Annotated in this window: 51 protein-coding genes and 1 pseudogene (1 of these 52 running past the window's edge); 44 read left to right on the plus strand and 8 right to left on the minus strand. The window is 60.4% G+C overall.

Annotation, left to right across the window (positions count from 1 at the left end; all coding sequences use genetic code 11):
- Together pgl and B149_RS16710 are read left to right on the plus strand one after the other, a co-directional pair.
- A protein-coding gene (pgl, locus tag B149_RS0107195) for a 6-phosphogluconolactonase (protein WP_018124510.1) crosses the window boundary here: on the plus strand, window positions 1-578 show its 3' portion. It extends 127 nt beyond the left edge of the window; the window shows 578 of its 705 coding nt (coding positions 128-705); its start codon lies beyond the left edge, outside the window; it ends in the stop codon at window positions 576-578.
- Between the two features lie 39 nt (window positions 579-617).
- Window positions 618-1,226, plus strand: coding sequence for a class I SAM-dependent methyltransferase (locus tag B149_RS16710; protein ID WP_018124511.1), 609 nt, complete (start codon window positions 618-620; stop codon window positions 1,224-1,226).
- Here the strand turns inward: B149_RS16710 and B149_RS16715 are convergent.
- Window positions 1,223-2,290, minus strand: coding sequence for a glycosyltransferase (locus B149_RS16715; RefSeq protein WP_018124512.1), 1,068 nt, complete (start codon window positions 2,288-2,290; stop codon window positions 1,223-1,225). The genes B149_RS16710 and B149_RS16715 overlap by 4 nt on opposite strands.
- Before the next feature lie 65 nt (window positions 2,291-2,355).
- A complete protein-coding gene (locus B149_RS0107210; protein WP_040372400.1) occupies window positions 2,356-3,072 on the minus strand; it encodes a TerC family protein in 717 nt (238 codons plus the stop codon).
- Window positions 3,073-3,143: 71 nt separating this feature from the next.
- Between B149_RS0107210 and B149_RS0107215 the strand changes: the two genes are divergently transcribed.
- The 6 genes from B149_RS0107215 to B149_RS0107240 all read left to right on the plus strand — a co-directional run bounded on the left by B149_RS0107215 (window position 3,144) and on the right by B149_RS0107240 (window position 8,670).
- Window positions 3,144-4,202, plus strand: a complete 1,059-nt coding sequence (locus tag B149_RS0107215; RefSeq protein ID WP_018124514.1) for a cobalt-precorrin 5A hydrolase — start codon at window positions 3,144-3,146, stop codon at window positions 4,200-4,202.
- A complete protein-coding gene (gene cobJ, locus B149_RS0107220; RefSeq protein ID WP_018124515.1) occupies window positions 4,193-4,939 on the plus strand; it encodes a precorrin-3B C(17)-methyltransferase in 747 nt (248 codons plus the stop codon). The genes B149_RS0107215 and cobJ overlap by 10 nt, the downstream gene beginning before the upstream one ends.
- Before the next feature lie 184 nt (window positions 4,940-5,123).
- Window positions 5,124-5,489 carry a cytochrome c3 family protein gene (locus tag B149_RS0107225; RefSeq protein WP_245533203.1) on the plus strand — a complete coding sequence of 122 codons (366 nt, stop codon included), beginning with the start codon at window positions 5,124-5,126 and terminating at the stop codon, window positions 5,487-5,489.
- 76 nt (window positions 5,490-5,565) lie between these two features.
- Entirely contained in the window at window positions 5,566-7,539 is a 1,974-nt protein-coding gene (locus B149_RS0107230; RefSeq protein WP_018124517.1) for a hypothetical protein, read from the plus strand.
- A 218-nt stretch (window positions 7,540-7,757) separates the two neighbouring features.
- Window positions 7,758-7,925: a hypothetical protein gene (locus B149_RS18690; RefSeq protein WP_018124518.1), complete on the plus strand. Its 168-nt coding sequence runs from the start codon at window positions 7,758-7,760 to the stop codon at window positions 7,923-7,925.
- A 7-nt stretch (window positions 7,926-7,932) separates the two neighbouring features.
- Window positions 7,933-8,670, plus strand: a complete 738-nt coding sequence (locus B149_RS0107240; RefSeq protein ID WP_018124519.1) for a ubiquinone/menaquinone biosynthesis methyltransferase — start codon at window positions 7,933-7,935, stop codon at window positions 8,668-8,670.
- Here B149_RS0107240 and B149_RS0107245 read toward each other — a convergent pair.
- On the minus strand, window positions 8,667-8,870 hold the full coding sequence (locus B149_RS0107245; RefSeq protein ID WP_018124520.1) for a DUF2065 domain-containing protein: 204 nt from the start codon (window positions 8,868-8,870) through the stop codon (window positions 8,667-8,669). The genes B149_RS0107240 and B149_RS0107245 overlap by 4 nt on opposite strands.
- A gap of 77 nt (window positions 8,871-8,947) precedes the next feature.
- Here B149_RS0107245 and B149_RS0107250 point away from each other — a divergent pair, with 77 nt between their 5' ends.
- From B149_RS0107250 to B149_RS0107390, 30 genes and pseudogenes are all read left to right on the plus strand, one after another.
- Window positions 8,948-10,261, plus strand: coding sequence for a nucleotide sugar dehydrogenase (locus B149_RS0107250; RefSeq protein ID WP_018124521.1), 1,314 nt, complete (start codon window positions 8,948-8,950; stop codon window positions 10,259-10,261).
- Window positions 10,262-10,267: 6 nt separating this feature from the next.
- Window positions 10,268-10,951, plus strand: a complete 684-nt coding sequence (gene mqnB, locus B149_RS0107255) for a futalosine hydrolase (RefSeq protein WP_018124522.1) — start codon at window positions 10,268-10,270, stop codon at window positions 10,949-10,951.
- A 10-nt stretch (window positions 10,952-10,961) separates the two neighbouring features.
- A complete protein-coding gene (locus B149_RS0107260) occupies window positions 10,962-11,930 on the plus strand; it encodes a polyprenyl synthetase family protein (RefSeq protein WP_018124523.1) in 969 nt (322 codons plus the stop codon).
- Window positions 11,931-11,999: 69 nt separating this feature from the next.
- A complete protein-coding gene (locus B149_RS0107265; RefSeq protein WP_018124524.1) occupies window positions 12,000-14,996 on the plus strand; it encodes a phosphoribosylformylglycinamidine synthase subunit PurS in 2,997 nt (998 codons plus the stop codon).
- 138 nt (window positions 14,997-15,134) lie between these two features.
- Window positions 15,135-15,620: a cytochrome c family protein gene (locus B149_RS0107270; protein WP_018124525.1), complete on the plus strand. Its 486-nt coding sequence runs from the start codon at window positions 15,135-15,137 to the stop codon at window positions 15,618-15,620.
- Window positions 15,621-15,629: 9 nt separating this feature from the next.
- Complete coding sequence (locus B149_RS0107275; protein ID WP_018124526.1) at window positions 15,630-17,645, plus strand: methyl-accepting chemotaxis protein; 2,016 nt, start codon at window positions 15,630-15,632, stop codon at window positions 17,643-17,645.
- A 119-nt stretch (window positions 17,646-17,764) separates the two neighbouring features.
- A complete protein-coding gene (locus B149_RS0107280; protein WP_018124527.1) occupies window positions 17,765-18,163 on the plus strand; it encodes a Fur family transcriptional regulator in 399 nt (132 codons plus the stop codon).
- A 109-nt stretch (window positions 18,164-18,272) separates the two neighbouring features.
- A complete protein-coding gene (gene rbr / locus B149_RS0107285) occupies window positions 18,273-18,851 on the plus strand; it encodes a rubrerythrin (protein WP_018124528.1) in 579 nt (192 codons plus the stop codon).
- A gap of 21 nt (window positions 18,852-18,872) precedes the next feature.
- On the plus strand, window positions 18,873-19,262 hold the full coding sequence (locus B149_RS0107290; RefSeq protein ID WP_018124529.1) for a desulfoferrodoxin: 390 nt from the start codon (window positions 18,873-18,875) through the stop codon (window positions 19,260-19,262).
- Window positions 19,263-19,324: 62 nt separating this feature from the next.
- A pseudogene (locus B149_RS18950) lies at window positions 19,325-19,540 on the plus strand (rubredoxin); the annotation flags it as partial.
- Between the two features lie 72 nt (window positions 19,541-19,612).
- On the plus strand, window positions 19,613-19,774 hold the full coding sequence (gene rd, locus B149_RS18850; RefSeq protein ID WP_245533204.1) for a rubredoxin: 162 nt from the start codon (window positions 19,613-19,615) through the stop codon (window positions 19,772-19,774).
- Between the two features lie 132 nt (window positions 19,775-19,906).
- Window positions 19,907-21,109 carry an FprA family A-type flavoprotein gene (locus B149_RS0107300; protein WP_018124531.1) on the plus strand — a complete coding sequence of 401 codons (1,203 nt, stop codon included), beginning with the start codon at window positions 19,907-19,909 and terminating at the stop codon, window positions 21,107-21,109.
- A 287-nt stretch (window positions 21,110-21,396) separates the two neighbouring features.
- The gene (locus B149_RS0107305) at window positions 21,397-22,791 is read left to right on the plus strand and encodes a sigma-54 interaction domain-containing protein (protein WP_018124532.1); all 1,395 of its coding nucleotides are present in this window, start codon (window positions 21,397-21,399) and stop codon (window positions 22,789-22,791) included.
- Between the two features lie 8 nt (window positions 22,792-22,799).
- The gene (locus B149_RS0107310; RefSeq protein ID WP_018124533.1) at window positions 22,800-23,156 is read left to right on the plus strand and encodes a NifB/NifX family molybdenum-iron cluster-binding protein; all 357 of its coding nucleotides are present in this window, start codon (window positions 22,800-22,802) and stop codon (window positions 23,154-23,156) included.
- Between the two features lie 230 nt (window positions 23,157-23,386).
- Window positions 23,387-23,764, plus strand: coding sequence for a response regulator (locus B149_RS0107315; protein ID WP_018124534.1), 378 nt, complete (start codon window positions 23,387-23,389; stop codon window positions 23,762-23,764).
- A 33-nt stretch (window positions 23,765-23,797) separates the two neighbouring features.
- Complete coding sequence (locus B149_RS0107320) at window positions 23,798-24,340, plus strand: CBS domain-containing protein (RefSeq protein ID WP_018124535.1); 543 nt, start codon at window positions 23,798-23,800, stop codon at window positions 24,338-24,340.
- A 43-nt stretch (window positions 24,341-24,383) separates the two neighbouring features.
- Window positions 24,384-25,850: an SLC13 family permease gene (locus tag B149_RS0107325; RefSeq protein ID WP_018124536.1), complete on the plus strand. Its 1,467-nt coding sequence runs from the start codon at window positions 24,384-24,386 to the stop codon at window positions 25,848-25,850.
- Window positions 25,851-25,934: 84 nt separating this feature from the next.
- Window positions 25,935-27,377, plus strand: a complete 1,443-nt coding sequence (locus B149_RS0107330; protein WP_018124537.1) for a hypothetical protein — start codon at window positions 25,935-25,937, stop codon at window positions 27,375-27,377.
- A gap of 393 nt (window positions 27,378-27,770) precedes the next feature.
- Complete coding sequence (locus tag B149_RS0107335) at window positions 27,771-28,010, plus strand: hypothetical protein (RefSeq protein ID WP_156816771.1); 240 nt, start codon at window positions 27,771-27,773, stop codon at window positions 28,008-28,010.
- 166 nt (window positions 28,011-28,176) lie between these two features.
- On the plus strand, window positions 28,177-28,752 hold the full coding sequence (locus B149_RS0107340) for a Na+/H+ antiporter subunit E (RefSeq protein ID WP_018124539.1): 576 nt from the start codon (window positions 28,177-28,179) through the stop codon (window positions 28,750-28,752).
- Window positions 28,752-29,024, plus strand: coding sequence for an MrpF/PhaF family protein (locus tag B149_RS0107345; protein WP_018124540.1), 273 nt, complete (start codon window positions 28,752-28,754; stop codon window positions 29,022-29,024). The genes B149_RS0107340 and B149_RS0107345 overlap by 1 nt, the downstream gene beginning before the upstream one ends.
- Before the next feature lie 21 nt (window positions 29,025-29,045).
- On the plus strand, window positions 29,046-29,381 hold the full coding sequence (locus tag B149_RS0107350; protein ID WP_018124541.1) for a cation:proton antiporter: 336 nt from the start codon (window positions 29,046-29,048) through the stop codon (window positions 29,379-29,381).
- The gene (locus tag B149_RS0107355) at window positions 29,378-29,623 is read left to right on the plus strand and encodes a hydrogenase subunit MbhD domain-containing protein (RefSeq protein WP_018124542.1); all 246 of its coding nucleotides are present in this window, start codon (window positions 29,378-29,380) and stop codon (window positions 29,621-29,623) included. Before B149_RS0107350 ends, B149_RS0107355 begins: the two co-directional genes overlap by 4 nt.
- Complete coding sequence (mbhE, locus tag B149_RS0107360; protein ID WP_018124543.1) at window positions 29,620-30,453, plus strand: hydrogen gas-evolving membrane-bound hydrogenase subunit E; 834 nt, start codon at window positions 29,620-29,622, stop codon at window positions 30,451-30,453. The genes B149_RS0107355 and mbhE overlap by 4 nt, the downstream gene beginning before the upstream one ends.
- A gap of 3 nt (window positions 30,454-30,456) precedes the next feature.
- Window positions 30,457-30,855: a cation:proton antiporter subunit C gene (locus B149_RS0107365; protein WP_018124544.1), complete on the plus strand. Its 399-nt coding sequence runs from the start codon at window positions 30,457-30,459 to the stop codon at window positions 30,853-30,855.
- Window positions 30,848-32,305 carry a complex I subunit 5 family protein gene (locus B149_RS0107370; RefSeq protein ID WP_018124545.1) on the plus strand — a complete coding sequence of 486 codons (1,458 nt, stop codon included), beginning with the start codon at window positions 30,848-30,850 and terminating at the stop codon, window positions 32,303-32,305. The genes B149_RS0107365 and B149_RS0107370 overlap by 8 nt, the downstream gene beginning before the upstream one ends.
- Window positions 32,306-32,316: 11 nt before the next feature.
- Window positions 32,317-33,780 carry a monovalent cation/H+ antiporter subunit D family protein gene (locus B149_RS0107375; RefSeq protein ID WP_018124546.1) on the plus strand — a complete coding sequence of 488 codons (1,464 nt, stop codon included), beginning with the start codon at window positions 32,317-32,319 and terminating at the stop codon, window positions 33,778-33,780.
- Window positions 33,781-33,788: 8 nt separating this feature from the next.
- On the plus strand, window positions 33,789-34,040 hold the full coding sequence (locus B149_RS0107380; protein WP_018124547.1) for a hypothetical protein: 252 nt from the start codon (window positions 33,789-33,791) through the stop codon (window positions 34,038-34,040).
- A complete protein-coding gene (locus B149_RS0107385; protein WP_083909175.1) occupies window positions 34,033-35,796 on the plus strand; it encodes a Na(+)/H(+) antiporter subunit D in 1,764 nt (587 codons plus the stop codon). Before B149_RS0107380 ends, B149_RS0107385 begins: the two co-directional genes overlap by 8 nt.
- Window positions 35,797-35,832: 36 nt before the next feature.
- Entirely contained in the window at window positions 35,833-36,297 is a 465-nt protein-coding gene (locus B149_RS0107390; RefSeq protein WP_169332909.1) for a cyclic nucleotide-binding domain-containing protein, read from the plus strand.
- Between the two features lie 434 nt (window positions 36,298-36,731).
- Here B149_RS0107390 and B149_RS0107395 read toward each other — a convergent pair whose 3' ends face one another.
- The 5 genes from B149_RS0107395 to sat all read right to left on the minus strand — a co-directional run bounded on the left by B149_RS0107395 (window position 36,732) and on the right by sat (window position 44,030).
- Window positions 36,732-38,630 (minus strand): SurA N-terminal domain-containing protein, encoded by a 1,899-nt coding sequence (locus tag B149_RS0107395; RefSeq protein ID WP_018124550.1) that lies wholly within the window; start codon window positions 38,628-38,630, stop codon window positions 36,732-36,734.
- A 27-nt stretch (window positions 38,631-38,657) separates the two neighbouring features.
- Window positions 38,658-40,580 carry an aconitate hydratase gene (locus B149_RS0107400; protein WP_018124551.1) on the minus strand — a complete coding sequence of 641 codons (1,923 nt, stop codon included), beginning with the start codon at window positions 40,578-40,580 and terminating at the stop codon, window positions 38,658-38,660.
- Window positions 40,581-40,607: 27 nt separating this feature from the next.
- Window positions 40,608-40,913, minus strand: a complete 306-nt coding sequence (locus B149_RS0107405) for a hypothetical protein (RefSeq protein ID WP_018124552.1) — start codon at window positions 40,911-40,913, stop codon at window positions 40,608-40,610.
- A complete protein-coding gene (locus B149_RS0107410) occupies window positions 40,882-42,471 on the minus strand; it encodes a chorismate mutase (protein WP_018124553.1) in 1,590 nt (529 codons plus the stop codon). The genes B149_RS0107405 and B149_RS0107410 overlap by 32 nt, the downstream gene beginning before the upstream one ends.
- Before the next feature lie 278 nt (window positions 42,472-42,749).
- Window positions 42,750-44,030, minus strand: coding sequence for a sulfate adenylyltransferase (gene sat, locus B149_RS0107415; RefSeq protein WP_018124554.1), 1,281 nt, complete (start codon window positions 44,028-44,030; stop codon window positions 42,750-42,752).
- A gap of 606 nt (window positions 44,031-44,636) precedes the next feature.
- Here sat and aprB point away from each other — a divergent pair.
- The 6 genes from aprB to B149_RS0107445 all read left to right on the plus strand — a co-directional run bounded on the left by aprB (window position 44,637) and on the right by B149_RS0107445 (window position 52,856).
- Window positions 44,637-45,131 (plus strand): adenylyl-sulfate reductase subunit beta, encoded by a 495-nt coding sequence (gene aprB / locus B149_RS0107420; protein ID WP_018124555.1) that lies wholly within the window; start codon window positions 44,637-44,639, stop codon window positions 45,129-45,131.
- Between the two features lie 70 nt (window positions 45,132-45,201).
- Window positions 45,202-47,196: an adenylyl-sulfate reductase subunit alpha gene (gene aprA / locus B149_RS0107425; protein WP_018124556.1), complete on the plus strand. Its 1,995-nt coding sequence runs from the start codon at window positions 45,202-45,204 to the stop codon at window positions 47,194-47,196.
- Between the two features lie 163 nt (window positions 47,197-47,359).
- On the plus strand, window positions 47,360-48,607 hold the full coding sequence (locus B149_RS0107430) for a CoB--CoM heterodisulfide reductase iron-sulfur subunit A family protein (RefSeq protein ID WP_018124557.1): 1,248 nt from the start codon (window positions 47,360-47,362) through the stop codon (window positions 48,605-48,607).
- Between the two features lie 3 nt (window positions 48,608-48,610).
- Complete coding sequence (locus B149_RS0107435; protein ID WP_026167504.1) at window positions 48,611-50,878, plus strand: hydrogenase iron-sulfur subunit; 2,268 nt, start codon at window positions 48,611-48,613, stop codon at window positions 50,876-50,878.
- Between the two features lie 12 nt (window positions 50,879-50,890).
- Window positions 50,891-52,162 carry a quinone-interacting membrane-bound oxidoreductase complex subunit QmoC gene (gene qmoC, locus B149_RS0107440; RefSeq protein WP_018124559.1) on the plus strand — a complete coding sequence of 424 codons (1,272 nt, stop codon included), beginning with the start codon at window positions 50,891-50,893 and terminating at the stop codon, window positions 52,160-52,162.
- A 52-nt stretch (window positions 52,163-52,214) separates the two neighbouring features.
- Window positions 52,215-52,856, plus strand: coding sequence for a hypothetical protein (locus B149_RS0107445; RefSeq protein WP_018124560.1), 642 nt, complete (start codon window positions 52,215-52,217; stop codon window positions 52,854-52,856).
- Window positions 52,857-53,294: the final 438 nt, after the last annotated feature.

A 53,294-nucleotide genomic window follows, 5' to 3' on the forward strand; every position in this document is an offset into this window, starting at 1 on the left:
CCCCGAAGCGTGCCTACGAGCTGCTGGCGTCCGATCCGCGCTGGCGGGCCGTGCCGTGGGACCGGACCCACGTCTTCTTCGGCGACGAGCGCATGGTGGAGCCGGACCACGAGCTGAGCAACTATCGCAGGGCCAAAGAGGTCCTGCTGGACAACGTCCCCCTTCCCAAAGCCAATATCCACCGCATGCGCGGCGAGCTGGAGCCCGAAAGCGCCGTGAACGCCTGCGAGGCTGAGCTGCACTCCGTGTTCGGCCCCGGCGTGCCCGAGTTCGACCTCGTACTGCTGGGCATGGGCGCGGACGGTCATACGGCCAGCATTTTTCCCGGCACCCGTGCCGTGGCCGAATCCTGCCTTGTGACCTCCGTGAGGCCCGCCGACGTCACGCCCGATGTGAATCGCCTGACCTTCTGCCTGCCGCTTTTGAACAATGCGGCGCGCGTAGTGTTTCTGGCCACCGGCGCGGACAAGGCGCAGGTGCTCGCCAAGATGCGCGGTACCGATACGGCCCGGCATCTCTTCCCGGCTGCCATGGTCAACGCACGCGAAACCCTGTTGCTCACCGATCAGCCCATCTAGCCCGCTTGCCTGAGTCCGCTCGTGGCGTTAGGGTGCGAAATGGACGAATACGCGCGTTTTGCCGGAATCTATGACTGGGTGGTGGGCAGGCCGCTGGGCTCGGTCTTCCGAAAACTCATCCTGACTTTGCCGCAGGGGGGCGGACTGCTCGACGTGTGCTGCGGCACCGGCATGTTTGCCGCCATGGCGCGGGAGCGGGGGTTTTCCGTGTGCGGTCTGGACCGTTCCGCGCCGATGCTGGCGGTGGCCCGGCGCAAACGCCCCGGATTGCCGTTGGTGCGCGCCGACGCCTCTGCCATGCCCTTTGGCGGCGAACAGTTCCACCTAGCAACCGTGACCTTCGCCCTGCACGAAAAACCGCAGTTCGTGCGGGAGGCTATTCTTGCGGAAATCCTGCGGGTGCTGCGGCCCGGCGGGACGATCCTTCTGGCGGACTATTGCCATCCACACGGCGCGTCGCGACCCGCCGCCGCTGCTGCGGGGCTGGTGGAACGTCTGGCCGGAGCCGAGCATCACCGGAACTATGCCGACTGGATGCGTCGCGGGGCCGCGGAAGGATTCCTTGATGATTCCGGCCTGAACTGGGAGCGTCTGGCCTACGGGCTTTCCGGGGTGGCGGGGATATACAGGGTGCGCCAGCCGGATTAGCCGCGAACCACCGACTCCAGCCATTGCCGCAACAAAGCTGTCTGTGCGTGGATGTCCAGATGCTCTCTGGCGTGCGCGAGGGCAGTGCGTCTTTTTTCAAGCAGCTCTTCGGGTGAAAGGGAGAGCAGCCGGCGCAACACGTCGAGTATCTGTTCGTGACCGTTGCGCTCTTCCACGAGGCAGTCCGAGAGTTCGGGCGGAAAGAATTCGTGCACCCCGCCCGTGCGACGGGCCACCGGGGCCAGCCCGTGCGCCATGCCTTCCGCCAGTGCCTGACCGAACGGCTCGGCGTGGGAGGGCAGCACGTAGATGTCCGCCTTGTCCAGATAGTCCTGAACGTTCTTGACGAATCCCGTCCATTGTACCTGTTCTTCCAGCCCTAGCTCCGTGCACAGCGACTTGAGTTTTTTCTCGATCTTGCCGGTGCCGCAGATGATCTGCCGGAAGGCTATCCCTTCGCGCTTGAGTTCCGCCAGAGCGTGAAGCAGATCGTGGTGTCCCTTGTCGGGGTTGAGCTGGCTGGTGGTGATCAGGGTCGGCACGTCGTGGGAGTGCAATTCTTCCGTTTGCTCGGGCAGGACCACGCCGGGGTGGATGGCCGTGAAAGTGTGCTTGGCATACAGGGGCACCCGGCGCGTCAGGCAGGTTTTGACGTGCTCGCTGCACGCCAGCAGGGACGGTGCGAGCAGTCGCTGCGTCAGGCGCGTCTTGCGGGTGTTCTCCACGTCTGCCGGAGAGCCGACGCGGTGCACCACCGGCACGCCGAGCAGCTTCGCCACGGCCCCGGCCGAGCGCAGGTCCTTGGAAATGTTGCAGATAACCACGTCAGGGCGTTCCTGGCGGAAGTCGCGCCAGAACTGGGAGAGGGTCTGCGGGTGAAAGTCTGCCCCGAACTCCACCGCGCGCGCATCAAGGCCCTGATCCCGCGCCTTGTCGATGAACGGGCCGGGCCGGCCGTAAATGCGGACCGTGTCGCCCATGGCGGCCAGCGCCTTGCCGGAGTTGATGCACCACGACTTCACGCCGCCCCATTTGCGGGTGGAATTGACGAAGACGATGTTCATGCGCGGGCTCCGGGTTGCGGTTCGGGAATGAAGGCAGGGGAGAATGCCTCAGCCTGTCGCGGAAATCAATCCGAACGTCCCTGCCGTGCCTTATGCATGCGCAGGTTGAGCATCTCGACGCCCAGCGAGAAGGCCATGGCGAAGTATATGTAACCCCGGTCGATGTGCTTGCCGAGCCCCTCGGCCACGAGAAAAACGCCCACGAGCACGAGGAAGGCGAAGGCCAGCATCTGAATGGTGGGATGCCGGGAGACGAACGCACTCACGGCTTCCGCGAAGATGAACATCACGCCCACCGCGATGACGATGGCGGTGACCATGACCCAGAGCTGGTCCACCATACCCACTGCCGTGATGACCGAATCCAGCGAAAACACCAGATCGAGGATCACGATCTGTGCGATGGCCGAAGCGTAGGAACGGGCGGCGGAAACGTGCGCCGCGCCCGGTTCCTCCATCTTGTCGTGGATTTCGTGCACGGCCTTGGCCATGAGAAACAGCCCGCCGAGCAACAGCACTATGTCCCGTCCGGAAACGGCGTGCGAGAATACCTTGAAGAGCGGGGCGGTTAGTCCCATGATGGCGCTGATGGTCAGAAGCAGCAGGATGCGCATGACCATGGCAAGCCCGATGCCCAGCCTGCGGGCGGCGGCACGCTTTGCTTCCGGCAGCTTGTTGGTGACCACGGTGACGAACACGATGTTGTCGATGCCGAGGACGATTTCCAGTCCCGTCAGGGTCAGCAGGGCGACGATGGCCTCGAATGTGAAAATTCCTTCCATGTCCCGCTTCATGCATCACCTGCACGGGTAAATCAATATGAAGTGATACCTTTTCCGCTGTCGCGAAGGGCATGGCGAACCACTGGCAAATCGGCTATACCTCGCGCATGAAACTGGCAGTGTACGCAGTGACGCGGCAGGGGCTCGCCCCGGCGCAAAGAATATGCGATGCCCTCGGCGCGGATGTCTACGCACCGAGGCGGTTCGAGGAGCAGAGGACTATCCCCTTCGATTCGTTGCGCGAGTGCGTCCGCGAGACCTTCATCCGTTACGAGGGGCACATCTTCGTGGCGGCCACGGGCATCGCCGTGCGGGTCATCGCCGAGCACATCGTCGCCAAGGATACGGATCCGGCGGTGATCTGTCTCGACCATCACGCCCGGCACGTCATCAGCCTGCTTTCGGGACACCTCGGGGGCGGCAACGCCCTGACCCTGCGCATAGCCGAGGCCGTGAACGGGCACCCCGTCATTACCACGGCCACCGATATGGAGGGTCTGCCTTCCGCGGACATGATGGCTGCGCGCTCCGGGCTGATCATCGGAAATCTGGATGCGGTTCGGCACGTCAACGCCGCATGGCTCGAAGGCCGCACCGTGCAGATATTCGACCCGGAGGAACGGCTGCTGGGCATCGACGGCGCACGAATGCGAGAGGTTCGGCGCGGGCAATGGTCCGACGGCGACCCCGGCATATGGGTTTCGTGGCGTGACGATTGCCGCGACCCGGATGCCCTGAGGCTGCACCCCAGAGTGCTGGCGCTGGGCATAGGCTGTCGGCGCGGCGCAACAGCCGGGGAGATTCTCGGGCTTGTGCGCGATACGCTGACTGCGGAACGCATCAGGCCCGAGAGCGTGGGCGCACTGGCCTCGGTGGAGGCCAAGCGGCACGAGGCGGGCCTGTTGGAAGCTGCCCGTGAACTCGGGCTGGAGGTGCGGTTTCATCCCGAGGCGGAGTTGGCGCGGGTGGACGTGCCCACGCCGTCGGAGTTTGTTCTGGATACGCTGGGAACTCCCTCGGTGTGCGAAGCTGCGGCGGTGCTCGCCGCAAACGGCGGCAGCATCGTGGTGCCCAAGAGAAAATCGAAAAAGGCCACGCTCGCCGTGGCGCGGAGCAATACATGCTTGTAGTTGTCAGCCTCGGGCCGGGGGATGAATCCCTCATGGCCCCTGCGGCCCGGCAGGCGCTGGAGGGCGCGGATGCCGTGGTCGGCTATCGCGGATACATCGAACTGGTGTCCGGAGACCTGCTGGAAGGGAAGGAAGTGGTCGCCACCGGGATGCGCGGCGAAGTGGAGCGAGTCACCAGTGCCGTGGAGCTGGCGGCATCGGGAAGGAATGTGGCGCTGGTGTGCTCCGGCGACGCGGGCATCTACGCCATGGCTGGGCTTGCGCTGGAGATTCTGGAGAGCCGGGGGCTGCTGGCCTCGGTTCCGTTCCGGGTCATCCCGGGGATCGCGGCATTCAACGCCGCCGCCGCGCTGCTGGGCGCGCCGCTGATGCACGACTTCGCTTCGGTCAGCCTGTCCGATCTGCTGACCCCGTGGGAGGCCATCGAACGCCGCATCGAGGCCGCCGCGAGCGCCGACTTTGTCTTGGCCCTTTATAATCCTCGTTCCAGAAAACGGCGGGAGCAGCTGCCCCGGGCACTGGAGATCGTCGCCAGACACCGCTTGGGGAGCACGCCGGTGGGCATTGTGAGCCGTGCGGCCCGCCCCGGCGAGAAGGTCACGGTGACCGAACTCGCGGCTGTCGATCCGGAAGCCGTGGACATGCAGACGGTCGTACTCATTGGCAATAGCGCCACCCGTCGCACCGGGGAGTACATGCTTACCCCGCGCGGGTATCACGACAAGTACGAATACTAGCCGAGATGGTGAATTTCATCACAATCCACTTGCGGAAACACTACGATTTCTAGTAAAAAGGCGGCCTCTATTCAGGCCGTGTCGGCTTGACACTGCGGGACAGGTCATTTATTCCGCAATAGTAGAGAGTGTGACGTATTACCTTTTCGCAACAGGAGGAACGAGGAGAATGAAAAAAACTTTCATGATCAGTCTCGTTGTAGCCGCTCTGGTGTGTGCTTTCGCACTGCCCAACCTGAGCGCCGCTAACGAGGCTCCCGCTGACATCGAGCTGAAAGCGCCTTTCAAAATGAGGAAGGCACCCGTGCAGTTCCCGCACGCCGCTCACGAAAAACTGGTCCCCGAATGTACGACCTGCCACCACGAGTGGGACGGCAAGTCCGAAGTGATGTCCTGCGCCGCTGAGGGCTGCCACAACAAGCAGCGCGCCAAGCGCGGCGAAACCCTCTCCTTCAAGAAGGCATACCATGATCTCTGCATCAAGTGCCATCGCCAGGAGCGCAAGGGTCCCAAGGGCTGCAACGACTGCCACCCGCGCGAGAAGAAGTAGCGGCCAACTCGGCTGACAAGGGGGGTCGCTGAGGCGGCCCCCCATTTTTTCCATATTTTGCCCGGAGGTTTCGAGCATGACTCCCGCTCCCCCTTCTGACGACATTCTCGAACTGACCGATATCGTGGAAGGCGAAGGAAGCCAGTCTGACGATTCGGCAGACAGCGGCTCCACGGATGCCGATTTCGAGCAGGAGCTGGAAGACCTGTTCGCCGAGGAGCTGGGAGAAACCCCTCCCACCGGCGATCCGGAACCGATCATGCTCGACGACCTCGTTGAGGAAGGGGCCGAAGCCCCTGAGGCCGCCGCCCGGCCCGAAGAGGAAACCCCAGCCCCAGAGCAGGCTGCTTCCGAAGATGACGACCTTATCGTCCTTGAGGATGTGGCTGATGATGAAGACGTCATGGAACTCGGGGCCGACCTTGAAGTGGCTGATGAAGCGGCCCCCAAAGAGGGCGACGAAGAGGGCGACGAAGAGCCCTTGGATCTCGGAGCTGATCTCGTGGTGGACGATGAATCCGAGTCTCCAACCGAGGATGAAGAGCCCATGGAGCTTGGTGCCGACCTGCTGGCGGAATCTGAAACGGATGCCGAAGCAGACGTCGCCGAAGATGATGAGGAGCCCCTCGACCTGTCCGGCATGGCTGTAGAGGAAGAGGCACCTGCCGAGGAGGCCGCGTCCGAAGCGCCCGACTCCGATGATCTGGGGCTCGACGGCTTGGACGACATTCTCGGCGACAGCTCCGGGGACGACTCCGATGATGATCTCGACGCCATGCTTTCACAGGTAGACGATCTTGTCGAACCTGCTTCCGAATCTGATCAGGAACAGGGAGAAGGTGACGAGCTGGATGCCCTTGAACTCGATGATCTGGTGGAGGAAGGCGGCGAGGCAGCCGCAGAATCTCCGGAACCGAGTGAGTCCGAAGAAGATATTTCCATCCCCGAGCCTGAGCCCGAAGCTCCCGAAGCACCCACGCAGGAACCTGCGGCCGAAGTCGAACCTTCTGCCGAAGATGTCGTTGCACAGGAAGAGGAAGCCGACTCGGACGTGGAGGATGAACTCCAAAGGGCCATGGATCAGGTGACCGAAGAGGCTGTGGAGGACGTGTCCGAATCCATGTCGGATGAGGCAGAGACCTCCGAGGCCCCGGTGTTCGAGCCTGCGGAAATCGATCCTTCCATCCTTGATGATGACGAGGATGACGAGGCCGATGACCTGCTTGCCGCAGCCATGGCCGATGAGGACGACGCTTCGGACGAGCGCGAAAGCGAAGAGGGCACCGAGGATTCTGATGAAAGCGTCCCGGCCGAGGACCTGTTGGAGGCCAGCAGCGAGATTGGCCTCGACCGCGAGGTGGAGGACGATTCTCCCGCCATCGAGGGCGTGTCCGAGGAAGAGCTGGCATCGCTTGCAGGATCTTCCCGCACGGACGAGGAGGGTGAAGACGCCGAAGACGTGGAAGACGTTGATGAGCCGATGGTGGACGAGGATGTCGATTCCCTACTGGCGAACGTTGACGTGTCCGACCTTGAGGTGCCGGATGCCGAGGACGATCTCGGTTTTGGTCTTTCCGAAGATGAGCTCGACACCGACGAAGCGGTGAGCGAGGCGCTCATGCTGCGCATCGACGCGCTGGAGGCCCGGCTTGCCGAGATGGAATCGGCTGGCGGTGACTCTCTGGAAAAGCGCATGGGCCGCATGGAAGACATGCTGATGAAGGCCGGTGCCGACCACGAGCTGGAGCTGGCTGCGCGTGTGGATGTGTTGGAGAACCGCGTGGAGGGGCTCAAGGGCTTCCTGCGCGAGGAAGTGGCCCGGGCCGTGCGCGAGGATGTGCGGAACGTGGCTGCCGAGGCGGTGCGCGAAGCGCTGGAGCAGAGCGGGCCGCAGGAATCTTCAGGCGCAGGCGGCGACGAGCTGGTGGACATGGTCCGCGAGGAAGTCGGCCGAGCGGTGCGCGAGGAAGTGGGACGTTCCGTTCCGGAAGAGGCGGCGCGAATCATCCGGGAGGAGATCGCCGCGCTCATGGACGAGATGGGCGAATAGCCTCAGTCCACAGAGAGATTTGCCGCAGGCCCGCCCATGGCGGGCCTGCTTTTGTTTGCAGGGCCACTTCCGACTCGACGAGTCGGCCCGGCACGTGCTAAAGACCCCCAAAAAACGGAAGGTGCCGCCAGGTTTCTTCCGCTTCCCCGCCCGGCCGACTTTGACATGGGTCAATGCCGTTTCCCACCGGGCGGGTTTTAGCTTCTCGGAGTAAAGTCATGGATAAAGCAGACAAGCAGGCTCTTCAGGTCGCCAAGGAAGTGATCATCAAGTTCATCGAGGTGGGGCGCATCTCCCCGACCAACTTTGGCGAGCACTTCAAGACCATCTATTCGGACGTGGTTACCACCATCGCCGAGAACAACCGCGAAGATCGCGACGAGTAGGGTGCGGATGAGCAGCAGCCGAAACGGTGCCGCCGTTGATCCCGTGGAGCACGGCCGCAAGGTGTCCGACATGTTCGGGCGTATTGCGGGGTGGTACGACTTTCTTAACCATTTTCTGAGTCTGGGGCAGGACGTCTACTGGCGCTATCGACTGGCGCGGGCGGCGCGTCCGGCTCCGGACGGTCGCGTGCTGGACCTTGCCGCCGGAACGCTCGACGTTTCGGTGGAGCTGCTGCGGCAGTATCCCGGCATCAGTGTGGCCGCGCTGGATTTTTCGCTGCCCATGCTGGAGCAGGGCAAGCGCAAGAAGCTGGCCGGTCCGCGTGCGGAGAGCATCTTCCCGGTGCAGGCGGACGGGCGCGCCCTGCCGCTTCCCGACGAATGCATGGACGCGGCCACCATCGCCTTCGGCATCCGCAACATCGTGCCGAGGCAGGAGGCGTGGGCGGAATTTCTGCGCGTGCTCAAGCCCGGCGGACGCCTGTGCGTGCTGGAATTCGGCACGGGCAGCAGGCGCGTGTGGAAGGGCGTCTACAATTTTTATCTGGATCGCGTTCTGCCCGGCGTGGGCAAGGTGGTCTCCGGCGATTCCGGTGCGTATCGGTATCTGGCCGACACCATCCGTGCCTTCCCGGACGAGCGCAGCCTTGCGCTGGAAATGCGCGAGGCAGGGTTCGACCGCGTGTACCACGTCCCCATGATGTCGGGGATCGTGTTCCTGCACGTGGCGGAAAAACCCCTCTAGCCGAGGGAGCGGGCCAGCGAAACGGTCAGCAGCCCCAGAATGATGGCCGTCAGTCCGAGATAGCGAAGGCTTTTCGGCCGCTGGGAGGCCAGGGTGAGAAGTACCTTGGGCATCTTTTCCGCAAAGGCGAAGTAGGGGATGCCTTCGAGAACGAAAGCGATGCCGACCGCACAGAGTAGGGTGGACCAGTCGATATTCATGGGGTCTTTCTACCCACCCCCGAGAGCCGTGTCCAGCCGTGCGGTGCCGCAACAACATTCAGGGAGAGAGCCACATAATGGTAACATACGAAAGTTTGGCGGATAAACGCGATGCCATCGCCGTGGTCGGCCTCGGATACGTGGGCCTGCCGCTGGCAGTGGCCCTTGCCGAACACTTCAAAGTGCTTGGCGTGGACGTTTCCGAAAAGCGGGTGCAGGAACTGCGCGAAGGCAGGGACTCCACCGGCGAAGTCGATTTTTCCGAAGTGGGCGACGTGGATCTGGAATTCACCGCCGACGTGTCCCGGCTGAAAGAGAGCCGTCTGGTGCTCGTGGCCGTGCCCACGCCCATCGATGAGTATCGCAGCCCGGACCTGCGTCCCGTTGTTGGCGCATCCGGAACCGTGGGCGCCAACATGGTCGAAGGCTCCGTGGTGGTCTACGAGTCCACCGTGTATCCCGGCCTGACCGAAGAAATCTGCGTGCCCATTCTGGAGCGCGAGTCCGGCATGACCTGTGGCGCTGACTTCAAGGTCGGCTATTCTCCCGAGCGCATCAATCCCGGCGACAAGGTCCACCGACTTCAGACCATCGTGAAGGTGGTGGCGGGGCAGGACGACGAGTGCGCCGAACTGCTGGAAAAGGTCTACGGAACCGTGGTCGAGGCCGGAACACACCGAGCCGCCGACATCCGCACCGCCGAAGCGGCCAAGGTCATCGAGAACACCCAGCGCGACCTGAACATCGCCCTCATGAACGAGTTGGCCATGATCTTTGACCGCATGGGCATCGATACTCTGGACGTGCTCGAAGCAGCCGGAACCAAATGGAATTTTCTCCCGTTCCGCCCGGGCCTCGTAGGTGGTCACTGCATCGGCGTGGACCCCTACTACCTGACCTTCAAGGCCGAGGCCATGGGCTTTCATCCGCAGGTCATCCTTGCCGGACGCCAGATCAACGACGGCGTGGGCAAGTTCATTGCGGAGTCCGTGGTCAAGCGGCTGATTCGCGAAGGCGCCGTCATCCGCGGGGCGCGAGTGGGTGTGCTCGGCTTCACCTTCAAGGAAAACGTGCCCGACCTGCGAAACACCAAGGTGGTGGACGTGGTCGAGGAACTGCGCGACTATGGCTGCGAAGTGCTGGTCACCGATGCCATGGCCGACCCGGAAGAGGCGCGCGAGGAGTACGGCATGGAGCTGTGCGGCCTTGATGCGCTCACCGAGCTGGATGCCGTGGTGCTGGCCGTCTCGCACGATGAATACCGGTCGCTGGACGCCGATGCGCTCAAGGCCATGTTCCGTGATCCGAAAAAGGTCATGGTGGCGGACGTGAAGGGCTTTTTCGACCGCGAGGCCATGGCCGCCGCGGGCGTGGACCTCTGGAGGCTCTAGGACTTCATGCTCGGCCTCATTGTTTCCACGGAAAAGGAGCTTCGCGCAGCGCTTGGCAAATTCGACGACGCCCCGGGCGTTGCCGAAGGCGACATGGAAAGCTGGACCTGCAACGGGCGCGAATGGCTCGTGGCCGTCAGCGGCGTGGGCCCCGTGAACGCGGGCATCATGGCGGGCAGGCTGATTGAACGCGGCGTGAGCGGCGTGGTCAATGCCGGGCTGGCCGGAAGCTTCGACACCGGGCGGCTGCCCACGCAGTCCGTATGCGCGGTACGCTGCGAAACGTGGCCGGAATACGGGCTTGCTACCGCTGATGGCGTGGACCCGGAAGGCATCGGCTTTCCGCTGGCCACCGTGAATGGACAGGCCGTCGGCAATCGCATCTGCATGGACCCGGTGCGGGCCGCAGGAGACATGGCACTTTCCCTGCCGTGGCTGGAGACCGCGTCGAGCCTGACGGTTTCGGCGGCGACCGGCACTCCCGAAGGGGCGCAGGGCCTGAAAACGACATTTGACGCGGACCTTGAGAATATGGAAGGTTTTGCCGTGGCGCTGGCCTGCGTGCGGGCCGGGCTGCCGTTTCTCGAAATCCGCACCGTATCGAACCGCGTCGGTTCCCGCGAAGGGTGGGACATCGGCGGAGCGTTCACCGCGCTCAAAGTGGCCTGCGGTGCGCTTCTTGCGGCATAGGGCGAGGAATATGCTGGAACTCAAAGATTATTTCAAAAGGGAACTGCCCGCGGTCAACGACTTCCTGATGCAGGAAGGGCGTGAACTCAACGGCATCGTGCGGGACGTCTGCCTGCACATCATGGCATCCGGCGGCAAGCGCATCCGGCCCATGCTGACCATCCTCACCGCCCGTGCGCTGGGCTATGACCGGGACGATCACCTGCCCATGGCTTGCGCGTTGGAGCTGCTGCATTCCGCCACGCTGCTGCACGATGACTATCTCGACGGGGCCGACACCCGCCGGGGCAGCCGCGCCGCGCATCTACAGTTCGGCACCACCGAGACCGTGCTCGCCGGCGACGCACTGCTGGCCTTGGCCAACGAGATGGCCTCCCGTTACGGAAACGCCCGCCTGAGTCGCCTGCTGGCCATCGGCATCATGCAGACCGCCGAGGGCGAAATCCGTGAAATCGAATTTTCCCGCGATCCCGCGCTGGACCGCGATACCTATATGGAAATCATCATAGGCAAGACCGCCCGGCTCATCGAGACCGCCTGCCGCTGCGGCGCGGCGCTGGCAGGTGCCACGCAGGAGCAGGAGGACGCCGCGGGCGAATACGGCCTGAATCTCGGCATCGCCTTCCAGCTCGTAGACGATGCGCTGGATTACGTGTCCCCCACGTCGGAAACAGGCAAGCCCGAGGGCGGGGACCTTCGCGAAGGCAAGGTCACGCTGCCGCTGATCCTGCTCATGGAGGACTCTGACGAGGCCGAACGGAAGACCCTGCTGGCCAGGCTCAAGGCCGGGGACATTCCGGACGAGGAGGCCGCGCCGGTGCTGGAACGCATCCGGGCGGGGGGGTACGCGGAAAAGACGCGGGACGAGGCCGCCATGTATGTGGAAAAGGCCAAGGCCGCGCTGGCGGGAATGGCGGATTCGGCGGAACTCACCGTCCTGCGCCAAGCCGCCGACTACGTGCTGACAAGAAACAAGTAGCTGACTGGCCGGTCTCGGGGTGCCCGACCGGCCTTTTCTCATAGAGACAACCGTCAAAGGAGTATCCGGATGCTGTGCCGTGTCGAGGTGGGACTCAAGTCCCATGTCCGTGACGTGGTGGGCGCGCGTGTCGCCCGCAAGATCGCCAACGAACTGGGTGTCGCCACCGAAGGCGTGCGAGTGGTCAAGGTTTTTACGCTTGAAGGACTCGAACAGGACGAGGTGGACATGGCCGTGGAGCGCGGTGCGCTGCACGATCCCGTGCTGCACGAGGTTTCCCTCGCCCCCATTGCCGAAGGCTTCGACTGGGCCGTGGAAGTTGGCTTCCGTCCCGGCGTCACCGACAACGAAGGCCGCACCGCGCAGGAGACCCTTGCCGTGGTCCTCGGGCTCGACCGTCAGCGCATGGAATCCGTGAAGGTCTACGTGGCCAACCAGTATCTTATTTCCGGCGATCTCGACGAAGCCACCGTCAAACACGTCTGCACCGACCTGCTCGCCAACGAGCTCATCCAGCGCTATGAGTACAAATCCGCCGAAGCATGGAAAACAGAGCCGGGCTTCGAAGCGCGCGCCGCACGGGTCACTGGACAGGCCAGCGACGAAGTGGCGGTGATCCCGCTGTCTTCCATGACCGATGACGAAATGATGGCCTTCTCCCGCGCCAACACGCTGGCCCTGTCGCTGGATGAAATGTACGCCATCCGCGCCTATTATCTGCGCGAGGACGTGGCCGCCGACCGCCGCGCCGCCGGGCTGCCCGCCGATCCCACCGACGCGGAGATCGAAGTGCTGGCGCAGACGTGGTCCGAGCACTGCAAGCACAAGATTTTCAGCTCCTTCATCACCTATGAGGACGTGGAGACCGGCAAGGTCGAAACCCACGACAGCCTCTACAAGACCTTCATTCAGGGCAGCACCAAGGCCATCCGCCGCCGCAACGCGGAGAACGGCCCGTACGGCGATTACTGCCTCAGCGTCTTCAAGGACAATGCGGGCGTCATCAAGTTCTCGGAGAACCTGAACGTGTGCGTGAAGGTGGAGACCCACAACAGCCCGTCCGCCCTTGACCCGTATGGCGGAGCACTCACCGGCATCGTGGGGGTGAACCGCGACCCCATGGGCACCGGCCTCGGCGCCAACCTGCTGTGCAACACCGACGTTTTCTGCTTCGCCTCGCCGTATCACGAGGGCGAACTGCCCCCGAGGCTGCTGCATCCGCGCCGCGTCTTCGAGGGCGTGCGCGAAGGTGTGGAGCACGGCGGCAACAAGTCCGGCATTCCCACGGTCAACGGTTCCATCGTCTTTGATGAGCGCTACCTCGGCAAGCCGCTGGTCTACTGCGGCACCGTGGGCACCATGCCCGTCACCGTGGCCGGACGGCCCAGCGAAGACAAGTGCGCCATGCCCGGCGACGCCATCGTCATGTGCGGTGGCCGCATCGGCAAGGACGGCATCCATGGCGCGACCTTCTCCTCGGAGGAACTGCACGAGGGCTCCCCGGCCACGGCGGTGCAGATCGGCGACCCCATCACCCAGCGCAAGATGTACGATTTTCTCATGCGCGCCCGCGACAAGGGACTGTACAACGCCATCACCGACAACGGCGCGGGCGGCCTGTCTTCTTCTGTTGGCGAAATGGCCGAGGATTGCGGCGGTTTCGACATGGACCTCGCCAAGGCGCCGCTGAAGTATGACGGCCTCAAGCCGTGGGAAATCCTCATTTCCGAGGCGCAGGAGCGCATGACCGTTGCCGTGCCGCCGGAAAAACTGGACGAGTTCATGGAACTGTCCCGCGCCATGGATGTGGAGTCCACGGTGCTCGGCAGCTACAACGATGAAGGACGATACTTCGTCCGCTACGGCGACACCAAGGTCGCCTGTCTCGACATGGACTTCCTGCACGGCGGCGTGCCGCAGATGAAGCTCGAAGCCCGCTGGGAAGCGCCGCGCATCGAGTCCGATCCGGTGCCGCAGGTGCAGGACCACGACGCGCTGCTGCACGACATGCTCGGACGGCTCAACATCTGCTCCAAGGAGTACGTGGTTCGCCAGTACGACCACGAGGTGCAGGGCAAGAGCGCGGTCAAGCCCATGGTCGGCAAGGAGAACGATGGTCCCTCCGATGCGGGCGTGCTGCGTCCGGATCTGGACAGCGAAAAGGGCCTTGTCATCTCCCACGGCATCTGTCCCAAGTTCTCGGACATCGACACTTACTGGATGATGGCCAACGCTGTTGACGAAGCGGTACGAAACGCCGTGGCGGTCGGCGCCGACCCGGACTTCATGGCCGGTTGCGACAACTTCTGCTGGTGTGACCCGGTTCAGTCCGAAGCCACGCCCGACGGACGCTACAAGCTTGCTCAGCTGGTGCGCGCCAACAAGGCGCTTGCCCACTACTGCCTGTCTTTCGGTGTTCCCTGTGTTTCCGGAAAGGACTCCATGAAGAACGACTACAAGGGCGGCGGGCAGAAAATATCCATCCCGCCGACCGTGCTGTTCTCGGTCATCGGCGTGCTGCCGGACGTGAACAAGTGTCTGACTTCCGATTTCAAGAATCCTGGCGACGATATCTACGTGCTGGGCCTGACTCATGCCGAACTCGGCGGCTCGGAACTGACCGATCAACTCGGGTTCGTGCGCGGCGAAGTGCCGCAGGTGGACGCGCTGGCGGCCCGCGAGCGGTACCGCAAGTTCTTCCGCGCGGTTCAGGACGGGCTGGTGAACGGGGCGCACGATCTTTCCGACGGCGGCCTCGCTGTGGCGCTGGCGGAGATGTGCATCGGCGGTCGCCTGGGGGCCAACGTGGATCTGGACGCTGTTCCGACCTGCGGTGATGTTGACCTGACCTCGCTGCTGTATTCCGAAACCGCAAGCCGCCTGCTGGTGAGCGTTCCGGAGCGGAACCGCCTTGCATTCGAGCAGGCCATGGCCGGGACGAAGTTCGCCCGCATCGGCCGCGTGGAGCAGGAGGCTAAACTGATCGCCAGAGCTTCCGATAAGACTGTTTTGACCTCCGGGGTGGAGAGCCTCGGCCATGCTTTCCGGGCCACTTTGGACTGGTAAGGCAATAAAGTAGGACGTTGTTGGGGGTTTACCCGATAACGAAAAAAGAATATGGGGGTACGAAGCCTTACGGAGGTGTTCTGTCGGGGAGTATAGCAAGAACCATTTTCTGGTCGGTAAGTTGCCTAGGGGGGTACAATGTCCAGGTTCTTCAAGCCGGTGCGGCGCTGCCTGACGGTTGGTACGGCGGCGCTCCTCATCGTGGGTGCTGTTGCGGCATCCGGATTCTGTGAATCCGGTCGATACGTGGGGAGCGACGCTTGTGCCGATTGTCATGAGGTGGAGTACGAAAATTTCAAAAAATACGCTAAGAAAGCTCACTCGGGAGAGTCGGTCCAGATCATGGCCGGCGACTTGACGGAGGAAGAACTCAAGGAGTGTTTTTCCTGTCATGTCACGGGGTATGGCGAGCCGGGGGGCTTTGTCAGCTTCGAGGAGACGCCCGGGTTGAGCGACGCGGGCTGTGAGGTGTGTCACGGGCCGGGCTATGAGCACGTCGAGTCCGGCGGCGATCCCTACCTCATCAAGGGACAGCTTGAGGTTTCCGATTGCGAAGCCTGCCACAATTCCGAACGGGTCGAGGCCTTCGACTACAAGCCGCTGCTGTTCGGCGGCGCGCACTAGGAGGCCTGCATGCAGTTCATTCGGAAATCGCTCGGCGTCAAGGTTCTGCTGCTGACGTCGTTGCTGACCATAGTGGCCTTTACCGGCCTGTTCATCTGGAATTCCTACGCCAACTACGAAACCATGCTGGAGGAGATCCATGGCGCCGCCGACCGGAACTCCGACATGCTCTACATGTCCATCGAGGAGCCCATGGCCGTGGGCGACAACGAGGGCACCATCAGCAAGTTCGACGAAGTGGCCGAGCGGTACGATGACATCACCGCGCACATGGTCGACTACAAGGGCGAGATCACCTACTCCACCGAGAAGGAGACCGTCCGCAGGGAAGTCTTCGAGGTCTTTTCGATCAAAAAGGCCACGGACCTGATCATCGAAAGCCTTGAGCAACCCATCAAGAAGGGCGAGCTGGTCGAGGACGGCGACGGACTCTTTTTCACCAGCGTCGCCACCATCCCCAATGAAAAGAGCTGCCAACACTGCCACGGCGCGTCGCGGGACATCCTCGGCGCCATGGTGCTCGTGCAGGATGTGACGCCGCAGTTCAACAGCCTCAAGAGCACCCAGATCAAATCCGCCGGGATATCCATCCTGGGCGTGCTGGCGCTGCTTGCCGCGCTGATCGTGTTCATGCGCCGCAACGTGGTCAACCGCATAAAGCTCATCGCGGACGCCACCGAGGAAGTGAGCAAGGGCAATCTCGACGCGGAGTTCTCGGTCAAGGGATCGGACGAGCTCGGCAACCTGAGCAGCTACCTCTCGGAAATGGTCCGGCAGATCAAGGATCAGCTTCAGTACAACAAGAGCATCCTCGACGGCATCATCGTGCCGCTGTTCGTCACCGACGCCAAGGAACGCTTCCAGTTCGCCAACCCGCCCATGTGCGAGGTGCTCGGCAAAGACAAGGACCAGATCGTCGGCAGGACCGTATCCCAGATATTCGAATGTGCCGAAGGCGACGAGACCTGTGACGCGGCCCATGTCATCGGTGCCGGGGTGGCGCTTTCGGGTAACTTCGTCTTTGTGCGGGATAACGGCGAAAAAGTTCCCGTGCATTTCGAATGCTCACCGCTCAAGGACGCCAAGGGCGAAGTGGTCGGAGCCATCGGCGTGCTCATCGACCTCACCCGCGAGGAAGAGGACAAGAAGAATATCGAGAAGCAGCGACAGAACCTCATGGAGGTCGCCAACGAGGTGACCGAGGTCGCCTCGCGGCTGTCCGCTTCCAGCACCGAACTGTCGCAGCAGATGGAGAATCTGTCCCGTGGCGTGGACACCACCGCGGACCAGACCGGTCAGGTGGCTACCGCCATGGAGCAGATGAACGCCACCGTGCTGGAGGTCGCCAGAAACGCCTCGGAAGCCTCGCAGGCCTCGGACGAGTCCAACAAGGTGGCCGAGGAGGGCGGCCAAGTGGTCGCCACCACGGTGGAGGAAATCAATTACGTTGCACGCATCACGGACAGCCTCGCCGAGTCGTTGTCCGACCTGTCCGACAGGGCCGAGAACATCGGCAAGGTCATGGGCGTGATCAACGACATTGCGGACCAGACCAACCTGCTCGCGCTTAATGCAGCCATTGAGGCCGCCCGCGCCGGTGAGGCCGGTCGCGGATTCGCGGTGGTTGCGGACGAGGTTCGCAAACTGGCGGAAAAGACCATGAGCGCGACCAAGGAAGTGGAGGACGCCATTTCCCTGATTCAGCAGAGCACCAGCGATGCGGTCCGCGAAATGGACAGCACCAAGGGCCGCGTGGTCAAGGCTTCGGAAATGGCGACAAGCTCGGGCGACAAGCTCAGCCAGATCGTCAAGCAGGCAGGCAGCATGGCCAACATGGTCCAGGGCATTGCCGCAGCGGCCGAAGAGCAGTCCGCCACCAGCGACCAGATCAACGGCAGCGTCAATCACATCAACGAACTCTCGCAGGAGATCCTGACGGGCATCAGGGAATCCAACGAGGGAATTCGCGAGGTTGACGAAATGTCCCAGACACTCTCGCGCCTCGTGGAAAAGTTCAAGGCGTAACGAGTCCCAAGTCAATCGTTGAGGGGTGGCTCACAAGGAGCCACCCCTTTTTTCTGAAAGGGGTTGACGCGGGCGTGGGCACTTGTTAGGAATTATTATCGTTAACGCGGAGGTATGGCATGCATACGGAAATGAATTTTAGGCTTTCGAAACAGCGGCGGGTCATTCTTGAGGAGCTCAGGAAGGTGACGTCGCACCCCACGGCGGATGAGGTTTATGACATGGTCAGAAAGATTCTGCCGAGGATCAGCCTTGGAACCGTTTACCGCAACCTGGAGTTTCTGAACTCTCAGGGAATGGTGCTCAAGCTCGGCGGCCCCGGCGAGCAGAAGCGTTTCGATGGCAACCCCGATCCGCACCCGCACATTCGGTGCGAGGTGTGCTCGCGCATAGCGGATATCATGTGCGAAGTGTCTGACCCCGTCCTTCCGGAGGGCGAGGAGCAGGGCTTTACCGTTCACCACTGCAACGTCGAGTTCGTGGGCGTGTGCCCCGAATGCAGGGCGGCCTGTCAGTAGGGAAAAGCCGTTCGGGACGGGGTTCATTTTTTCGGTAATTGTGCTACAGGTATAACTGCAGTCCCAGTTAGAAACACATAAGTATAGAAGTTGTAAGGAGAAATACCAAATGGCTAAATCCATCAAAGGAACCAGGACCGAACAGAATCTGCTCAAGGCCTTTGCCGGCGAGTCTCAGGCCCGCAACCGCTACACCTATTTTGCCTCCATCGCCAAGAAGGAAGGCTATGTGCAGATTCAGCACATCTTCGAGGAAACCGCTGCCCATGAAAAGGAACACGCCAAGCGCCTGTTCAAGTACCTCGAAGGCGGCGAAGTGGAAATCACCGCTTCCTATCCCGCCGGTGTGATGAGCACTACTCTGGAAAACCTGAAGGAATCCGCCGCCGGTGAACACTACGAGTTCGTGACCATGTATCCCGAATTCGCCAACGTGGCCGACGAAGAAGGCTTCGGCGAGATCGCCTGCGTCTTCCGGAATATCGCCGTTGCCGAAACCTACCACGAAGAGCGCTACAAGGCGCTGATCAAGAATATCGAGGAAGGAAAGGTCTTCGAGAAGGACGAGGAAATCGTCTGGCGCTGTCGCAACTGTGGCTACAACCACAAGGGCAAGAGCGCTCCCGAGCTCTGCCCGGCCTGCGCCCATCCCAAGGCCCACTTCGAAATGCGCGAATACAACTGGTAAACAGACCGGAGGAACGTACTTATGGCTACTCAGCTTGGTGGAGTCTACAAATGTGAAGCCTGCGGCAACATCGTCATTGTCATGCACGAAGGCGGCGGTGACCTGGTCTGCTGCGGCGAGAACATGGTTCTGATGCAGGAAAACACCGTGGACGCGGCGCAGGAAAAGCACGTGCCCGTGGTGGAACGCGACGGCGACAAGGTCGTGGTCAAGGTGGGAAGCACCGCTCACCCCATGGAAGAAAAACACTACATCGAATGGATCGAGCTGATGGTGGGCGATATCTGCTACACCAAGATGCTCAAGCCCGGCGATGCCCCGGAAGCCGAGTTCTGCCTGCACGGCAACACCGGCGACCTCAAGGGTGCCCGCGCTTACTGTAACATTCACGGCCTCTGGGCCAGCAAGTAGTTCCCATTACGGACGGGTCGGCCCTGCGCTGGTCCGTCCGCTTTTTCATCCGGGAGGTAAACATGGCTCGCCCTGAAGACATGTGGCAATGTCAGACAGTCAATTGCGGCTACATCTACAACCCCGACAAGGGGGACCGCAAAGGCAAGATTCCCAAGGGAACCAAGTTCGAAGACCTGCCGGACGACTGGAGATGCCCCATTTGCGGGGGCACCAAGAAATGTTTTCGCCCGCTTGTGGGTGAAGGTTCCACCAAGGCGGACTGCGAGCTGCCCACCGTGGAGTCAGGCGAAGAGTTGACAGCAACCGCCGCACCTGCCAATAACGGGTCAGACAAGGAGAATTCCGACATGGAAAAGTACGTTTGCAACATTTGCGGATATGTGTACGACCCCGAAGCGGGAGATCCCGACAACGATGTCGCTCCCGGCACCAGCTTTGCGGACATTCCCGAGGATTGGGTCTGCCCCATTTGCGGTGCGCCCAAGGATAATTTTTCGCCCGAAGCCTAGCTTTCGGGTCCGGCTGCCGTCGGTGCAGCCTGACAGGTAGGGAAACGCGGTCCGCCTTACCGAGGTGGACCGTGTTCTTTTTTCTGTAACCGCCGAGTCGTTTCTCGGCCCAGCAAGCTTCGGAGAATATCCATGAAGCCCGTTGAAATAAAAAAAGATGTCTGGTGGATCGGCTGCGTTGACTGGAACCGTCGGAACTTCCACGGTTACTCCCTTTCCCCGCGCGGCACCACGTACAATAACTACCTCGTCATGGACGAGAAGGTCGCCCTCGTCGATACCGTGGACCGTCACTTCTTCAGCCAGATGAAGTGCAATATCGCCCACGTTCTGGGTGACCGCAAGATCGACTACTTTGTCATCAACCACCTTGAGCCGGACCATGCGGGCTGCCTCGCGGAGGCGGTCGAGAAGTATCAGCCGGAAAAGATCTACACCTCTCCGATGGGCGAGAAGGCCATGAAGGCCCACTTCCATTACGAGGACTGGCCTGTCGAAGTGGTCCCCACCGGCTCCGAGATTTCCCTCGGCGAGAAGACCCTGCAGTTTGTGGAAACCCGTATGCTGCACTGGCCCGACAGCATGCTGACCTACTGCCCGGAAGCCAAGCTGGCCTTCACCAACGACGCTTTCGGCCAGAACATCGCCTCCAGCGAACGGTTTGTGGATGAGTACGATCGCCACGAAGTGCTCAAGGCCATGAAGGAATACTACGCCAACATCGTGCTGCCGTATTCCCCGGTGGTCCTCAAGACCCTCAAGGCGCTGGGCGAAATGAATCTGGACATCGATATGCTCTGCCCGGACCACGGCCTGATCTTCCGCGGCGACGACTGCGCGTGGGTGCTGGAACAGTACCAGAAGTTCGCCGAACAGAAGCCGAAGAACAAGGCCGTGCTGGTGTACGACACCATGTGGGAATCCACCGAGAAGATGATGCTCGCCGTCGCCTCCGGTCTTGCCGATGAAGGCATCTCCGTGAAGGTCATGAGCATGAAGAACAACCACCACTCCACGGTCATGAGCGAAATCTTCGAGGCTGCCGCGGTGGTGGTTGGGTCCCCCACGCACAACAACGGCATCCTGCCCCTGATGGCCGACATGCTGACCTACATGAAGGGTCTGCGTCCCCAGAACAAGCTGGGAGCTGCAGTCGGCTCCTTCGGCTGGTCCGGCGAATGCGTCAAGATCCTCAACAAGTGGCTTGAGGACGTGGGTTGTGAAATCGTCGAACCCAACATCAAGGTCAAACACATCCCCACCCACGACACCCTCAAGGATTGCGTGGAACTGGGACGTACCCTCGCAGGCAAGATCAAGGAAAAAACCGCCTAGGTCTCTGCATTATAGTGAAAATTCGAAAGCCCCCGTCGCGTGTTGCGGCGGGGGCTTTTCGCTGAGGAGAGGCGGGAAGGGCCGGGGCCGGATCCGACCCTCCCCTTGGGAGAGCGAGGTTCTTTCCAACGCCTTTCCGAGATGCAACGTACATTTCGACGGCCGTTTCGTCGTTACGATCCGGCGGCGATTGCGAAAAGCGCGGGAAACGATGGCTTCCGGCCTTGTTGTCCTGCCCGGCTCCGTGGTACCAACAGGAAACCTTGCGACCCCGGAGCGATACGCATTTGGAATCATTGGGAACCATTACCGGACTGACGTTCGAACAGCTCAACCTCGCCCCGTTTCTGGACGAGGTGCCCGTCGGCCTGGCCGTGCTGGACGGCAACGGGCGTGTCCTGCTCGTCAACCGGGCCTACAAAACGCTGGTCGGATTCGGAACCGAAGACGTGCGCGGACTGCCGTGCCTGCACGCACTTCGCTGCCGGTTCTGCCTGCAGGGGTGCCGCGTGCTCAAGGGCATCCGCGAATTTGAGCCGGTGACCCGCGAGACGGACATCATCAACATCGATCGCCAACGCATCCCCATCCGGCTGACGGTGGCCCCTATCCATGATGCCGAAGGCAACCCTTCGGGGTATCTGGAAACCGTGCAGGACATGCGTCAGATCACGGAGCTGAGCAGTCAGGCATCACGCGCTTACAGCCTCGGTGGCCTTGTGGGCAACTCGCCGGAGATGGAAAAGATTTTTCAGATGCTTCCCGGCATTGCCCGGACGGATTCCTCGGTGCTCATCACCGGGGAGACCGGTACCGGCAAGGACGTGCTGGCCGAAGTCATCCATCAGAATTCCGACCGCGCCAACGGGCCGTTCGTGAAGGTCAACTGCGGCGCACTCCCGGAGACGTTGCTGGAGTCCGAGCTTTTCGGACACACCAAGGGCGCGTTCACCGGTGCGGTGGAGGACAAACCCGGGCGGTTCCGCATGGCGCACGGCGGCACCCTGTTCCTGACGGAGATAGGCGACCTGCCCATCCCGCTTCAGGTCAAGCTGTTGTCTTTCCTCGACGACAAGGTCATCTATCCGCTGGGCAGCACCTCGGGCTTTCATGCCGATGTGCGCGTGATCTGTGCCACTCACCGAAATCTGCGTGAAATGGTGAAGGAAAAGCGGTTTCGGGAGGATCTGCTGTTCCGCCTGAACGTGGTCCGCTTCCATCTGCCGCCGCTTCGCGAACGCGGGGAGGACATCGGCCTGCTGGTCAATCACTTCCTGTCCACGTTCAACGAGCGGTTCCACAAGGACATCAAAGGCTTTTCAGACCGTGCCAAACGCAGGCTAGCCCTGTACCGCTTCCCCGGCAACGTGCGCGAGTTGCGTAATATCATTGAATATGCGGTCAACTTCTGCCGTGAACACGAGATTCGTCTCAGCCATCTGCCGGAGTATCTGGCTGACGTAGAGGCGGAGACCGCGATTGCCAGTCCGGCCGAGGCCGAGCGTGAAGCCTCAGGACTTCCCGCAGGAGACACTCCCTCCACGTGGGAAGGGCTGGAAAAAAGAATGATTATGGACGCCCTTTTCCGCGCAGGCGGGAGAAAGGGCCGGGCCGCCGAAATTCTCGGTTGGGGCCGAAGCACCCTGTGGCGCAAGATGAAGACGCACGGACTGAGCGAGTAGGAGCGGACATGGCTGAAAAGTTGCTCATTCCCCTTTACGACAACGACGTGGCACCGCGGTTTGATCTGGCCACCGAAGTCTGCATCGTGAATATCGTCCGCCGCCCGGACGGAACCAGCCGGGCGGACGAAAAGGTGGTGGTGCTTCCGGAGGCCTCTGCGGACGAGTTGTGCCAGCTGATTATCGCGGACGGCATGGACGCGGTGATCTGTTCCGCTATTGAGGAAGAGTATCACCAGTATCTCACATGGAAGAAGGTCGCGGTTTTCGATAATGTTCTCGGGCCGGTGGACAAAGTGCTGCAACGTTTTCTGGAAGGTGACCTCGAAAGCGGATCGACATTATTCCCAAATTCAAATGACTGATTCATTTTGTTTCATTTTGTCTTGTTCATTATTTCTCAATATGTTTCAGTCTGGTTCATAGTGGTTTCATAAGCCTCCTCAGAATAATGCGTTTTTTTCTAAGCCGCCGTGGATACGGCGGTTTTTTTGTGTGGCACCATGATTGCTGTAAGAGCGCCGTTGCGTCTTCCGTTGTGGAAGCGTGGTGGACGTCCCACTGAGGGACGGTGACATGGTGAATTGAGGAAGATATGAGTGATGTCAATGTTCTCGTCGTGGAGACCGACGAGGGGTTCCGCGGAAATCTTGCCCAGCGACTTGAGTCGCGAGGGTGTGTCGTGGCTTCTGCCGGGGGCGCCGAGGGCGTCGGGAGGCAGGCTGCGGAGATGGATGCGGACGCAGTGCTGGTGGATCTCGCTGAGTTCGGGCGTGAAAGCCTGAAGATCATCGAGGACGTGGCACGGCATCAGCCGCAGGCGAGGGTGATCCTGCTCAGTCGCATCAAGGACGTGGCACTCTCCATCGAGGCCATGAAACTGGGTGCGTTCGACGAGATAACCATGCCCGTGGACATCGATGCGCTCATGAAGAAACTTCTCGCGGCCCGGCGGCTTAGGCATGGCGCCTAAGTCGGGACTGCGCATACACCAAGGGGGATGAGTGTGAACCCGGTTAAAGTCAAAGATCTGATGGTGCCTCTTGCCGAATACAACACAGCAAAGGGCGGAGAGACGTTGCAGGAAATGTTCGAGCGTCTTGAAGGCGAACTTCCCGAGGGGATGGAACGTCCTCACAGGGACGTGCTTGTCGTGAACGACGACGGAGATCTGATAGGCAAGGTCACGGTGCATGACGTCATCATGGCCATGGAGCCTTCCTATGCCAAGCTCGACGACAACGGTCACAACAAGGCGCTCACCGGCTCCTACGTCAAGAAGATCTACAGGGAGTATGATCTCTGGTCCGAGCCGCTGCACGACCTGTGTCAGAAGGGCGCGGCACTCAAGGTGGCGCAGGTGATGCATCCGCCGAGCGAGGCCGAGTACATTCAGGCCGAGGAAGAGATCGACCTGGCCCTGCACATGTTCGTGATGGGCGTGCATCAGCCGCTGATGGTCATGGACGGCAAAAGGATTGTCGGCGTGCTGCGCCTTGGCGACGTATTCGACCACATTCGTGAAGTGATGAAGACCTGCAAGCTCTAAGGTCTTTTCAAAAGCTTTTCATCGATACTCAAGGAGATTGACTATGGACGCGGCAAAAGCTGAAAAGCCCGCATTCGACTGGAAGAGACTGGTGTTCATGCTGCTGGGGGTCAGCCTGTTCACCCTTGTCTATTTCGCCCCTCCGTGGCCCGACGCGATTGACCCCATGGGCGAGCACTTCGTCCTCTCCCGCGAAGGCAAGGGCGCTATCGCCATCTTCCTGCTCGCCGGCACCTGGTGGGTTTTCGAGGTGGTGCCCATCGGCGTAACCTCGCTGGCCATCGGCGTGCTTCAGGCCATGTTCCACGTGCGTGACGCCAAGACGGCGTTCAAGGACTTCATGGACCCCTCGGTCCTCTTCATCTTCGCCTCCATCATGATCGGCCTCGTCTTCACCAAGACCGGGCTGACCAAGCGTCTGGCCTACAAGATGCTCATGGTGGTGGGGGAGAAGACCAGCCGAATATATCTCGGCGTATTCATCGTCACCGCCGCGCTGACGCACATTATGGCGCACACCGCGGTGGCGGCGACCATCTATCCGCTGCTCATCGCCATTTACGGCCTTTACGGCGAAGGCGACAAGCCCACCAAGTTCGGTAAGGGACTGTTCATGGGTATGGCCTTCGTGGCCGGCGCAGGCTCCATCGTGACCCTGCTCGGCGCGGCCCGAGGCGCGGTGGCGCTCGGTTTCTATACCGAAATCGTGAACAAGGACGTGTCCTTCTTCGAGCTCAGCTACTACATGGCGCCCATCGGCTGGATCATGGTATTCCTGCTCTGGGGATTCTTCATGGTCTTCATGAAGCCGGAAAAGGACCGCATTCCGGGTCTGCGCGAAAAGGCCAGCGAGCTCAACAGCCGCCTCGGCGGTCTGACCCGTCAGGAAATCATGGCGGCCGTCATCGTCGGCGGCGTGATCATGCTCATGTCCCTGCGTTCCTTTGTGCCCGCGCTCGGCGCCATCGACAAGACAGCGCTCATCCTGTGCTCCTCCATCGCCTTCTACGTCTTCAAGATTCTTGATCTCAAGGATCTGGAAGAGATCCCCTGGAACATCATCCTGCTCTTTGCAGGTGCCATGTCCATCGGCTTCTGCCTTTGGGAGACCGGCGCGGCCAAGTGGCTGGCGGTCAACTGGCTGGGCATGTTCGAGGAAGCGCCCGGATTCCTGTTCATCATGGGCATCGCCTTCTTCGTCATGATGATGACCAACTTCATCATGAACGTCGCGGCAATCGCCATCTCGCTGCCGGTCGCTCTGGTCATCGCGCCCTACCTCGGCGTGGCCCCGGAAGTTATCCTGTACTCCTCTCTGGTGGTTGCAGGTATGCCCTTCCTGTTGCTGGTCGGTTCGGCTCCCAACGCGATTGCGTACGATTCCGGACAGTTCACCACCGGTGAGTTCTTCGGATACGGAATCCCGGCGAGTATCCTGCTCATGGTGGTGGTCGCCATCGCCGTGGTAGTTATCTGGCCGATCATGGGAATGCCCATTTACGTACAGTAACCAAGTCGTTATAAGCGACGGACGGTCCCGGATGTGCCGGGGCCGTCCTCAACAACGTGCAACCGCCCCACCAAGGACGGAATCATGATTCATCTTGAACGACTCATTGATCGCATCATCAGACGCGTGAACGTCAACCTGAGGAACCCGCTTTTGGACGTATCTCCTTACGTCCGCGGACTTATCCCGAGCAAATCCCACGCTCAGTACTATGCATTCTACTCTCTGGACTCCGAACGGACCAACCTGTTCAAGTTCAAAGGCTCCAGTCTGGCCGGAACCTATTTCCTCGGCAAGTGCGAGGTACTCGACTCGGTGCTCTACAAGAGCGACATCCGCGGGGACGAACTGAAGTCCAAGGGTGATGTCGTCGAAATGTCCGGCATCAAGATCCCCCTGCGCGATGATGAAAAATTCCACATCCGCGACAGCTTCCTGATGAAGACGCTGGTGCACTGCCACTCCAAGGATCCGCAGAACCCCGAACTCTTCAAGGTCCACAACACCGTGGCCCTGCACTACGCGAACATTCACGGTTCCTCCCTCAACGGAACCTTCCTCGCCCCGTTTTCCACCATCGACCTCTCCGTGGCTCACGACTGCGCCATTGGCGAGTTCTCTTACGTGCAGGCGGGCGAGCTGCTGCACAAGCGCATTGAGCCGGGCCGTATCTGGATCAAGGCCGAAGGCGCTTTCGAATGGGATTACCAGTATCCCGAAGGCGTGCTCGACAAGTACATCTCCATGGATGAGAGCGGACGACCCTCCGGCGAGTTCATGAAGTTCCTCGAAGAGCGTAAGGAAGACTTCATTCCCATGTACGCCACCGTGAGCTTCGAGCATGAAATCGACATCCCCGAGTCCTCCAAGGTCTCCCCGTACGCGCTGGTTCGCGGCGACGTGACCGTGGCGGAAAACGTGCTGGTGGCACAGCGTAGCTGGGTCGAGGACTCGCACCTCGGCAAGGGCGCCAACGCACAGGAAAACTGCTACATCATCAACTCCCATTACGAAGGCAACAACGTGACCGCCCACGGCGGTAAGGTCATCAACTGCCGCATGGGTACCAATACCTTCGTGGGCTTCAACTGCTTCCTGCGCGGCCTCGAAGAGGCGCCGGTCAAGGTGGGCAACGGCTGCATCGTCATGCCGCACACCATCATCGACGCAGCAGAGCCTCTCGAAATACCCGAAGATCATCTGGTCTGGGGCTTCATCACCTGCACGCAGGACCTGGAGACCAACTCCATGGCGCTGGCCGACTTCGCCAAGCTCAAGGGCCAGTTCAGCCTCGGCAACATGACCTTCGAAGGCATCGGCTCCAAGTTCGTGGAAGGCTTTGCGCACCGCGTGGAACACATCCTTGAACTCAACGGCGCGTTCTACGACGGAACTCCCGAGACCAGCGGCCATGCCCAGAACAACCGCCGCGTGTCGTACAGCATCCTCATGCCGTTCACGCAGGGCGAAAAGCAGGGCCTGTGCCCCTCGCTCTCCATTGAACCGTTCACCCCGGAGAACGATTAGCAGGCAATGGAGAATGGATCGGCGCCTTTGTGTGACCGGTCATTCGACGGAATAAGTTCCGTCATTCGCGACAGATAGAATCGGGGCGACCGGCCTGGCCGGTCGCCCTGTCGCGGGAACACTCCGGGAGATATTTCGACGCGGTCAAGGGGCGTGAACGCCGTCCCGATCCGGCGTCACAACGGTTGCCACCGCGAGGTCTCCAGCCAATCCGCATAAGGCGTCGGAGAATCTAAGCGAGGGCCGTTGATTTTGAAATGAAATTGAGGAATAGTTCATTCGCATTTACGCAGAGCCCGTTCCGTTGTTTCCTCCGGTCCCCACTTCCGCATAAGGGCCGAACGGAAGACTGATGCGCTAAATGTACGCTAAGTGGACGAAATAGCAAAAAAAATGGCGCACCCGAATACATACAATACTGAAGCAGCATCCGTTTCCGGCCCAGTGCCCGGCGACGTCCGCTGCGGTTCGGTGCTGATCTCCCGAAGCCGTTTGCGTTTCCCGCCGTTTGCCGCGGGACGGCTCTGGAAGGATCGCCTGTGCGCCTGCGACCGTGTCGAATCCCTGTCCAGACGCTTCTCCGTCTGCTCGGAAGGGCACGTTCTCTTTATAAAAGACCCGCCTCTCGCCTGATTCGAATACGCCCTGGCACAGACCCATCGTGCCGGGCGAACCAGCGGCTGGAGCCGGGAACTGACGTATGGCGAGCCACGGAGAGTCCGTGCGCGCAGCTGCGGTCCCGGATTCATGGCCACCATCAACTCAATAGTCTCACGAGCTGTTATGATCGGAGTATCAAATGTCTTTGTATGAACAGGGCATCACCGTCACGAAGCGGCCGGACAGTGTCCGACCCAAAAAGCCCGGGCTCAAGTCCCGAATCATCGGTCTGGGCTTTCGTTTTCTGGCCCTCATGGCAATGTGGGCATTGCTGTCGGGAATGTACGACGCCTTCCATCTGTCGCTCGGCGTTTTCTGCTGTGCGCTGGTGACGTGGCTCTCGATGGACATGTTCCCTGCCGAGGGTGAAGTCTGGCCCATGAGCGCCCTGTTGCGTTCCGCGGTCCGCGTCACGGCGTATGCGCCGTGGCTCATCTGGCAGATTGTTGTCGCCAACGTGCGCATGTTGCGTCTGGCGTTCCACCCGAATCCCAAGAAAGTCATCAATCCGCGCATCGTCACTTTCAAGACGCGGCTGCGGTCCAAGCTGGCGCTGACCATGCTGGCCAACTCGATCACGCTCACTCCCGGTACCATCACCGTGATGATCGATGAGCGTGGCTACGTGGCAGTACACTCGATCGACGACGCTTCCGCCGAGGGCATGCCCGGCGAGATGGAGCGCAAGATCAAAGACATATTCGAGGTGGACTAATGGAACATCTTGGCCTCGTAATCGGACTGTTTCTGGCAAGCATCATGGCCTTTTCCCTGTACCGGGCAGCGGTGGGACCCACCACCCTCGACCGGCTTATGGGCATGAACACCATCGGTGCCAAAACGGTTGTGCTCATCGTCGTGGTGGGGCTGATCTTTGAACGTCTCGACATGTTCATAGACATCGCCCTTTGCTACGCGATGCTCAACTTTATCACCGTGCTGGCCGCAAGCAGGTATCTGCACAAGAAAGGCCGCGGTCGCTCCTGATCCGGATTTGGAGATAAAGATATGCTGGAAATCGCAATAATATTCCTTTGCTGCATCGGTATGCTGATGTTCGGTGCCGGGACTCTGGGTATTCTCAGAATGCCCGACGTCTACACTCGGCTGCACATGGCCGGTAAGCTCGATACGCTCGGAAGTCTTACCCTTCTTCTGGGCATCATCCTCTACGGCGGCTACTACTCGCCCTCCGTCGGGCTGCTGGCACAGCTCAAGATCGGCCTGTTGTGGTTCTTTGTGCTGATCACCAGCCCCACGGCCACGCACGCCATGGTTGATGCAGGCGTTCGCGCAGGCATCGAACCCTGGATGCAACCTGAAAAGAAGGGGAGGCATTCATGATTCTTGAAATCAAGGTGGTCGCCCTGATCCTGATGATAGCCTGCGCCATCGCGGCCATCAGCATCAAGGACCTTCTCGGAGCCGCCATACTGTTCGGCATCTACAGCTTCATGATGTGCGTCATGTGGCTTGTCATGGGCGCGGTGGACGTGGCCTTCACGGAAGCGGCGATCGGGGCGGGCATAAGCAGTGTCCTTGTCTTCGCCGCCATCTACCGCACGACCAGGAGGACGAAAGATTGAAAAAGGCAGCACTCATATCGGTTTTGCTGGCCGGCGGGCTGATGATCCTGTCCATGGCAGACTTCCCGTCCTGGGGCGACGACATGTCCCCGGCGAGTCTGCACCTGTCCAGCTACTTCCTCGAACAGGCATACGAGCAGACCGCGACGCCCAACATCGTCACCGCGGTGCTCGGCGACTATCGTGGATTCGACACCATGCTGGAAACCGTGGTCGTCTTTCTGGCGGCACTGTCGTGTTTCCTGATCATCCGCGTCCCGCGCGAGGTCTGTATCCCCGATCTGTACATGTACCGGCACAAGGCCACCGGAATTGTGGTCCGCAAGAAGAGCATGTGCGTCATCGATGACGAAGATTACAGCTTCGAACGCATCGACTCGGACTGGACGCCGCAGGACGTGGTTATCTCCACCGTGAGCCGCTTCGTCATCCCGTTCATCCAGCTCTTCGGCCTGTATGTTCTGGCCCACGGCCACTACAGCCCGGGCGGCGGCTTTCAGGGCGGTGTGATCTTCTCGGCGAGCTATGTGCTGCTGGCGATCTCCACCGACCTGCGCACCATGGTCCGCAAGCTCTCGGAGCGCACCACGCATCTGCTTTCCGCGGCCGGGGTTCTGGTCTTCAGCGGGGTCGGACTGTTCTGTCTGGCTTCCGGAGCCAACTTCCTCGACTACGGCGGACTGCAGGGCTTCATGGGCGAGACTCTGGCCAGCGGCCACTCCAACGGCATTCTGCTCGTGGAGACCGGCGTCGGCATGACCGTCACCGCGGCTCTGGCAATCATCTTCAAGCTGCTGTCTTCACGCGGCACCGTCATGGAGGGTTTGTAAGCAATGGATGCTTTTCTCACACAGGTGCAGGCCCACTTCAACTACTGGGGCTATGTCGTCATCATGATGGTCGGCCTCTACGCGATGATTGCCAAGCGCAACCTCATCAAGAAGCTGATCGGCCTGAGCATCTTCCAGACTTCGATCATGCTCTTCTTCGTGGCCATCGGGTCCAAGGAGGGCGCGACCATTCCCATTCTCCGCGCCGCTTCCAAGCACGCGGTCAATCCGGCGGACTACATCAACCCGCTGCCGCACGTGCTCATGCTCACCGCCATCGTGGTTTCGGTGGCTACCCTGGGTGTGGCCCTTGCTCTGGTTCTTCGGATTCACGGCAAGTACGGCACGCTGGAAGAAGATGAAATCGCGGATCAAATAAAGAGATCGAATACCTATGCATGATGTAGTTCTCACCATACTTCCGCTGTTGTTCGGCGCCTTCCTTGCCCTGGTGGCTGGGTGGATCCGGCCGAAATTCAGCTACTCCATCGGCGTCATCGGACTTGCCGGTTCGGTGTTCTTCACGCTGCGCGTGCTTGCCAAGGTCGTGACTGACGGTACGCTCAGCTATTCCATGGGCGGCTGGGCGCCGCCGTGGGGAATCGTCTTCGTGGTGGATGCCCTGAGCGCGGCCATGCTGGTGCTCATCGCCGCATCCTCGCTGATCACCTACGTGGTCTACCACGACGAGATCGTCGATCACTTTAAGGAAAAGACCGCCGCGTTCGTGGCGCTCATTCTGCTGGTGGTGGCGGGCCACATGGGCATCGTGGCCACCGGCGACCTGTTCAACCTCTACGTGCTCATCGAAGTGGCCGCCCTGAGCGGTTACGCACTGCTCGGTTTCAGCGGCGACCGCTCGCCCCTGTCCAGTCTGAGCTACCTGTGCATCGGCTCGGTGGGCGCTTCCTTCTATCTGCTGGGAGTCGGCTATCTCTATATCATGACCGGCTCGCTGAACCTGGCCGACCTTTCCGGTCTGCTGGAGATCGCGCAGGTCTCGACCTCCCTGCAGGCGGCGGTGGCCGTGATGATGCTGGGGCTCTGGGTCAAGATGGCTCTGTTCCCCTTCCACGGCTGGCTGCCGGGTGCCTATTCCAACTCCTCGTTCGTATCGGCATCCTTCCTGGCGCCCATGACCACCAAGGTCATGGTGTACGTGATGCTGCGGCTCGTGCTCAGCCTGTTCCCCGGCAACCTGCTGGATACGAACATGCTGCCCGAGGTCGGCCTTGTGCTGGCGACCGCCGCCATCTTCTTCGGCTCCATAATGGCCTACCGCCAGAAGGATCTGCGCAGGACGCTCTGCTACATTCTCGTGGCCGAGGTGGGGTACATGGTCGGCGGCCTGTTCATAGGCAACCGCGAAGCCATGACCGGAACCATCCTGCATATCTTTGCCGACGCGCTGATGACCCTGACCCTGTTCGTCGCGCTGGGCAGCATCCTGCGCCACCGCGCCGAAAGCGGCCTTTCGAGCATGAAGGGCATGTTCAAGTCCATGCCGTTCACCATGGCCAGCTTCGTGTTGGCGGGAATGTCCATGATCGGCGTTCCCCCGCTGTTCGGGTTCTTCAGCAAATGGCGCCTTCTGTCCGGAGCGCTGGAGGCGGGCGAATTCGGTTTCATGGCCGGCCTGCTCGTATCCAGTCTGGTCAACGTGGTCATCTTCTTCCGCATTTTCGAAACCGCGTTTTTCGAAAGTTCCGAAGACAAGACGCCCACGGGTGAGCACTGGGCCCGCACGGCTCCGCTTGCCCTGACCGCGCTGCTTCTCATTCTCGGGGGAGTGTATTCCGGTCTGATCGTGGAAACCATCGTCGCCAACGTTCTCCCCACCGATTTAATCTAGCCGAGGAAGACATGTCAGGCATTCTTTCCATACAACCATTGCTTGCCGTCGCCGCACCGCTGACGGCCATACCCGGAATATTATCCGCCCGCACGCCCAACATTCGTGAGGCGTGGAGCTTTGCCGCGGCGCTGCTGCTCATGGGCCTTGTGCTCAGCATGGCGCCGTCGGTGCTGGACGGAAAAACCTATACTCTGGTTCTGGCGGAGGTGCTTCCCAATGCGCCGCTGGCCTTTAGGGTCGATGGCCTCGGGATGCTGTTCGCAATCGTGGCCTCCACGCTCTGGATCATCACGTCCGCATATTCCATAGGATACATGCGGGCGAGCCAGGAACACGCCCAGACCCGTTTCTACACCTACTTTGCCGCAGCCCTGTTCAGTACCATCGGCGTGGCGTTCTCCGCCAACCTGCTGACCATGTACATGTTCTACGAGCTGCTCTCGTTCTCGACATACCCGCTGGTCACGCATCATCAGGATGACGACAGTCGCAAGGCAGGACGCAAGTATCTCGGCCTCATCGTCGGCTCGTCCATCGGTATGGTGCTCCCGGCCATGGTGGTCCTGTACCACCTGACCGGCACCCTCGACTTCACCGCAGGCGGCGTGGCGCTGGCTTCGGCCTCGCCCACCACCATCGCGGTGCTGTTCGGCCTGATGATCTTCGGATTCGCCAAGGCCGCGCTCATGCCCATGCACGCATGGCTGCCCGCCGCAATGGTGGCACCCACCCCGGTCAGCTCTCTGCTGCACGCGGTGGCGGTCGTCAAGGTCGGCGCCTTCTGCCTGCTCAGGGTTGTCATGGACGTGTTCGGCGTCGAGACACTCATGGCCATCGGGGTGAACGACCTGCTGACGGGAGTGGCCGCCACGACCATGATCGTGGCTTCGCTCGTGGCGCTGAGTCAGGACGGGCTGAAACGCCGTCTGGCCTATTCCACCATCGGGCAGCTCTCGTACATCGCCCTCGGCGCGGGCCTCATGAACGCCGCCGGACTCACCGGCGGAATGATGCATGTGGCCATGCACGCTTTCGGCAAGATCACGCTGTTCTTCTGCGCGGGCGCCATCTACGTGGCCACCGGCGAGAAATACATCAGCCGCATGACCGGCATCGGCAGACGCATGCCGTGGACCATGGCCGCGTTCTTCATCGGCTCGCTGTCCATCATCGGCATTCCGCCCACCGGCGGGTTCCTCAGCAAGTGGATGCTGCTCAACGGCTGCCTCGACTCCGGACAGTGGATTCTCGCCGGGGCGCTGGTCGTCAGTTCGCTGCTCAACGCGGCGTACTTCCTGCCCATCGTCTACAGGGCCTGGTTCTGCCCCGAAGGTCAGGCCGTCCACGCCGGACCGGTCCGCGAAGCGCCGCTGGCATGCGTGATTCCTCTGCTGGTAACCGCGGGAATCTCCATGGCCCTGTTCTTCTGGCCCGACGTGTTCTTCAACCTGGCCCAGATGGCCGCTAATTAGGAGGCGCAATGAGCAAGCGAAAGGAATTCGACTTCTTCGACAAGCCAAAGACCAAGCGCGGCCTCTGGTACCTTCTGTGGGGTTGTTGCGTGGGCGTTCTGGCTTTGCAGTTCGTGGCGTCGCCCAAGCCGCATTTCGGCTTCGACACCTTCTTCGGGTTCAACGGCCTGTTCGGCTTCGTATCCTGCGTCGTGCTGATCGTGGTGGCCAAGGGCCTCGGATTCATACTCAAAAAACCGACGGACTACTATGATGACTAACTTGCATCCGGCATTTGTACTCTTTGCCGCAGCCGTGTTGATTCCTGTCTTCCTCGGAAGATGGAGAAACTACATGCTGCTGGCGGCCGGCGCACTCGCCGTGTTCTGCGTTTACAGCCTGGAACCGGGATACAGTCTGTCGGCATCGTTCATGGGACTTGATCTCGTATTCATGAACATCGACAAGCTGAACAAGGTGTTCGGCTACGTCTTCACCATCAATGCGACGATCGCCTTCGTGTTCGCCCTGCGGCTTACGGACGTGCGCCAGCAGCTGGCGGCGCTGTTCTACATAGGCTCGGCCCTTGGGGCCGTCTTCGCGGGCGACCTGATAACGCTTTATGTGTTCTGGGAAATCATGGCCGTGGCCTCCACGTTCCTGATTCTGGCCCGGCAGACCCCGGAGGCCTACGGCGCCGGTTTCCGTTATGTATTGATCCACCTCTTCGGCGGGCTCTGCATGCTGCTGGGCGTGATCATGCACATCCAGACCACTGGCTCCACCGTGTTCACGACCTTCTCTCCGGACATGATCAGCAGCTGGTTCATTCTGGTCGGCGTACTGGTCAACGCTTCGGCGTTCCCGTTCTCCAGCTGGCTCTCGGACTCGTACCCCGCGGCAACCGTCGTGGGCGGCGTGGTGCTCTCCGCTTACACCACCAAGACGGCGGTCTACGTGCTGCTGCGCGGCTTCCCGGGATGGGAAATCCTCATCGTGGTCGGTTGCTTCATGGCGGTGTACGGAATCATCTACGCCCTGCTTGAAAACGACATGCGCCGGATTCTGGCGTACTCCATCACCAACCAGGTCGGCTTCATGATCACCGGCGCGGGCATCGGTACCGCCATGGCGATCAACGGGGCCGCGGCGCACGCCTTCTGCCACATCATCTACAAGTCGCTTCTGTGGATGTCCGCAGGTGCGGTGCTGGCCATGGTGGGCAGGAGCAAATGCACCGACCTCGGCGGGCTGTACAAAACCATGCCGTGGACATTGCTGCTCGGACTCATCGGCGCGTTGGCGATATCCGGCGTACCCGGCACCAGCGGCTTCACCAGTAAATCCCTCATCATCATGGCCGCGGGTGACCAGCACCTGACATGGGTCCTGATGATCCTCGAAATAGCCTCCGCGGGCGTATTCCTGCACGCGGGCATCAAGTTCCCGTACTTCGTGTTCTTCGCCAAGGACAAGGGACTGCGGCCGCCCGAAGCGCCCGCGAACATGCTCTGGGCCATGGGCGGACTGGCGTTCCTGTGCATCTTCCTCGGCGTCTACCCCGATCCGCTGTACTCGATTCTGCCTTACGAAATGGGCGACTTCACCGTGTACAAGGCGGGCAAGGTCGTGGCGCAGTTGCAGCTGCTCACCTTCTCGGCTCTGGCCTTCTTCCTGCTGCTGCCGCTGCTCAAGCGCACCGACACCATCGCATTGGAAGTGGACTGGTTCTACCGTGTGGGCGGCAAGCTCTTCTACAGGGCCACAGACCGCGTCATGAACGGCCTGAACACCGCCTGCGCCGCAATGGTCGGTCGTGCGGTTCAGGGCTTTGAGCGCGGCGCCAGACGGCTGCCGGTTGCCGGGATGTACCTCGTGGAGATGTTCTCCTCCGAGACCCCGAGCGAGGAAAACCGCTCGTTCCCGATCCGGCAGAAGAGCATTGAACAGGATCTCGACCTCGGGACACTGCCCATAGGCGGAGTCCTGCTCACGATCATCCTCGGACTGGCCGTCGTGCTGGCCCTGTGTATCTAATTCCAAGGAGGTTTCACCATGGGAAGCTTGCAGCATATGCGATTCAATATATTCAACAACGTCTCTCAGGACATCGTGGACAAAGTGAAAAGTGCCGTGACCGAGGTGACGTTCAAGAAGAACGAAATAATCTACGAAAAGGGCGAGAAGGCCGAAAAGGTCTACCTCATGAACGAGGGCAAGGCGCTGCTTCAGGTCGAGTCCGAACAGGGCTTCCAGATCAATCTGGGAGCGCTCAAGAGCGGGTACTGCTTTGGCTGGTCCGCTCTTGAGGAGGACAGCGTGCGCCAGCATACCATCGTCTGCGCCGAGCGCTGCGTGGTGGAAGTGGTGGACGGCGAAACCCTGCGCGGCATTATCGAGGCAGACGGCTGCAAGGGGCTGCCGTTGCTCTGGAACCTGTGGAGCCTCGCCAAGGACCGCCTTGACCTTCGCACCGACCAGCTGGTGAAAGTCATCGAGACACACCCTTCGCTTGAGGACGAAGCAGTCAGTAAATAGTGCCATAAACGCTGCGACAGGACTGCTCCGCTCGGGATACCCTGGCGGAGCTTCCTTCGGGCATCCATGCGGGCCCCGTCACGTTCAACGTGGCGGGGCCCGTTTGCGTTCGCAATGTGAGGCATCAATGGAGCGAGTTCGCGCTCAGAGCTTCTCCTGTATGTGGGCTAAGGAAGATATCATGGGGACGCGTTTTAGCCTTTGAGAGTCCTGACGAGGTCAGTCTGAGGGAGATAGGTCGGAAGACAACGAGAATGGCGTTGCAGACCGCACAATACGAGCTACATGCAGTGTGAAGTTGCAGAGCAGGTCTTTGAAAGGACAGGGGGCGACAAGATGCCCGCGTAAGTGAAAGCGTGTTGAGAGTCTGTTGATTTGAATAAAAAAAGGCCCGCCTCGAAAGGCGGGCCTTGTCATCTGATGGAGCGGGGCGACTAGTTCAGCAGGTCGGGACGGACAAGCTCGATGTTGCTGTCCTGACGGAGCTGGTTGATGAAAGCCTGGAAGGCTTCGTCGCCGTACTTCTGGGAAGCGGTGTCTACCCAGTGGGTCTTGTTCTCGTTCCACTCGGCGTCCGGTGCGGGGATCAGCTTTTCCTGGGCGGCCACGATGTAGCCGTCCTTGATGCGGAATACCTTGGGCAGCCATTCTCCTGCCTCGGCATTGAACGCGGCCTGCACCAGCTCTGCGGAGCCGCCGATGGATGGCACCGGCCCGCGGCGGTCAAAGGGCTCGGAGACCTGCATGAGGTCCTCAAGGCGCTGAGCAGCCTTGGCCGCATTGTCGCCGGTGAGGTTATCAAGGGCCTTTTCGGCTTCCTTGCGGGCCAGCTCTTCGGCACCCTTGGCCTTGAGTTCGTTGACGATGCGTTCGCGGACCTTTTCCAGCGGAATCGGCTGCGGTTCGATGTCTTCGATCTTGCGGGCCAGGATGTAGCCGTCCTTCACCGCCAGAGGCGTCTTCAGCGAATCCTCCGGAGCCAGACCGAACAGGATTTCGGAAGCTTCGGGGGTCATGCCGAGGTACTGCACGGCGGTGTTCTTGGCCATGGGCTGAGTGGTGTTGGCGAGGATGCCGAGTTCCCGGGCGATTTCATCAATGGGCATACCGGAAACGAGGCGGTCCATGGCCTGGTCGAGCAGATCGGATATCTGGTCGGAAGCCTTGTCCTGCGCCAGCGTGGTCTTGATGCGCCCTTTCACTTCGTCAAAGGGCAGTTTGTTGGATTCCTTGCGGTCCTGAAGCTGGATGATGTGCCAGCCGTAGGACGTTTTGACCGGTTTGGAGATCTCGCCCTTGTCGAGAGCAAAAGCAGCCTCTTCAAAGGCCGGGGCCATCACGCCGCGCGGGAACCAGCCGAGCTCGCCGCCCTGAGAGGCGGAGGGACCTTCGGAGTACTGCATAGCCAGCTGGGCGAAGTTCTCACCGGACTGGAGCTGATTGTAAACGTCCATGGCTTTTTCGTAAGCCGTACGAATTTCAGCCTCGGACGCGTTCTCATCCGTGTGAATGAGAATGTGCCGCGCCTTGGCTTCTTCGGGCTGGGTAAATTCACCCGGAGTGGCTTCATAGAACTGCTTCGCCTCTTCGTCGGAGACTTCCTGGAAGGGAGCCAGCGCAGAAGGGGTGAAGGCGATCATTTCGAAAGTGGACATCTCGGGCCGCGTGAAGCGCTCGGCGTTCTCCTCGTAGTAGGCCTTGATGTCCTCGTCCGTCACCACGACATCGTCCTTGTAGGCTTCAATGCTGAAGGGGATGTAGCGCAGAGTGGCGGTTTCGCGGACCCAGTTGTAAATCTGGCGAGCCTGCGAAGGGGTGGCCTCGGCGGTGGCGGCGACGTTCTGACGAAGCTTTCGTGCAATGATGCTGGTCCGGAAGTCTTTTTCAAATCCGGAGGGCGTCATACGCTGTGCTTGAAGAGTTCGCTTGTACACCTCTCGGTCGAACTGGCGGTTCGGTCCCCAGAAGGCGGGGACGGAGGCGATGCCCTGAGCGACTTCCTTGTCCGTGGCGGTGATGCCGAGCTTCTTGGCTTCCTCAAGCAGGAGGATGCGCGTGACCAGCTCGTTGAACACCATCTGCTTGACGGCGGGGCTGGCGAGCTGTTCGGCGGTAATGTCGGGCCGCGAACTGCGAAGCGCCTCGGTGGTGCGTGCGTAGGCTTCCTCGAATTCCTTGCGGGGGATGGGCTCCTCGTCCACGTAGGCGAGAATCGGATCGCCGCGATCGTCGAGGCTGCTCATGCCGAAGGCGAATACGAAGACTACAATGATGACTCCGAAAAGGATCTTCACGATCCAGCTCGAAGCGTTCTGGCGCATTATGTCGAGCATTGAAACTCCAGATTTCCTCGTTCTCGGTTAGGATTGGCGGCTGCGGACCGCATTCAGCAGGCCACCTGACTTGATAATCTCCAGTTCGTTCGCAGTCAAATCATTCGTGACTTCCACGGACTTGCCGGAGCCGGTACGCATGGTAACGGTGCCGCCGGGGGTGATTTCGGATGCGGGAATGGTCAGACCGTCACCCTGAGCCACCGCGTCGTAATCCTCGGGATTCACAAGCAGCAGGGGCAGAATGCCGAAGTTGACCAGGTTGGCGCGATGGATGCGGGCAAGCGACTTGACCACGACCGCACGCACGCCCAGATGGCGGGGGGCCAATGCCGCATGTTCGCGGCTGGAGCCCTGTCCGTAGTTTTCGCCGCCGAGCACCACGCCCTGATCCATGCCGCGAATGCGGCCGACAAACTCCTCGTCCACGCGGCCGAAGATGTGTTCGCTGATGGCCGGGATGTTGGAGCGAAGAGCGGTAATCTGCGGACCTGCGGGCAGGATGTGGTCGGTGGTGATGTTGTCGCCGACCTTGAGCGCCACCTGCGCCTCGATTGTCACGGGCAATTTGTCGAATTTCTCCAGCGGAACAATGTTGGGACCGCGCAGGATTTCGACGCCGTCGCCGTTTTCGGGCGGGAATACGAACAGATGGCGGATGCTGGGCACCTCGTCCGGCAGTTCGATGCGTTCGGGACGTTCGCCCCAGGTGGCTGGGTCGGTGAACTGTCCCTCAAGCGCGAGACGCGCCGCGGTCTCGGCGGAAGCGAGGTAAATCTGCGCATCCTGCGTGCCGCTGCGGCCTTCGAAGTTGCGGTTGAAGGTTCGCACGCTCACTCCGGCGCTGACCGGAGAGCCGCCCATGCCGATGCACGGACCGCAGGTGCATTCGAGCATCCGGGCGCCCGCGTCGAGCATGGGTTCGATGAGGTTCTCGGCCGCGAGCATCTTGACCACCTGTTTGGAGCCCGGGGAGATCAGCACGTCGGTGGACGCGGGGATGCGTTTGCCGTCGAGCACCAGAGCGGTGGTTTTCAGGTCGGAATAGGAACTGTTGGTGCAGGAGCCGATGGCGCACTGGTCGATCTTGAGTCCGGCCAGTTCGCGGACCGGCACCACGAGGTCCGGCATGTGCGGCTGCGCCACAAGCGGTTCCAGCGCGGAAAGGTCGATGTCGATCACCTTGTCGTACTCGGCATCGGCGTCCGGGAGCAATTCTTCCCAGTCGTCTTCACGGCCCATCTTGCTCAGGAAGTCGCGTGTGCGTTCGTCACTGGGGAAGATGGATGTGGTGGCGCCGAGTTCCGCGCCCATGTTGGTGATGCAGGCGCGTTCGGGGACAGAGAGGCTTTCCACGCCGGGACCGGCGTATTCAAAGACCTTGCCTACGCCGCCTTTGACGGTGAGCTTGCCGAGCAGGTGCAGGATAACATCCTTGGCGGCTGCCCAGCCGGTGAGCTTGCCGGTAAGGTTGACCTTGACCACTTTGGGCATGGAGATGGCGTAGGGTTCGCCAGCCATGGCCAGCGCCACAGAAAGACCGCCGGCGCCCATGGCCAGACTGCCGATGCCGCCCGCGGTGGGGGTGTGGGAGTCGGAGCCGATAAGCGTGCGGCCGGGCCGTGCGAAGTTCTCAAGGTGCAGCTGATGGCAGATGCCGGTGCCGGGAGGGGAGAAGATCACGCCGTAACGCTGGGCGACCGTACGCAGGTACCGGTGGTCGTCAGGGTTGCGAAAGCCCATTTGCAGCGTGTTGTGATCGACGTAGCTCACCGAGAGTTCGGTCTTCACGCGGTCGAGGCCGATGGCCTCGAACTGCAGATAGGCCATGGTGCCGGTGGCGTCCTGTGTCAGGGTCTGATCGATTTCGAGACCTATTTCGGCGCCGGGTTCCATGGAGCCGCTTTTGAGGTGCCGCTCTATGATCTTCCGGGTGATGTTCTTCCCCATTGTCCTCTCCTGCATGTTGAAGTGTCGTTAGAAAAGGAAACCGTTCTTGACGCCTTCCGAAACCTGGCTCTCATCCATGCCGTTGTCGAGCCGGTTGATCTTGTTTCGACGGAATTTCACTTCCACGTCGTAGCGGAGCTTGTCCTGCTGGAGCTGATGGATTTCGGCGTGATGGAAGACCCCGTTCTTGGGGTCTTCGGATTCCATGAGCTCGCGGATGCGCTTCTCGCACTCGGTGATGAGGTGCGTGAATTTTGCCGCTTCCGCCTCAAGAACGTTCACGTCGTCGGAAAGCTGCGGATTATCCGATGCGGATTCTGCGGCGTTTGACATCCTTGACCTCCTTCTTGGGCTTGGGCTTCATTATGCCCGTGGGAAGGGTGTTGTAGAAGTTCCAGAACTGCGGCCACCATGCGGTGAGCTCGCTGTGGTTGGAAAGCATGATCGCGGGACAGGTCCAGGCCGCAAGGGCCAGACCAAGGGACCATTCGGGGGCGGGGCTTCCGAAGGTGCCTTCCCATTCGCCCACGTTGCTGATGCTGATGGATTCCTCGCCTGCCTCGTAGGTGGCGTTCATGTGATCCAGAACATCGGATGCGTCCTGCGGCGGCTTGCCTTCGATGACAGCCTTGCGGGCGCGGACGCCAAGGGCCAGCGCCAGCGGATACAGGCCGGCGCGTTCGCCGATGGTGATGCGCGGGTAGGCGGGCATTCCCGTGGAAGATGCCTTGAGGGCGTTGTCCTGAATCTCCACCTGAACACCGAGGGCGGACAGGTCGTCCAGCACGCCCTGTGCGGATTCGGGCCATGAGCCTTTGACCAGTACCTCGCCACCGCTGAAAGCCGGAATAGCCAGCAGATACGGGGTCAGCACGGTGTCCAGAGGCAGGTCGGGAGCTTCCGGAAGTTCCGGAATGCCGTCGGAGATTGCAAAACCCTTCTTGATGCGGCTGACTTCGATGCCGCAAGCTTCGAGCACGACAGCGGCCTGTTCGCCCGCTTCCATGGCGTGCTCGGAAAGACCGGACACGGTCAGTCCACCGGGATAGGTCCATGCGGAAAGAATGAGCGCGGCGACAAGGTCCGGGTCCACGTCTTTGGGCAGCTCGATCTCCTCTTCCATGACCCCGCCGGATTCGAGGCGGCAGGGCAGACCCGGGTTGTTCGGGTTCATGGGGACCACGCGCGCGCCGAGCTGGGGGAGGAAGCGGTTGAGCTTCTGCACTTCCAGCAGCTGGAGGGTAGCCTGCCCGGTGAACTTGCAGCGTCCCATACCGCCAAGCGCCATGAAGAGAAGCAGATAGAAATTGAGCGGATCGTCACCAGCGAACAGCATGGCGTTTTCGAATTCAAGCGGATCGGCCGAACCGAAAATGAATCCGTTTTCGTCCCAGGACACGGCGGCGCCAGCCTGCTTGAGGCCTTTGGCGAGGTCTTTGTTGGGAGCGTTGAGCAGGGCGTCAGGGAGTTTGCAGGGCTGCCCGGATGCGGCGGCCATGGCCATCCACAGGCGGGTGGAGCGCAGGGAGCGCGGTCCCAGAACTTCTGCCTCGGCGGGTTCGCGCCGGGGAGCAAGCTTGTAGCCGGTCTTGTCGCCGCCCGTGGAGGACTGAGCGAACTGGTTGGCGAGGGTAAAAAGCTGTCTGGAAAGGCGCGGATCAAGACCAAGGCCTTCTCCGGCCTCTTCCCACGCGCGTCGGAGTTCCTTCTCCAGCTTGGGATCTATCTGGGATTTCTGTTTGGAGCGGCGCCAGGCGCCTTCCTTTCGCAGCAAATAGCTGCGTTTTTCCAAAAGTCCGAGGATCTTGGAGTCGATCTCGGAAATCTGTTTGAAGCGGGTACTCGGCTTCGGCTGCCAGTCGGCAGATTCATCGAAATTCTTGTCGGACATTGTCTTACCGTCTTCCTCTATATTGTAATGTAGCTCCCGCTTTCGCAGGAACGAATGTCATTAGCCCGAAAACGTCCAGCGGGCAAGCCCCGGTTTGCAGGTGTCCGCGCAAGGGGGATGAGAGGGGATTGTGAAAAACGGCATTTGCGCAATCTAAGCTGAGAAAAGTGCTGGCCTCGCAATGGAGGCAGGGAAAAATTTCACAAGGCGAAAGACTCTAAAGAAAAAGGGGAGCGGCACAGGCCGCTCCCCTTGAATATGCAGTGGTAAGCGGGAGCTTACATGTCGGCGCCGGAAGCGGCCTTCTGCATCTTCACTTCGACCTTTTCGGTCAGGTTCTCGTAGTAATCGCGGAGGATTTCGAGAACTTCTTCACGGCCGAAGTGATCCGGGATGTCGCCGCCCTCGGAGAGAGCCTTGCGCAGCTTGGTACCGGACAGGATGACGCGGTCTTCCTTGGTGTGCGGGCAGGTGCGCATGGAAGCCATGCCGTCGCACTTGTAGCAGTAGAAGGTCCAGTCGATCTTCATCGGCTGGCAGAGCAGAGCCTTGCCCGGCTCGGGGCACTCTTCGTTCTGGTACGGGATGCGATCGAAGATTTCCTGAGCTTCGAACAGACCGTAGAAGTCGCCAACACCAGCGTGGTCACGGCCGATCAGCATGTTGTTGATGCCGTAGTTCTGGCGGAAGGTGGCGTGCAGCAGAGCTTCGCGGGGGCCGGCGTAGCGCATGTCGAGCGGGTAACCGGCGTTGATCACGTTCTCGGGCACGAAGTAGTTGTCGATGAGAGCCTGGATGCACTCGATGCGCACGTCTCCCGGAATGTCGCCCGGCTTCAGGTTGCCGATCAGGGAGTGAATGACCACGCCGTCACAAACTTCCACGGCGATCTTGGCCAGGAATTCGTGGGAGCGGTGCATCGGGTTACGCAGCTGCAGAGCGGCAACGTTGGACCAGCCGCGCTTTTCCATTTCTTCGCGGATCTGGGTCGGGGTCAGGTAGACACCGGGGAAACGGTCGGCGTAGTCGCCTTCGGACAGGACCTTGACCGGGCCGGCCAGGTTGTACTTGCCCTGAGCCATGACCATCTTGACGCCGATGTGCTCGTCTTCGGCCAGCTTCCAGAAGTTGCCATCGACAGAGTCTTCACCCTTGCCCATGTAGACCATTTCGGCTTCCCACTTCTTGTTAGCCTCGGTCATTTCGAACTTTTCGGTGATCTGCATGGTGGCGTAGACGTGGCCGTCCTGCACCAGTGCGATTTCGTCGCCTTCTTTGACGTCTTCATCGTTGGTGTCGAGGGTCACCGGAACGGGCCAGAAGGTGCCGTCTTCCAGCAGGAACTTTTCGCAGACGCCCTTCCAGTCGGCCTTGGTCATGAAGCCGTTCAGCGGGGAGAAACCGCCGATACCCATCATGATGAGGTCGCCCTTGGCACGGGCGGAAATTTCGATCTTCTTCAGGCCTTCGGCCTTCTTGAGTTCAGCGTCGCGCTCGGAGCCTTCGAGCAGGCAGCAGACGAGACCTTTACCACCATGAGGGGGAACCAGTTTGGACATGTTAGCCTCCTGATAATTTAATGGACAGATCCTATAACCGTCGCAACATGGATCCGGATTTCCGGATCAATTGCCGGATAATGCCGTTCCTAGCGTTCGGAAAGGTCCTTATTGCTCTTTGTGAAAGTCGTGTCAAGCTCTAATTTGGAACCGAATTCGCCAGCACATATAGTTATTGAATTAGCTGTAACGCAGGTAGAGAAAGTGGAAAGAAACTCTAGAAAGTTGTCACTGCCAGCGCTTGCGCGCCTGTTAAATATTTCGATGGTTTAAGTGTGTTTGGAGTGGTTTTCATCAGCTAACAAAAAATTGGTTGCAAAAGAAGTCTCTCATGAACTAATAACCCTGAGTGATTGTCATGGGAATCTCTTTCGCGCCGCTTTCGGTTTACTTTTTGTGTTTCCGGAGTGGGGCAAAGGGCGCCTTTTGGGGCGTGGCGGATGGCATCCGGTGTCTTGCTTGTTCAAAAATTCACTTTCTCGTTGACATCAAGAACCGGGCTTGCTACTCGTCAATTTCCACACGCTATTTAAGTGTGTTGGCGAAGATTTTTGTTTAGAGGACGTCGGTAATAGGCATCAAACAAACCCTTTAGGAGGAGAAGTTATGCCGACCTTTGTAAACCCGGAAAAATGTGACGGCTGCAAGGGTGGCGAAAAGACCGCTTGCATGTACATTTGCCCCAATGATCTCATGATCCTGGACCCCGAAGCCATGAAGGCTTACAACCAGGAACCTGAGGCTTGCTGGGAATGTTACTCCTGCGTCAAAATTTGCCCCCAGGGCGCTATCGAAGCCCGCCCCTACGCTGACTTTGCCCCGATGGGCGGAACCTCCATCCCCATGCGTTCCGCTGAAGACATCATGTGGACCATCAAATTCCGCAATGGTTCCGTGAAGCGCTTCAAGTTCCCCATCCGTACCACCCCTGAAGGCTCCATCAAGCCCTTCGAAGGTAAGCCCGAGCCGGGCGACCTCGAAAACGAACTCCTGTTCACCGAGAGCGAGCTCGCTACTCCGAAGGAAGTTGTGAACAAGAAGTTTGAGGTCTCCGACGCTGACGCCTCCCGTGTGTGGAAGGCTGGCGAATTCGAAGAATAGGACGTTCTGATAACGAGCCGGAAGGCTCTTTAGCTGAACTATTTTAGAGTTTTACTCTCAGGAGGATAACATGGCTCTGCTTCCCATCAACGAAGCTCCCAAAGGTATCGAACTCGCCGAGCCGGAAGTCATCGAGCAGGACGTCGATCTTCTGCTCGTCGGCGGCGGCATGGGTAACTGCGGCGTGGCTTTCGAAGCCGCTCGCTGGATTGAAAAGGTTGATCCGTCCATCTCCATGATGCTGCTCGACAAGGCCTCCCTCGAGCGCTCCGGCGCCGTGGCTCAGGGTCTGTCCGCAATCAACACCTACATCGGTGAAAACGAAGTCGACGACTACGTCCGCATGGTCCGCACCGACCTCATGCACATCGTTCGCGACGACCTCATTTTCGACCTCGGCCGTCACGTCGACGACTCCGTCCATCTCTTTGAAGAGTGGGGCCTGCCCTGCTGGATCAAGAAGGACGGCAAGAACCTCGACGGCGCCAAGGCTAAGGCTGAAGGCCTGGCCCTGCGCAACGGCGACTCCCCGGTCCGTTCCGGTCGCTGGCAGATGATGATCAACGGTGAGTCCTACAAGTGCATCGTGGCAGAAGCTGCCAAGAACGCACTGGGCGAAGACCGTTACATGGAGCGCATCTTCATCGTTAAGATGCTGCTGGACGCCAACGAGCCCAACCGCATCGCCGGTGCAGTCGGCTTCTCCACCCGTGAAAACAAGGTCTACTACTTCCGCTGCAACGCTGCTGTCGTTGCCTGCGGTGGTGCCGTTAACGTGTACCGCCCCCGCTCCACCGGTGAGGGTATGGGTCGCGCTTGGTACCCCGTCTGGAACGCCGGCTCCACCTACACCATGGTGGCTCAGGTTGGCGGCGAAATGACCATGATGGAAAACCGCTTCGTCCCCGCCCGCTTCAAGGACGGTTACGGACCGGTCGGCGCTTGGTTCCTGCTCTTCAAGGCGAAAGCCACCAACTACAAGGGCGAAGACTACTGCGAAACCAACCGCGCCATGCTCAAGCCCTACGAAGATCGCGGCTACGCCAAGGGTCACATCATCCCGACCTGCCTGCGTAACCACATGATGCTTCGCGAAATGCGCGAAGGTCGTGGTCCGATCTACATGGACACCAAGACTGCGCTGCTGAACACGGTCAACAACGACCTGACCAGCCCCGAGTGGAAGCACCTCGAGTCCGAAGCCTGGGAAGACTTCCTCGACATGTGCGTCGGCCAGGCCAACCTCTGGGCCGCCACCAACTGCGCTCCGGAAGACCGCGGCTCCGAAATCATGCCGACTGAACCCTACCTCCTCGGCTCCCACTCCGGTTGCTGCGGTATCTGGGTTTCCGGTCCGGATGAAGACTGGGTCCCCGAAGAGTACAAGATCAAGGCTGACAACGGTAAGGTCTACAACCGCATGACCTCCGTCAACGGCCTCTGGACCTGTGCTGACGGTGTTGGCGCCTCCGGTCACAAGTTCTCCTCCGGTTCCCACGCTGAAGGCCGCATCGTCGGTAAGCAGATGGTCCGCTGGGTTGTTGACCACAAGGACTTCAAGCCCACTCCGAAGGAAAACGCTGCCGACCTCGCCAAAGAGATCTACCAGCCGTACTACACCTACCTCGAGGGTAAGGACATCTCCACCGACCCGGTGGTGAACCCGAACTACATCACCCCGAAGAACTTCATGATGCGCCTCATCAAGTGCACCGATGAATACGGTGGTGGTGTTGCTACCCTCTACATGACTTCCAAGGCTCTGCTGAACACCGGCTTCTGGCTGCTCGGCATGCTCGAAGAAGACTCCAAGAAAATGGCCGCTCGCGACCTGCACGAACTGATGCGCTGCTGGGAGCAGTTCCACCGCCTGTGGACTGTCCGCCTGCACATGCAGCACATCGAGTTCCGCGAAGAATCCCGCTACCCGGGCTTCTACTACCGCGGCGACTTCATGGGTCTCGACGACTCCAAGTGGAAGTGCTTCGTGAACTCCAAGTATGATCCGGAAACCGGAGATACCACCGTGTTCAAGAAGCCCTACATCCAGATTGTTGCTGACTAAGTAATGATCCCCAGCGGCCGCAGGCTCCGGCCTGCGGCCGCTTTCTTTCTCAGACCTTCGGCAAAATGGTCTGAATCCGGATTGGAACACATGCGGATGATCCAGGCCGGATTTAGGCCATTTTGTTGGCTGTGCCTCAACATCATTAGGGAGGAGTGTGAGAATGTCGAACAACAGTATTCTCGTAGTAGGCGGAGGATTCGCCGGGATCACCGCCGCCCTCGAGGCCGCAGAGGTCGGGCACGAGGTTTACATCATAGAAACCAACCCATACCTCGGTGGAAGGGTGGCACAACTGAATAAATATTTCCCCAAGCAGTGTCCTCCTTCCTGCGGGCTGGAAATCCAGTTCCAGCGCATCAAGAACAACCCCAATGTGAAATTCTACACCATGGCCGAAGTGGTCTCCGTCTCCGGCGGCCCGGGCAGCTATGACGTGAAGATCAAGCAGCGCCCCCGTTACGTCAACGGCCGGTGTACCGCTTGCGGCGAATGTGAAAAGGCCTCCTGGACCAAGTTTGAAAACGAATTCGAGCTGGGCCTGAGCAAACGCAAAGCCGCTTACAAGACCCATCCGTTCATGTTCCCCATGCAGTACGTGGTGGAAGGCGACAAAATCGATCCCGCCGAGCTCAAGGCCATCGCCAAGGCATGTCCTTATGAAGCCGTCGAGACCGAAGACGCCGAAAAGCTTTTCGACCTGCAGGTCGGTTCCGTTGTATGGGCCACCGGCTGGAAGCCCTACGAAGCCGAAAAGCTGGAGACCCTCGGTGGCGGCAAGCTGCCCAACGTGGTCACCAACATGCAGTTCGAGCGTTTGGCCGCTGCCAACGGTCCCACAGAAGGCAAGATTGTCCGCCCGTCCGACAAGGCCGAGCCCCAGCGCATCGCCTTTGTTCAGTGCGCCGGTTCCCGTGATCAGAATCATTTGAACTACTGTTCCTACATCTGCTGCATGGCTTCGCTGAAGCACGTGCGCTACCTGCGCGAACAGTACCCGGACGCGGTCATCGTGATCTACTACATCGACCTGCGCACCCCGGGCCGCTACGACAAGTTCAAGGCCATGACCTGTGACGATCCCAAGCTCTCCCTCGTGAAGGGCAAGGTCGCCAATATTTGCGAAGACACCGGCAAGAACCCGGTGGTCACCGTCGAAGACGCCGTCAGCGGCATCAAGAGCGACGAGAAGTTCGACATGGTCGTGCTCGCCACCGGCATGCAGCCCAGCACCGCCGGCCAGCAGATCCAGATCGGCGCCCAGGTGGACGAGGAAGGCTTCGTCGTCGGCGGCGATGACAAGGGTTTCGTGGCCGCCGGATGCGCCAAGCAGCCGCTTGACGTTATGAAGTCTGCCCAGTCCGGCACCAGTGCCGCTCTGAAGGCTATCCAAACCGTTGTTGGGAGGTAAATGATGGCTGATAAGCTTGGTGTATATATCTGTGAAGGATGCGACATCGGGAAGGATCTCGACGTCGCCGCCATGGCTGAGCTTGTGGGCAAGGGCAAATACTCTTCCATCTGCCCGGTGGTGAAGACCAACAAGGTTCTTTGCAGCCCTGAAGCCAAGGCGGAAATCGAAGCCGACATCAAGGAAAACGAGCTGGGCGGCGTGGTTGTCTGCGCCTGTTCCCCCCGCGTCAAGTGGGACGTTTTCGAGTTTGGCAAAACCCAGTGCGAGCGCGTGAACCTGCGCGAACAGGCCGTCTGGTCCTTCCGTGAGGACAAGGCCAACCCCGGCCAGCTGCAGGAAATCGCCCGCGACTACGTTCACATGGGCATCGCCAAGGCCTCCAAGAGCAACAACCCGGACCCCGAAGTCCCCGACTGCAACAAGACCATTCTGGTCATGGGCGGCGGTTTCACCGGCCTGAACGCGGCGCTTTACGCCACGGGCATGGGATACGACGTGGTTCTGGTGGAAAAGGAAGCCGAGCTCGGCGGCAAGGCCCGCAACTTCTCCAAGTCCTTCCCGCTGGCATACCCGTATGACCAGACGCAGGAAGTGGGACTTGAAGCGCTCATCTCCGAGGTGAAGGGTAACGACAAGATTCGCGTCATCACCGGTGCCACCGTCGAGAACATCGAAGGTGCTCCGGGTCTGTACGACGTGACTGTTGCCGGCGAGACCCTGCCCATCGGTTCCGTGGTTCTGGCCACCGGTTGGGTTCCGGGCGATGCCAATTACCTCAAGCCGCTGGGATACGGCGAATCTTCCAAGATCGTCACCAGCGCGCAGTTCGAAGAAATGGTCAAGAAGGGTGAAAAGATTCCCGAGTCCGTTGCCTTTGTCTGCGATCCCGGCAAGCTGGTGGAACGCGTCGATTACGTGAAGGGCGAGACCTGCGAACCGGTCGAACCGCTTCCCTGCGACACCGATACCGAAGAAGCCGCTGCTGAAGGCGAGGGTGAAGACGAGGAATGCGAAGTCTTTGTCTACGAAGACAAGGAGTCTGCCCGTCACCTCGCATACAGCTCCGAACTGACCTCCCTGGTCGCCCTCAAGCAGGCCAACTACGTGGCCGACGCGGGCGGCATCGGATACATTCTCTACGACCACATGATGGTCCCGGGCATCAACGAGCAGTACTACAAGGCAGCTCAGGACAACCCGGCCGTAATGCTTTCCAAGGCTTCCGTCACCTCCGTGAAGGAAGAGGGCGGCAAGGTCGTGGTCGCCGCCAAGAACACGCTCCTCGGCCAGAGTGTCGAGTTCGCCGTGGACATGGTGGTTCTGCCCACCGCGCTGGTTCCGACCACCGCGCATGACCCGACCATCAACCTGGTCTACCGCCAGGGTCCGGCTTTCCCCGATCTGGAACTGTTCGACGGATTCGCCGACTCCAACTACATCTGCTTCCCGTACGAGACCCGCCGCACCGGCGTGTACGCTGCGGGTTGTGTCCGCCAGCCCATGGGCCTCGGACTCTGCCGCGAAGATGCGGCGGGCGCCGTGCTCAAGGCCGTGCAGTGCATCTCCTCCGCCAACCGCGGCGTAGCGGTGCACCCGCGCTCCGGAGACCTGAGCTACCCGGTGTTCAACTTCACTCGCTGCACGCAGTGTAAGCGTTGCACCGAAGAATGCCCGTTCGGCGCGCTGGACGACGATGAAAAGGGAACCCCGAAGCCGAACCCGACCCGTTGCCGCCGCTGCGGTACCTGCATGGGTGCTTGCCCGGAACGCGTCATCAGCTTCGACAACTACAACATCGACCAGATCGGTACCGCCATCAAGGAAGTGCGCGTTCCGGACAAGATCGACGAAGGCGGACCCCGCATTCTCGTCCTTGCCTGTGAAAACGACGCCTACCCTGCGCTCGACATGGCTGCCATCCGCGGCCGCACCTGGAACCCGTTCGTTCGTTTCATTCCGGTGCGCTGCCTCGGCTCCGTGAACGCCATCTGGGTCGCCGACGCCATGAGTAAGGGTGTTGACGGCGTGATGATGCTTGGCTGCAAATACGGTGACGACTACCAGTGTCACTTCATGAAGGGCTCCGAGCTCTGCAGCCGCCGCAAGGAAAACATCGCCGAATCCCTTGGCCGCCTGGGCGTCGAACCCGAGCGCGTGGAGCAGTACGAGGTTGCGATCGACGATTACGACACGGTCCCCGACCTGATCGAGGAATTCGTCGACTCCATCACCAAAAACTTCGGACCGAACCCGTTCAAGGGTTACTAGGAGGTACGGATCATGTCGAACACCGTTAGGGTTCAACCGGATCTCAAGTTCGTCAAGGAACTGCAGACCGTTGGAGGGGATTCCCTCAAGAAGTGCTACCAGTGCGCGACCTGCAGCGTCGTTTGTCCGCTTTCCCCGGCCGACAGCCCGTACCCCCGCAAGGAAATGGTCTGGGCTCAGTGGGGTCTCAAGGACCGCCTGGTCAACGATATCGATATCTGGCTCTGCCACAACTGCGGCACCTGTTCCGACCTCTGTCCACGCGGCGCCAAGCCCGGCGACCTGCTGGCCGCTCTCAGGAATATGGCCTACCGCAGCCTGGCCCCGTTCGGATTCATCGGCAAACTGATGTCCAACATGGGCGGCGCCCTAATGCTGGCGCTGGTCCCGGCCGTCATCTATCTGCTGATCTGGTCCATGCAGGCAGCCAAGTTCGGCACCGCCTTCCCGCTGTTCGAAGCGGCCGAAGGTCACGGCGCCTGGCAACTGGCCAAGGACGGACAGATCGTTTACGGCGGCCTGTTCCCCGGCGACTACTTCATCGACCCCATCTTCGGCGCGGCCTTCGCGTTCATGGTGGTCTGCTTCTACATGGGCATCCAGAAGCTCATCAAAGGCTTTGATTCACAGCCGCGCGTCTTCGACCTCACCGGGGTGAAGAAGCCCGGTATGCTTGAAGCCTTCATCGATACGCTCAAGTACGAGATCTTCAACCACACCCAGTTCAACGACTGCGGCGACGACGAAAAGGACAAGAAGCGCGCCACCGGCCACCGTATGCTGATGTTCGCCTTCATCATCCTGCTCTTCGTTACCGGCACCATTGCCACCGGTCACTGGGTTGGCGGTTGGTTCTTCGAGAGCGTCCTCGGCCTGCACGGCGGTCCTGTGGATCTGCTGGCCCGCCTTGGAGCCACGCCGCTCCCGCAGGACAGCGTCATCAAGGTACTCGCCAATATCGGCGCGGTCCTGATGGTCTACGGTCTGTGGCAGCTCACCAAGCGCCGCAAGAACCTTGATCCGCAGAAACAGGGCTCCAGCTTTTACGACTGGTTCCTGCTCTATGTGATCTGGATCATCGCGCTTACCGGTATCGCCTGCGAAGTGCTTCGCCTGCTCGGCATCCAGTACCTCGCCTACCCGACCTACTACGTCCACCTGATCGCGGTCTTCATGATGATCGCCTACCTGCCGTGGACCAAGCTGGGTCACCTGGTGTACCGCACCGTTGCGCTGAGCTATGCCAAGAAGATCGGTCGTATCCCCATGGGTGCCGCGAAGTAAGGGCGCATGGGAATAATATAAAGAGACAGCTTATTCTGTAGGAGGAATACAAATGTCCGAAGCAAAGGTTTTCCCGATGAACACGTTCGTGTCCGTCCTTCGCGGCCAGTCTGCCGACCAGGAGCAGCTTGACATGATGGCCTTCATCCTCGGCCTGGACGAAATCGACGCCGACTTCGGTTCCGTCGCCCAGTCCCTTGCCAAGGCAGCCATCTACGAAGCCGAACCCGGTCTGACCAAGTACGCCGAAGGCGACATCTCCAAGCTGGGCAACCAGGTCAAGATCGCTCCGATCGCTGACAACTCTCAGGTTGTGGCCGTTTTCGACATGCTCAACGGCATGAAGGCCGAAAACGCCAAGCTCAAGGCTGAAAACTCCGATCTCGCTTCCGCCAAGGAATCCGCCGAGACCGACGTCAAGACCCTGAAAGCCAAGGTCAAGACCTTCGAAGACTTCTCCGCCGCTGGTGAGAAGAAGATCGTGGCCTCCAACACCAAGATCGACGAGCACATCAAAAAGCTCAACGAACTCATGGCTGAAGTGGAAAAGGTCAAGAAGGAAGGCGTTGTCGTCGCAGGCGCCGCTGGCGCCGAAGGTGCAGCCGCCGCTCCCGGCGACTCTCCCGACACCGGCGGGGAACCCGAAGCCGACTTTGGCTTTGGCTCCAACCCCTTTGCCGACTCCGACTGGTAGACTCAGCTCCACCACCTCGGTTCCCACTGTATAGTACAAAGCCCTCCGGTTCGCCGGGGGGCTTTTCTTATGCAGTCCCCTTCGGGGGGACCAAAGGGGCGGGCCCCCTTTGGAATCCCTGGCTTGTCAGCGGTGTTGCAGCTGCTGGGGCATGCGGTCAGCACGCCCCGCGTCCAAGCTGCAACCCCGCTGACGGGATATGGGGGTCTGTAGGTCTTGGCTGACGGACTTCTGTAGCTGAGTTCAGTCACGCGGGATTATTTCAGCGCACGGACTTCCTCTCAGAACTCCCGACACATAACTCACTCACGCCAACCAAGTTCCTCGGTAATGCAGATCAATACATAGAGGCTCTTTTGACTGGTCATGCAGCTCCGTGCGAGGTCTTATCCGCAGCAGTGGTCGCTTCATAGCCCCTCTCGCAGAGAGCGGCGACTG

This window comes from Desulfovibrio oxyclinae DSM 11498, from assembly GCF_000375485.1.
Lineage (GTDB): Bacteria > Desulfobacterota > Desulfovibrionia > Desulfovibrionales > Desulfovibrionaceae > Pseudodesulfovibrio > Pseudodesulfovibrio oxyclinae.

Coding starts and splice junctions, on each gene's coding strand:
- B149_RS0107445 (WP_018124560.1), top strand. CDS start 52,215: ATGTCCGAAGCAAAGGTTTTCCCGATGAACACGTTCGTGTCCGTCCTT.
- B149_RS0107400 (WP_018124551.1), bottom strand. CDS start 40,580: ATGGGGAAGAACATCACCCGGAAGATCATAGAGCGGCACCTCAAAAGC.
- sat (WP_018124554.1), bottom strand. CDS start 44,030: ATGTCCAAACTGGTTCCCCCTCATGGTGGTAAAGGTCTCGTCTGCTGC.
- B149_RS0107250 (WP_018124521.1), top strand. CDS start 8,948: ATGGTAACATACGAAAGTTTGGCGGATAAACGCGATGCCATCGCCGTG.
- B149_RS0107315 (WP_018124534.1), top strand. CDS start 23,387: ATGAGTGATGTCAATGTTCTCGTCGTGGAGACCGACGAGGGGTTCCGC.
- B149_RS0107375 (WP_018124546.1), top strand. CDS start 32,317: ATGTCAGGCATTCTTTCCATACAACCATTGCTTGCCGTCGCCGCACCG.
- B149_RS0107370 (WP_018124545.1), top strand. CDS start 30,848: ATGCATGATGTAGTTCTCACCATACTTCCGCTGTTGTTCGGCGCCTTC.
- B149_RS0107365 (WP_018124544.1), top strand. CDS start 30,457: ATGGATGCTTTTCTCACACAGGTGCAGGCCCACTTCAACTACTGGGGC.
- B149_RS0107230 (WP_018124517.1), top strand. CDS start 5,566: ATGACTCCCGCTCCCCCTTCTGACGACATTCTCGAACTGACCGATATC.
- B149_RS0107215 (WP_018124514.1), top strand. CDS start 3,144: ATGGCGAACCACTGGCAAATCGGCTATACCTCGCGCATGAAACTGGCA.
- B149_RS0107340 (WP_018124539.1), top strand. CDS start 28,177: ATGTCTTTGTATGAACAGGGCATCACCGTCACGAAGCGGCCGGACAGT.
- B149_RS0107435 (WP_026167504.1), top strand. CDS start 48,611: ATGGCTGATAAGCTTGGTGTATATATCTGTGAAGGATGCGACATCGGG.
- B149_RS16710 (WP_018124511.1), top strand. CDS start 618: ATGGACGAATACGCGCGTTTTGCCGGAATCTATGACTGGGTGGTGGGC.
- B149_RS0107300 (WP_018124531.1), top strand. CDS start 19,907: ATGAAGCCCGTTGAAATAAAAAAAGATGTCTGGTGGATCGGCTGCGTT.
- rbr (WP_018124528.1), top strand. CDS start 18,273: ATGGCTAAATCCATCAAAGGAACCAGGACCGAACAGAATCTGCTCAAG.
- B149_RS0107350 (WP_018124541.1), top strand. CDS start 29,046: ATGCTGGAAATCGCAATAATATTCCTTTGCTGCATCGGTATGCTGATG.
- B149_RS0107355 (WP_018124542.1), top strand. CDS start 29,378: ATGATTCTTGAAATCAAGGTGGTCGCCCTGATCCTGATGATAGCCTGC.
- B149_RS0107245 (WP_018124520.1), bottom strand. CDS start 8,870: ATGAATATCGACTGGTCCACCCTACTCTGTGCGGTCGGCATCGCTTTC.
- B149_RS0107405 (WP_018124552.1), bottom strand. CDS start 40,913: ATGTCAAACGCCGCAGAATCCGCATCGGATAATCCGCAGCTTTCCGAC.
- B149_RS0107290 (WP_018124529.1), top strand. CDS start 18,873: ATGGCTACTCAGCTTGGTGGAGTCTACAAATGTGAAGCCTGCGGCAAC.
- B149_RS0107385 (WP_083909175.1), top strand. CDS start 34,033: ATGACTAACTTGCATCCGGCATTTGTACTCTTTGCCGCAGCCGTGTTG.
- B149_RS0107280 (WP_018124527.1), top strand. CDS start 17,765: ATGCATACGGAAATGAATTTTAGGCTTTCGAAACAGCGGCGGGTCATT.
- B149_RS0107430 (WP_018124557.1), top strand. CDS start 47,360: ATGTCGAACAACAGTATTCTCGTAGTAGGCGGAGGATTCGCCGGGATC.
- B149_RS0107335 (WP_156816771.1), top strand. CDS start 27,771: ATGGCGCACCCGAATACATACAATACTGAAGCAGCATCCGTTTCCGGC.
- B149_RS0107270 (WP_018124525.1), top strand. CDS start 15,135: ATGTCCAGGTTCTTCAAGCCGGTGCGGCGCTGCCTGACGGTTGGTACG.
- rd (WP_245533204.1), top strand. CDS start 19,613: ATGGAAAAGTACGTTTGCAACATTTGCGGATATGTGTACGACCCCGAA.
- B149_RS0107210 (WP_040372400.1), bottom strand. CDS start 3,072: ATGGAAGGAATTTTCACATTCGAGGCCATCGTCGCCCTGCTGACCCTG.
- aprB (WP_018124555.1), top strand. CDS start 44,637: ATGCCGACCTTTGTAAACCCGGAAAAATGTGACGGCTGCAAGGGTGGC.
- B149_RS0107395 (WP_018124550.1), bottom strand. CDS start 38,630: ATGCTCGACATAATGCGCCAGAACGCTTCGAGCTGGATCGTGAAGATC.
- B149_RS0107330 (WP_018124537.1), top strand. CDS start 25,935: ATGATTCATCTTGAACGACTCATTGATCGCATCATCAGACGCGTGAAC.
- B149_RS16715 (WP_018124512.1), bottom strand. CDS start 2,290: ATGAACATCGTCTTCGTCAATTCCACCCGCAAATGGGGCGGCGTGAAG.
- B149_RS18690 (WP_018124518.1), top strand. CDS start 7,758: ATGGATAAAGCAGACAAGCAGGCTCTTCAGGTCGCCAAGGAAGTGATC.
- B149_RS0107225 (WP_245533203.1), top strand. CDS start 5,124: ATGATCAGTCTCGTTGTAGCCGCTCTGGTGTGTGCTTTCGCACTGCCC.
- B149_RS0107240 (WP_018124519.1), top strand. CDS start 7,933: ATGAGCAGCAGCCGAAACGGTGCCGCCGTTGATCCCGTGGAGCACGGC.
- B149_RS0107265 (WP_018124524.1), top strand. CDS start 12,000: ATGCTGTGCCGTGTCGAGGTGGGACTCAAGTCCCATGTCCGTGACGTG.
- B149_RS0107410 (WP_018124553.1), bottom strand. CDS start 42,471: ATGTCCGACAAGAATTTCGATGAATCTGCCGACTGGCAGCCGAAGCCG.
- B149_RS0107325 (WP_018124536.1), top strand. CDS start 24,384: ATGGACGCGGCAAAAGCTGAAAAGCCCGCATTCGACTGGAAGAGACTG.
- cobJ (WP_018124515.1), top strand. CDS start 4,193: ATGCTTGTAGTTGTCAGCCTCGGGCCGGGGGATGAATCCCTCATGGCC.
- qmoC (WP_018124559.1), top strand. CDS start 50,891: ATGTCGAACACCGTTAGGGTTCAACCGGATCTCAAGTTCGTCAAGGAA.
- mqnB (WP_018124522.1), top strand. CDS start 10,268: ATGCTCGGCCTCATTGTTTCCACGGAAAAGGAGCTTCGCGCAGCGCTT.
- B149_RS0107345 (WP_018124540.1), top strand. CDS start 28,752: ATGGAACATCTTGGCCTCGTAATCGGACTGTTTCTGGCAAGCATCATG.
- B149_RS0107275 (WP_018124526.1), top strand. CDS start 15,630: ATGCAGTTCATTCGGAAATCGCTCGGCGTCAAGGTTCTGCTGCTGACG.
- B149_RS0107260 (WP_018124523.1), top strand. CDS start 10,962: ATGCTGGAACTCAAAGATTATTTCAAAAGGGAACTGCCCGCGGTCAAC.
- B149_RS0107380 (WP_018124547.1), top strand. CDS start 33,789: ATGAGCAAGCGAAAGGAATTCGACTTCTTCGACAAGCCAAAGACCAAG.
- B149_RS0107390 (WP_169332909.1), top strand. CDS start 35,833: ATGCGATTCAATATATTCAACAACGTCTCTCAGGACATCGTGGACAAA.
- B149_RS0107310 (WP_018124533.1), top strand. CDS start 22,800: ATGGCTGAAAAGTTGCTCATTCCCCTTTACGACAACGACGTGGCACCG.
- aprA (WP_018124556.1), top strand. CDS start 45,202: ATGGCTCTGCTTCCCATCAACGAAGCTCCCAAAGGTATCGAACTCGCC.